The sequence below is a fragment of the Streptomyces sp. NPDC000134 genome, assembly GCF_042899225.1.
GTDB lineage: Bacteria > Actinomycetota > Actinomycetes > Streptomycetales > Streptomycetaceae > Streptomyces.
This window is the reverse complement of record NZ_JBIAZN010000023.1, coordinates 1-56,794: the sequence shown is the minus strand read 5'-3', so window position 1 is coordinate 56,794 and position 56,794 is coordinate 1. Positions and strand designations below refer to the sequence as shown.

General features: G+C 70.9%; 53 protein-coding genes and 3 pseudogenes (1 of these 56 cut by a window edge). 35 read left to right on the top strand and 21 right to left on the bottom strand.

Annotated features, from left to right (window positions below):
* From ACFY32_RS28550 to ACFY32_RS28535, 4 genes and pseudogenes are all read right to left on the bottom strand, one after another.
* Window positions 1–736, bottom strand: the 5' portion of a protein-coding gene (locus tag ACFY32_RS28550; RefSeq protein WP_390675703.1) for a sugar kinase. Its footprint begins 251 nt before the window's first position; the window shows 736 of its 987 coding nt (coding positions 1–736); it begins with the start codon at window positions 734–736; the stop codon falls past the left edge of the window.
* Window positions 733–1,401 carry a bifunctional 4-hydroxy-2-oxoglutarate aldolase/2-dehydro-3-deoxy-phosphogluconate aldolase gene (locus ACFY32_RS28545; RefSeq protein ID WP_390675702.1) on the bottom strand — a complete coding sequence of 223 codons (669 nt, stop codon included), beginning with the start codon at window positions 1,399–1,401 and terminating at the stop codon, window positions 733–735. Before ACFY32_RS28545 ends, ACFY32_RS28550 begins: the two co-directional genes overlap by 4 nt.
* A 37-nt stretch (window positions 1,402–1,438) precedes the next feature.
* A pseudogene (locus ACFY32_RS28540) lies at window positions 1,439–1,688 on the bottom strand (D-galactonate dehydratase); the annotation flags it as partial.
* Window positions 1,689–1,731: 43 nt separating this feature from the next.
* Window positions 1,732–2,070 (bottom strand): annotated as a pseudogene (locus ACFY32_RS28535) (SDR family NAD(P)-dependent oxidoreductase); the annotation flags it as partial.
* A gap of 825 nt (window positions 2,071–2,895) precedes the next feature.
* On the opposite strand from ACFY32_RS28535, the gene ACFY32_RS28530 reads away from it, so the two are divergent.
* From ACFY32_RS28530 to ACFY32_RS28520, 3 genes are all read left to right on the top strand, one after another.
* Entirely contained in the window at window positions 2,896–3,336 is a 441-nt protein-coding gene (locus ACFY32_RS28530) for an ATP-binding protein (protein WP_390675701.1), read from the top strand.
* A 364-nt stretch (window positions 3,337–3,700) separates the two neighbouring features.
* On the top strand, window positions 3,701–4,174 hold the full coding sequence (locus ACFY32_RS28525; RefSeq protein WP_390675700.1) for a hypothetical protein: 474 nt from the start codon (window positions 3,701–3,703) through the stop codon (window positions 4,172–4,174).
* A 147-nt stretch (window positions 4,175–4,321) separates the two neighbouring features.
* Window positions 4,322–5,137, top strand: coding sequence for an alpha/beta fold hydrolase (locus ACFY32_RS28520; RefSeq protein ID WP_390675699.1), 816 nt, complete (start codon window positions 4,322–4,324; stop codon window positions 5,135–5,137).
* 107 nt (window positions 5,138–5,244) lie between these two features.
* Here the strand turns inward: ACFY32_RS28520 and ACFY32_RS28515 are convergent, their stop codons facing one another.
* A complete protein-coding gene (locus ACFY32_RS28515) occupies window positions 5,245–5,775 on the bottom strand; it encodes a hypothetical protein (RefSeq protein WP_390675698.1) in 531 nt (176 codons plus the stop codon).
* Here ACFY32_RS28515 and ACFY32_RS28510 point away from each other — a divergent pair.
* Entirely contained in the window at window positions 5,763–6,221 is a 459-nt protein-coding gene (locus tag ACFY32_RS28510) for a transposase (RefSeq protein WP_390675697.1), read from the top strand. The two genes, ACFY32_RS28515 and ACFY32_RS28510, sit on opposite strands and share 13 nt — an antisense overlap.
* A gap of 455 nt (window positions 6,222–6,676) precedes the next feature.
* Window positions 6,677–8,419 carry an endo-1,4-beta-xylanase gene (locus ACFY32_RS28505; protein ID WP_390675786.1) on the top strand — a complete coding sequence of 581 codons (1,743 nt, stop codon included), beginning with the start codon at window positions 6,677–6,679 and terminating at the stop codon, window positions 8,417–8,419.
* A 515-nt stretch (window positions 8,420–8,934) separates the two neighbouring features.
* Here ACFY32_RS28505 and ACFY32_RS28500 read toward each other — a convergent pair.
* The 5 genes from ACFY32_RS28500 to crcB all read right to left on the bottom strand — a co-directional run bounded on the left by ACFY32_RS28500 (window position 8,935) and on the right by crcB (window position 13,593).
* The gene (locus ACFY32_RS28500; protein WP_390675696.1) at window positions 8,935–9,795 is read right to left on the bottom strand and encodes a hypothetical protein; all 861 of its coding nucleotides are present in this window, start codon (window positions 9,793–9,795) and stop codon (window positions 8,935–8,937) included.
* A gap of 156 nt (window positions 9,796–9,951) precedes the next feature.
* A complete protein-coding gene (locus ACFY32_RS28495; protein WP_390675695.1) occupies window positions 9,952–10,611 on the bottom strand; it encodes a hypothetical protein in 660 nt (219 codons plus the stop codon).
* A 125-nt stretch (window positions 10,612–10,736) separates the two neighbouring features.
* Window positions 10,737–12,719 (bottom strand): FUSC family protein, encoded by a 1,983-nt coding sequence (locus ACFY32_RS28490; protein ID WP_390675693.1) that lies wholly within the window; start codon window positions 12,717–12,719, stop codon window positions 10,737–10,739.
* Window positions 12,713–13,087 (bottom strand): fluoride efflux transporter FluC, encoded by a 375-nt coding sequence (locus ACFY32_RS28485; RefSeq protein WP_390675692.1) that lies wholly within the window; start codon window positions 13,085–13,087, stop codon window positions 12,713–12,715. Before ACFY32_RS28485 ends, ACFY32_RS28490 begins: the two co-directional genes overlap by 7 nt.
* The gene (crcB, locus tag ACFY32_RS28480) at window positions 13,084–13,593 is read right to left on the bottom strand and encodes a fluoride efflux transporter CrcB (RefSeq protein WP_390675691.1); all 510 of its coding nucleotides are present in this window, start codon (window positions 13,591–13,593) and stop codon (window positions 13,084–13,086) included. Before crcB ends, ACFY32_RS28485 begins: the two co-directional genes overlap by 4 nt.
* A 90-nt stretch (window positions 13,594–13,683) precedes the next feature.
* Here crcB and ACFY32_RS28475 point away from each other — a divergent pair, with 90 nt between their 5' ends.
* From ACFY32_RS28475 to ACFY32_RS28430, 10 genes are all read left to right on the top strand, one after another.
* Window positions 13,684–14,622, top strand: coding sequence for an urea transporter (locus tag ACFY32_RS28475; RefSeq protein ID WP_390675689.1), 939 nt, complete (start codon window positions 13,684–13,686; stop codon window positions 14,620–14,622).
* Window positions 14,623–14,669: 47 nt separating this feature from the next.
* Window positions 14,670–14,975 carry an urease subunit gamma gene (locus ACFY32_RS28470; protein WP_390675688.1) on the top strand — a complete coding sequence of 102 codons (306 nt, stop codon included), beginning with the start codon at window positions 14,670–14,672 and terminating at the stop codon, window positions 14,973–14,975.
* A gap of 4 nt (window positions 14,976–14,979) precedes the next feature.
* Window positions 14,980–15,879, top strand: coding sequence for a sirohydrochlorin chelatase (locus ACFY32_RS28465; protein WP_390675687.1), 900 nt, complete (start codon window positions 14,980–14,982; stop codon window positions 15,877–15,879).
* The gene (locus ACFY32_RS28460) at window positions 15,876–16,331 is read left to right on the top strand and encodes an urease subunit beta (protein ID WP_390675686.1); all 456 of its coding nucleotides are present in this window, start codon (window positions 15,876–15,878) and stop codon (window positions 16,329–16,331) included. Before ACFY32_RS28465 ends, ACFY32_RS28460 begins: the two co-directional genes overlap by 4 nt.
* A gap of 1 nt (window position 16,332) precedes the next feature.
* On the top strand, window positions 16,333–18,057 hold the full coding sequence (gene ureC / locus ACFY32_RS28455) for an urease subunit alpha (RefSeq protein ID WP_390675684.1): 1,725 nt from the start codon (window positions 16,333–16,335) through the stop codon (window positions 18,055–18,057).
* Between the two features lie 3 nt (window positions 18,058–18,060).
* Window positions 18,061–18,828 (top strand): urease accessory protein UreF, encoded by a 768-nt coding sequence (locus ACFY32_RS28450; RefSeq protein ID WP_390675683.1) that lies wholly within the window; start codon window positions 18,061–18,063, stop codon window positions 18,826–18,828.
* Window positions 18,829–18,881: 53 nt separating this feature from the next.
* Window positions 18,882–19,502 carry an urease accessory protein UreG gene (gene ureG / locus ACFY32_RS28445; RefSeq protein ID WP_390675681.1) on the top strand — a complete coding sequence of 207 codons (621 nt, stop codon included), beginning with the start codon at window positions 18,882–18,884 and terminating at the stop codon, window positions 19,500–19,502.
* A 1-nt stretch (window position 19,503) separates the two neighbouring features.
* Window positions 19,504–20,445, top strand: coding sequence for an urease accessory protein UreD (locus ACFY32_RS28440; RefSeq protein ID WP_390675679.1), 942 nt, complete (start codon window positions 19,504–19,506; stop codon window positions 20,443–20,445).
* 35 nt (window positions 20,446–20,480) lie between these two features.
* Window positions 20,481–21,830: an ammonium transporter gene (locus tag ACFY32_RS28435; RefSeq protein WP_390675678.1), complete on the top strand. Its 1,350-nt coding sequence runs from the start codon at window positions 20,481–20,483 to the stop codon at window positions 21,828–21,830.
* A gap of 156 nt (window positions 21,831–21,986) precedes the next feature.
* Complete coding sequence (locus tag ACFY32_RS28430; protein WP_390675676.1) at window positions 21,987–23,789, top strand: chitinase; 1,803 nt, start codon at window positions 21,987–21,989, stop codon at window positions 23,787–23,789.
* 69 nt (window positions 23,790–23,858) lie between these two features.
* On the opposite strand, the gene ACFY32_RS28425 is transcribed toward ACFY32_RS28430, so the two are convergent.
* Window positions 23,859–24,023, bottom strand: coding sequence for a hypothetical protein (locus tag ACFY32_RS28425; protein WP_390675675.1), 165 nt, complete (start codon window positions 24,021–24,023; stop codon window positions 23,859–23,861).
* 386 nt (window positions 24,024–24,409) lie between these two features.
* On the bottom strand, window positions 24,410–24,808 hold the full coding sequence (locus ACFY32_RS28420) for an AQJ64_40280 family protein (protein ID WP_390675674.1): 399 nt from the start codon (window positions 24,806–24,808) through the stop codon (window positions 24,410–24,412).
* A 345-nt stretch (window positions 24,809–25,153) separates the two neighbouring features.
* On the opposite strand from ACFY32_RS28420, the gene ACFY32_RS28415 reads away from it, so the two are divergent.
* The 8 genes from ACFY32_RS28415 to ACFY32_RS28380 all read left to right on the top strand — a co-directional run bounded on the left by ACFY32_RS28415 (window position 25,154) and on the right by ACFY32_RS28380 (window position 34,073).
* Window positions 25,154–27,919 carry a hypothetical protein gene (locus ACFY32_RS28415; RefSeq protein WP_390675673.1) on the top strand — a complete coding sequence of 922 codons (2,766 nt, stop codon included), beginning with the start codon at window positions 25,154–25,156 and terminating at the stop codon, window positions 27,917–27,919.
* A gap of 282 nt (window positions 27,920–28,201) precedes the next feature.
* Entirely contained in the window at window positions 28,202–28,762 is a 561-nt protein-coding gene (locus ACFY32_RS28410; protein ID WP_390675671.1) for a DUF6417 family protein, read from the top strand.
* 23 nt (window positions 28,763–28,785) lie between these two features.
* Window positions 28,786–29,016, top strand: coding sequence for a hypothetical protein (locus tag ACFY32_RS28405; RefSeq protein ID WP_390675670.1), 231 nt, complete (start codon window positions 28,786–28,788; stop codon window positions 29,014–29,016).
* Between the two features lie 305 nt (window positions 29,017–29,321).
* A complete protein-coding gene (locus ACFY32_RS28400) occupies window positions 29,322–29,828 on the top strand; it encodes a DUF6232 family protein (protein WP_390675668.1) in 507 nt (168 codons plus the stop codon).
* Window positions 29,825–30,175 carry a hypothetical protein gene (locus ACFY32_RS28395; RefSeq protein WP_390675667.1) on the top strand — a complete coding sequence of 117 codons (351 nt, stop codon included), beginning with the start codon at window positions 29,825–29,827 and terminating at the stop codon, window positions 30,173–30,175. The genes ACFY32_RS28400 and ACFY32_RS28395 overlap by 4 nt, the downstream gene beginning before the upstream one ends.
* Before the next feature lie 605 nt (window positions 30,176–30,780).
* Window positions 30,781–32,082, top strand: coding sequence for a helix-turn-helix domain-containing protein (locus ACFY32_RS28390; protein ID WP_390675665.1), 1,302 nt, complete (start codon window positions 30,781–30,783; stop codon window positions 32,080–32,082).
* A gap of 133 nt (window positions 32,083–32,215) precedes the next feature.
* Window positions 32,216–32,701: a hypothetical protein gene (locus ACFY32_RS28385; protein WP_390675664.1), complete on the top strand. Its 486-nt coding sequence runs from the start codon at window positions 32,216–32,218 to the stop codon at window positions 32,699–32,701.
* A gap of 400 nt (window positions 32,702–33,101) precedes the next feature.
* A complete protein-coding gene (locus ACFY32_RS28380) occupies window positions 33,102–34,073 on the top strand; it encodes a glycosyl hydrolase (protein ID WP_390675663.1) in 972 nt (323 codons plus the stop codon).
* Window positions 34,074–34,127: 54 nt separating this feature from the next.
* On the opposite strand, the gene ACFY32_RS28375 is transcribed toward ACFY32_RS28380, so the two are convergent.
* Entirely contained in the window at window positions 34,128–35,036 is a 909-nt protein-coding gene (locus ACFY32_RS28375; RefSeq protein ID WP_390675662.1) for an NmrA/HSCARG family protein, read from the bottom strand.
* A gap of 105 nt (window positions 35,037–35,141) precedes the next feature.
* On the opposite strand from ACFY32_RS28375, the gene ACFY32_RS28370 reads away from it, so the two are divergent.
* Together ACFY32_RS28370 and ACFY32_RS28365 are read left to right on the top strand one after the other, a co-directional pair.
* On the top strand, window positions 35,142–35,705 hold the full coding sequence (locus ACFY32_RS28370; protein ID WP_390675661.1) for a TetR/AcrR family transcriptional regulator: 564 nt from the start codon (window positions 35,142–35,144) through the stop codon (window positions 35,703–35,705).
* A gap of 567 nt (window positions 35,706–36,272) precedes the next feature.
* A complete protein-coding gene (locus tag ACFY32_RS28365; protein ID WP_390675660.1) occupies window positions 36,273–38,591 on the top strand; it encodes a glycoside hydrolase family 9 protein in 2,319 nt (772 codons plus the stop codon).
* Between the two features lie 191 nt (window positions 38,592–38,782).
* Here ACFY32_RS28365 and ACFY32_RS28360 read toward each other — a convergent pair whose 3' ends face one another.
* The 3 genes from ACFY32_RS28360 to ACFY32_RS28350 form a co-directional block, all read right to left on the bottom strand.
* Window positions 38,783–39,112 carry a hypothetical protein gene (locus ACFY32_RS28360; RefSeq protein ID WP_390675659.1) on the bottom strand — a complete coding sequence of 110 codons (330 nt, stop codon included), beginning with the start codon at window positions 39,110–39,112 and terminating at the stop codon, window positions 38,783–38,785.
* A 15-nt stretch (window positions 39,113–39,127) separates the two neighbouring features.
* Window positions 39,128–41,824, bottom strand: coding sequence for a DNRLRE domain-containing protein (locus ACFY32_RS28355; RefSeq protein WP_390675658.1), 2,697 nt, complete (start codon window positions 41,822–41,824; stop codon window positions 39,128–39,130).
* Window positions 41,825–42,061: 237 nt separating this feature from the next.
* Entirely contained in the window at window positions 42,062–42,700 is a 639-nt protein-coding gene (locus ACFY32_RS28350) for a TetR family transcriptional regulator (RefSeq protein WP_390675657.1), read from the bottom strand.
* Between the two features lie 67 nt (window positions 42,701–42,767).
* Here ACFY32_RS28350 and ACFY32_RS28345 point away from each other — a divergent pair, with 67 nt between their 5' ends.
* Window positions 42,768–43,703: a zinc-binding dehydrogenase gene (locus ACFY32_RS28345; protein WP_390675656.1), complete on the top strand. Its 936-nt coding sequence runs from the start codon at window positions 42,768–42,770 to the stop codon at window positions 43,701–43,703.
* Window positions 43,704–43,876: 173 nt separating this feature from the next.
* On the opposite strand, the gene ACFY32_RS28340 is transcribed toward ACFY32_RS28345, so the two are convergent.
* A complete protein-coding gene (locus ACFY32_RS28340) occupies window positions 43,877–44,602 on the bottom strand; it encodes a dienelactone hydrolase family protein (protein ID WP_390675655.1) in 726 nt (241 codons plus the stop codon).
* Window positions 44,603–44,817: 215 nt separating this feature from the next.
* On the opposite strand from ACFY32_RS28340, the gene ACFY32_RS28335 reads away from it, so the two are divergent.
* Window positions 44,818–45,309 carry a hemerythrin domain-containing protein gene (locus ACFY32_RS28335; protein ID WP_390675654.1) on the top strand — a complete coding sequence of 164 codons (492 nt, stop codon included), beginning with the start codon at window positions 44,818–44,820 and terminating at the stop codon, window positions 45,307–45,309.
* 75 nt (window positions 45,310–45,384) lie between these two features.
* Here ACFY32_RS28335 and ACFY32_RS28330 read toward each other — a convergent pair whose 3' ends face one another.
* Entirely contained in the window at window positions 45,385–49,164 is a 3,780-nt protein-coding gene (locus ACFY32_RS28330; protein ID WP_390675653.1) for a helix-turn-helix domain-containing protein, read from the bottom strand.
* A 271-nt stretch (window positions 49,165–49,435) separates the two neighbouring features.
* Between ACFY32_RS28330 and ACFY32_RS28325 the strand changes: the two genes are divergently transcribed.
* A complete protein-coding gene (locus ACFY32_RS28325; RefSeq protein WP_390675652.1) occupies window positions 49,436–49,951 on the top strand; it encodes a hypothetical protein in 516 nt (171 codons plus the stop codon).
* A 77-nt stretch (window positions 49,952–50,028) separates the two neighbouring features.
* Here ACFY32_RS28325 and ACFY32_RS28320 read toward each other — a convergent pair whose 3' ends face one another.
* Window positions 50,029–50,478: an Lrp/AsnC family transcriptional regulator gene (locus ACFY32_RS28320; RefSeq protein WP_390675651.1), complete on the bottom strand. Its 450-nt coding sequence runs from the start codon at window positions 50,476–50,478 to the stop codon at window positions 50,029–50,031.
* A gap of 93 nt (window positions 50,479–50,571) precedes the next feature.
* Here ACFY32_RS28320 and ACFY32_RS28315 point away from each other — a divergent pair, with 93 nt between their 5' ends.
* From ACFY32_RS28315 to ACFY32_RS28295, 5 genes are all read left to right on the top strand, one after another.
* The gene (locus ACFY32_RS28315; protein WP_390675650.1) at window positions 50,572–51,384 is read left to right on the top strand and encodes an LLM class flavin-dependent oxidoreductase; all 813 of its coding nucleotides are present in this window, start codon (window positions 50,572–50,574) and stop codon (window positions 51,382–51,384) included.
* Complete coding sequence (locus tag ACFY32_RS28310; RefSeq protein WP_390675649.1) at window positions 51,381–51,821, top strand: nucleoside deaminase; 441 nt, start codon at window positions 51,381–51,383, stop codon at window positions 51,819–51,821. The genes ACFY32_RS28315 and ACFY32_RS28310 overlap by 4 nt, the downstream gene beginning before the upstream one ends.
* 315 nt (window positions 51,822–52,136) lie before the next feature.
* Complete coding sequence (locus ACFY32_RS28305; protein WP_390675648.1) at window positions 52,137–53,522, top strand: rhodanese-like domain-containing protein; 1,386 nt, start codon at window positions 52,137–52,139, stop codon at window positions 53,520–53,522.
* A gap of 39 nt (window positions 53,523–53,561) precedes the next feature.
* The gene (locus ACFY32_RS28300; protein WP_390675647.1) at window positions 53,562–53,924 is read left to right on the top strand and encodes a rhodanese-like domain-containing protein; all 363 of its coding nucleotides are present in this window, start codon (window positions 53,562–53,564) and stop codon (window positions 53,922–53,924) included.
* Entirely contained in the window at window positions 53,921–54,673 is a 753-nt protein-coding gene (locus tag ACFY32_RS28295; RefSeq protein WP_390675646.1) for a sulfite exporter TauE/SafE family protein, read from the top strand. The genes ACFY32_RS28300 and ACFY32_RS28295 overlap by 4 nt, the downstream gene beginning before the upstream one ends.
* 37 nt (window positions 54,674–54,710) lie before the next feature.
* On the opposite strand, the gene ACFY32_RS28290 is transcribed toward ACFY32_RS28295, so the two are convergent.
* A complete protein-coding gene (locus ACFY32_RS28290; protein ID WP_390675645.1) occupies window positions 54,711–54,992 on the bottom strand; it encodes a metal-sensitive transcriptional regulator in 282 nt (93 codons plus the stop codon).
* Window positions 54,993–55,068: 76 nt separating this feature from the next.
* Between ACFY32_RS28290 and ACFY32_RS28285 the strand changes: the two genes are divergently transcribed.
* Together ACFY32_RS28285 and ACFY32_RS28280 are read left to right on the top strand one after the other, a co-directional pair.
* On the top strand, window positions 55,069–55,635 hold the full coding sequence (locus ACFY32_RS28285; protein WP_390675644.1) for a rhodanese-like domain-containing protein: 567 nt from the start codon (window positions 55,069–55,071) through the stop codon (window positions 55,633–55,635).
* Window positions 55,636–56,082: 447 nt separating this feature from the next.
* Window positions 56,083–56,688, top strand: coding sequence for a dihydrofolate reductase family protein (locus ACFY32_RS28280; RefSeq protein WP_390675643.1), 606 nt, complete (start codon window positions 56,083–56,085; stop codon window positions 56,686–56,688).
* 5 nt (window positions 56,689–56,693) lie between these two features.
* Here the strand turns inward: ACFY32_RS28280 and ACFY32_RS28275 are convergent.
* A pseudogene (locus ACFY32_RS28275) lies at window positions 56,694–56,794 on the bottom strand (IS5/IS1182 family transposase); the annotation flags it as partial.

Here is a 56,794-nt window from a genome sequence, read left to right as displayed (position 1 = left end):
GTCGGGCGGCCCCCTCTCCCCCGCGCTTGACGACCACTTCCCGTACCCCGGCCGCCAGCAGCGCCTCGACGGCGGCCTCCTCCCCCTGCGGCTGCTTGGTGAAGGCGCCGGTGACGACGGGGAGTTCGTCGTCGGAGGCGATCAGGACGGTGACGTGCGCCAGCAGCGGAAGCAGTGCCCTGCCCGCGTCCTCGGCCGTCCACAGGCGCTGTCGGTGGTTGACGTCCAGGGCGACGGTCCAGCCGCGGGCGTGTGCGTGGGCGGCGGCCTCGCGCACCGCCTCCAGCGGGCCGGGGCCCAGGGCGCAGGTGATGCCGGTCAGGTGCAGGAGCCGGGCGCCGGCGTCCAGGGCGGGGGCGAGGTCGGCCGGGGTGAGCAGGGAAGCTGCGGAGTGGCGGCGCCAGTAGTGGACGCGGACCAGGTCGGCGACGCGCCGTTCCCGGAGCATGCCGCCGGTCGGCGCGTCGGGGCGTAGGCCGGCGTGGGAGATGTCGACGCCTTCGCCGCGCAGCGTACGCAGGATCAGCCGGCCGGGTTCGTCGTCGCCGACCAGGCCGGCCCAGGCGGCCCGGTGGCCAAGTCGGGCCAGGCCGATGGCCACGTTGGACTCGGCACCGGCGATGGTGGTGCGGGCCTCGGCGCCGACCGCGAGCGGTCCGGGCAGTCGCGCGGCGAGCATGGTCTCGCCGAACGTGAGGACGTCGGTGGCCTGTTCGGTGTCCGGAGTGACGCTCATGCCCGTCCTCCAGCGGTGTCACCGGCGCAGAGCGCGACGAAGCGGCGGGCGCGTTCGCGCAGGGCCTCCAGGTCGCCGCCGTGCGCGGCGTCGCCCACCAGCGGCGAGCCGACGCCGACCGCGACGGCTCCGTGGGCCAGGTACTGTTCGGCGCCGGTCAGGTCCACCCCGCCGACCGGTACGAAGGGCAGGTCGGGGAACGGATCGCGGAGCGCCTTGAGGTAGGCGGGGCCGCCGATCGAGGCGGGGAACAGCTTGACGGCGTCGGCTCCGGCACGCCGGGCGGCGACGGCCTCGGTCGGGGTGAGGGCGCCCGCCAGGACCGGCAGTCCGGCGCGGACCGACGCGGCCACGGACTCCGTGAGCGCGGGGGTCACGATCCAGCTCGCGCCGGCCTCCCGGGCGCGGGCGACATCGTCCTCGGTCAGCACGGTGCCCGCGCCGATCAGGGCCGTGGGGCCGGCCTCGGCGACGGCCCGGCGGATGACACCGAGCGCGTCGGCGGTGTTGAGCGAGACCTCGACGAGGGACACGCCCTCGTCGAGCAGGGCCAGGACGGTGCGCAGCGCGGCGTCGGCGTCCGGGCCGCGCACGATGGCGGCGAGCCGGGTGCGCCGCAGCACGGCGGAGAAGCTGTCGGTGGCGTGGGTGTGGGGGTCGTTCATGTTCACATCCATGAGGGTCGGGGTCGGGTGGGCGTCGCCATTCGGCGAAGGAGCCGTCGGTGTGCCGCCACAGCGGGTTGTGCCAGTCCGCGACGGTGTCGTCGGCGGCGCGGACCGCCTTCCCGTCCACCTCGGCACCGAGGCCCGGGGCCGTGGTGCGCAGCAGGTGGCCGTCGTGGAACCGCAGCGGGCGTGGTGTCGAGCAGGTGGTCCAGCGGACCGGCGCCCGCGTTGCAGTGGATGCCTATGCTCTGCTCCTGGATGAGGAAGTCCGGGGGCGCGGAAGCCGAGGAAGGCGCCGGTCAGTGACACCGAGCGCTGGTTCCACTGGTCAAGTGTGGTGTCGTGGGCGGGGGCGGCACGCACGGCGTAGGCACGGGAGACGAGAACGGAGACGGGGCCGCAGGCGCCGCGAACGGCGTCCAGCGCCACGCTCCAGGACCCTTCGTCGCTCACGTCGGTCCGGTGGAACATCGCCTCCCCGCCGGCGTCCCGGATGGCGCGGGCCGTGCGCTCCCCTTCCGCTGCGTCGATGAAGGCGACGAGGACGCGGGCCCCCTCGTCGGCGAACCGCCGGGCCACAACCGCACCGATCCCCTCGGCCGCGCCCGTGACCACGGCGACGTGCCCGTCGAAACGGAGCCCAGCCCCGGAAGGCGGCGGATACATGGACGGCATGAGCGGCTCCGAAGGCTGCGGCGCGGACAGGACAGGTGTGCTCGGCGGCGCTGGTCGCCTCCCGGTAGATGCTAAGTACGAACTAACAGGTGGGGCCAAGATGCCCCGGCGAGGCGCCGACCACAGACGGGGAACGCGCCGCCCCGGTGACCGGCGGCGGCGCGTCGGACCGGCACCGAATCAGCGGGCCCGGGAGAACCCGTGATCCGCGGCGCCGTCCGCCCACCCGGCGACCTGATCCAAGTCTTCGACCGCCTTCGCCAGGAGATCGCGCCATGAGGCCCAGTGCCGCCTCCAGCGCGTCGAGGTCGGCGTCGGTCCTGTGCAGGGACGGCACGGTGGGCGGCAGCAGGCTCGATGATGGACCGGACATCGGCGAGGTCTCGCACCAGATCCTCGCCTGCGCCGCCTTCGACGCGCCAGCGAATGACGTCGGCATCGTGGTAACGCCACGGATTAATTGTTAATACATTAGACAGTTCCCTGAGCAGCACAGTCCCATACCGACAGGACCGAACCCCGTCCTACCCCCGGACACCCCTGCCGGCCCATGCCTCAGCCCGGGAGACGGATGATGACCATGTCGACTGGGCGCACGGCGTGATCGACCGGGCTCGGCAAGCGGGTCCTGCTCGTCGACGCCGCCGAACGCATCGTCGTCCCGGTCCCCGCTCTGCCCGGCCCGGAGGCCGGCGAACCGTGCGAGGACACCTTCGCTCTGGAGTCTCTCGCTCCCGAGGAGCAAAGCAGCCCTTGCTGGGTACACGTGCTTGACAGTGATCACACACTCCGGACGAGACGGGCGAGGAGACGCCGATGAGCGACCATCCCTTTATCGACGCTCCTCTGCCCGCCGGTCCCGGTCTCGTGCTGCACCGGCGTGCCGACTACGACGACGCTTCCGACAGCATCGGGGTCGCCCGCGATCTGACCTGCGACTTCCTGGCGGACATCTCCCGCCACACCGGCGTGCTGTCGGACCGGACTGCCGGCGACATCATGCTCGTCGTCAGTGAACTGATCACCAACGCCGCACGCCACGACGGCGGTCCCCGGCTGCTCGACCTCACCTGCACCAAACACGAAGTGGAGGTGACCGTCTGGGACACCAGCGCCCAGCTCCCCGCACGCCTGCCCCGCGACCCCCACCGCATCGGGGGCCACGGCATCGAAATCGTGACGGCCCTGTGCTCACGGTTCCGAGCGGAACGCGTACCGGGCGGCAAACGCGTCCACGCCAGCATCCCCCTGGCATGACCCCGGCCGCGTTACGAGACGGTGGCCGCACGGCACGAACGGGCATCGCACTCGCCGCGGACGCCGTCGGGTCCGTCGACTCGGAATGTCATCGCTCTCCACTCCAGCGGCCCCGTCACCACGACCTCCCTCGCATCTCCCCACCAGATCGGAATCCGAGGGAGCAGCTCGCCTCTGGTGAATTCGTCGTCGGACGAGTCCTCGCCGCCAGCGAGTCCTGCACACGCCCCGCACACCACAAGGTCGGCACCAAACCCCGACGCAGCTCAGAACCCAGTACAGCAGTGTGAATCTCTGGGCCGGCAGTCTGGTGATCGTGCGACGATTCGTTCGCTGCCGGAGCAACGAGCGGGGACGAAGGACGATGCAGTACATCAACCTGGACGCACAGGTCGGCAACCTGTCAGGCGTCATATCCCCTGCTCGATACCTGGAGCGTCTGCCCTCGCTGGCTGACGATCTACCAGTCGGAGCCCGGGGCTTCGCGACTGCCCCAGGGCACTACGACTTCTACAGCAAGCGGTGTGTGAAGGACCTGGAGGTCCAATACATCCGCACTGTCCGAGCTGATGACCAGCAGATGGAGATCCAGTTCCGGCACAACTGCTGGAAGCACGACGAAGACCTGGTCATCCGCTATGCAGGCGTCTCCCGCTTCGACGTCGCAGGCATCGAGGACAACGACTGGGCAGACCTTGGGACCGTGATCCTCGACGAAGTCCTGCCCGACCAGAACGGTTGCAGCCACGAGATCGCGTTCGGGAACGGCTCGCTCACCATCGTCTGCCGTGATCTCGTCGCGACCTGGACCGAGACTGACTGCCCCGATAGTTCGTAGGCGAGCAAGTCCTCCACACACAGCCAACCCGCTCGCCGAGGTAGAACGGCAAGGCGAGAGTCTGTTTCTGATCCCGGCACATGCAAGGAACCATGCGTTGCCCAAGGGGCGTATTGCATGGGGTCGGTCTTCTGTACAGGGAGAAGTGTGACGAGTACACGTATTGAAGTTTCTGGTGGGAATCTGCGGGTTCAGCAGGACGGCGTGGGCGAGGGCGCAGTGGTGCTGATCCATGCCGGTGTCACTGATCACCAGGTGTGGGACGGGGTTGCAGGGGTTCTGGGGCATGGTCACCGGGTGGTGCGCTATGACCTCCGGGGTTTTGGTGAGTCCTCGCCGGCCACGCAGCCTTTCCGGCATGTCGATGACCTTTTCGCGGTCATGGACGCCTGCGGGGTGGAGGAGGCTGTGCTGGTGGGTGCCTCGTACGGGGGCAAGGTGGCGTTGGAGGCGGCGGTTCTGCGTCCCGGGCGGGTGCGGGGGCTGGTATTGCTCGCGCCTCCTCGGCCCGGTCATGACTGGTCCGAGGCCATGGAGCGCTATGCCGAGGCGGAGGAAGCGGCCCTGGGGGCCGGTGATCTCGACGCTGCGGTTCAGGTCAACATGGATATGTGGATTCGTGGCTCCGGCAGGGCCTGGGACGGCACGCTGAGGGAGCATGCCGAGGCCGTCCGGGAATCCATGCGGGTGGCCCTGACGAATCAGGAATACGCTGAGGAGTACGAAGAAGACCTCGACCTCGCCGCCGACGAGGACCTGGCAAAAATTGTCGTGCCCGCCGTGGTCGGTATCGGCACCAGCGACGTCGGCGACTTCCAGCAGATCGCCGAATACCTGGCAAGCACACTGCCCAACGCCGAGCTCGTCCAGTTCCCCGATACCGGGCACCTGATCGCTCTGGAACGCCCCAACGAGACAGCGGACCTCATCTCTGCCTTCACCTCTCGCCTCCCGGCGGTGTAAGCAGACGTTTCTCAACCGATCTTGGAAGGTGCAGGTCGAACAGGGGTCCCGTTGAGTGACTTCCCAGTCCTCACCCCGGAGAAGCACCGACGAAGAGACATATTGCGCTATTCAGTCGTGTCTGCGCCGTCGCTTTGGCCCACGAAGGCGACACCACGCCAGGGCGACGGACCGCCGAGTGCCTGGGCGAGACGTTCCTGCGAGGGATGGAGTGAACGTCGGGCCGCATTGACGAACGTCAAGTGCCCCTCGTGCAAAGCGGTGTGGATCGGTCGGAGCTCCTCTAGATCCGCTGGCTGACGATCGTGGAAGAGAATAGTGAAATCCTCGATGACATCGCAGAGCCGGAGAGCTGCTGCGGCCGTCTCGGGATTCGCCACCAAGCTCAGCGACTGGATCGCGGCATTGAACGGTCCCCATGCGACCGCAGGTCTGCGCCGTTCCAGGAACGCCTCACGCAGCTCCATCTCGACGGCGCCGAAAGCCTGCAGGAACCTCTCATAGGCGGACGTCTGTGTCTCTCGAAGCCACTTCCGATTCTCGCTGCGCCGCCCAACGACAGCGCCGGCGACGACGCCCACGATGGTGGCGGCAACACCACCTGTGGTGGATATCAGCAGCGCCCATGGCACGGCCATCTCGAACTCCTTGCTTGGTTGCCAGACGTCGTCTCAACCGATCTCGGAACGTGCGGGACGAACAAGGGCTTGGTCGCGTTCGGTGCATGAAGGCAAGGCCTCCTGGGAGCTCGGGGGTGCGACCCCGTTCCGAGCGGGTTCCGGAGGCCTTGTTGTCGCTGTTGTACGCTCCCGAGCCCGTCTTCTTCAACTCGCCTGCCCCGCCGTGCGCTTGTCTCGCGCACGTGTACGGCAACGCGGCCGACCTTCCTGATCGGGTACGCCGGTATCCGTCGGACATGACGGACGCGGAGTGGGCGGCCATCCGGCCATTACTACCAGTGCCGGCATGGCTCCAGGGGCGGGGCGGACAGCCCGAGGGCTACTGCCACCGCCAGATGCTGGACGCGATCCGCTACCTGATCGCGGGCGGGAGCTCCTGGCGGGATGCCCGCGGACCTCCCTGATTGGAGCCGGGTCTACGCCTTCTTCCGCCGCTGGCGCAAGCATGGGCTGATCACAGAGTTCCACGACCGGCTGGGCGGTCGGGTCCGTGAGCGCGGGGGCCGTGAGGCCGAGTCCACGGCGGAGAACATCGATGCGCAGTCGGTGCGGGACGCCGCGGCGGGCCTTCTGGTGCGACTGCGCCGACTGCGCCGGCTGCGCCGACTGCACCGTGGCACCTCACCTGGTCTGGGCCGACGGCGGCTACACCGGCGGCCTGGTCGACTGGTGCCGGCAAAAGCTCGCCCTCACTCCGGAGATCGTCAAACGGACCGACGATATGGAGGGGTTCGTCGTACGGCCGAGGCGTTGGGTGGCAGAGCGCACATTCACAAGGCCGCCGTACCTCATCTGTGATGAACTGTGGCCCGGTTTCGAAACGTTGATCTTGTCTCGAAACAGGAGAGTGGGAGGAACCGTGGACCTTGGTGGGGGGACATGGCAGCGACTGACCGCCGTGGTGCTCGTCATGGCGGTGGCGGCCGGGTGTACGGGGCAGGGCGAAGGCGCGGGCGGCGGAAACGACGAAGACCTGCTGCGGAACCACGACTGGACGCAGATGCCGGGCACCACCGCGCGGGACGGCATCCTGCGGGTCAGCGCATTGGATCGGCACATCGTGGAGCAGGACGCCTCCGGCGGCCAGCCCAACCCCCCGCTGAACCTGGCCGGCCCGCATCTCCGGTCCGATGGCGACTTCACCGTCACCGCGCGCATGTCCGGTGTGGGTGACGATGACGGCGACTCATGGCTGCGGCTGTACGGACGGGTACCGGTCATCTACGACGAGTGGCGGCAGGAGCGGCCCTCACTCCGCGTCGGCGTGACCGCTGACGGACAAGTGAAGGTACAGATATGGGACGGCGAGGGCGATGAGCCGGCCACCTCCAAGGACTTCGACTGCGGCTGCTCCGGGACGGTGACGCTCGCCGTGTCGAGCATCGGTGACACCTTCCGCGTGACGGCCGACGGGCGGCGGCTGGGAACCGTGCAGGACCCAGGGGTGTTCGCCGAGGGCACTGTCTGGTTCGGTCTGGAGGCGGACACGGGCGAGGACGAGCGCCGCGAGGGATGGCGTCTGACGGAGCTGAACGCACGGGCGGAGAGCGGTGACTCGCTCCGCGTGATCAAGGCTCCGCGGCTTCGCCAGGAGCAGTCCGACGACTCGCTGCGTGCGCGGGCCGCAGACGTGGAGCGGCCGTTCGACATCGGCACCGCCCTGGCCGAGAACCCGCTGCTCACCGACACACGCTACCGGGCGCTCGCGGGGAGCCAGTTCTCCATGCTCACTCCGGAGAACGCGTTCAAGTCACAGTTCCTCCACCCACGCCGGGGCGTCTACGACTTCCGCGACGCGGACCTGCTCGTGCGCTTCGCCCGCGCAAACGACATGAAGGTGCACGCGCACACCCTCGTCTGGCACGAGGCTCTGCCCAACTGGATGCGGGAGAACGACGACCCCGAGGAGGTGCGCCGGACCATGCTCCGGCACATCGCCATGGTCGCCGGGCACTTCAAGGGAAAGGTCGCGGAATGGGATGTGGTCAACGAGCCCATGTCCGACGACGAGGAGAGCTACACCAACGGGGATCTCGGTCTGCGCTCCGAACAGAGCCCGTGGTTCGAGGCCATGGGCGAGGAGTACATCGACGAGGCGTTCAGGGCCGCCCACCGGGCCGATCCGAAGGCACGGCTGTTCCTCAACGAGTACGGGGTCGAGGAGGAAGGCGAGCGGTGGGACGCCCTTTACGACCTGGTCAAGCGGCTCAAGGAACGCGGCGTACCGATCGACGGCGTGGGTTTCCAGAACCATGAGTACGCACCCGGCGACCGCATCGACCCGGAGACCTTCCGCAGCCATGTGCGGGATCTGGCGCAGCTCGGGGTCCAGGCGCGGGTGTCGGAGATGGACGTCCCCATAGGTGAGGACGAGGAGGACGGGCGGCAGACCCAGGCTGATGAGATGGCGGGCAAGCTGCGGGTCTGCCTGGAGGAGCCGAACTGCACATCGTTCTCCACATGGGGATTCACCGACCGGTACGGTTCCACCGCCGACACCAAGATCTATCCTCCGCGCACGGCCGATTCCCTGCCGTGGGACGCGGCCCTGCGGCCGAAGCCGGCGTACGAGCGCCTGCTCGATGCCTTCGACGAGGCGTGAGGCTGCCATGGCCCACGTGATCGACGTTCCCCATGCCGGCGACGCCGCGTTTCTGGGGCCTGTGCGGTTGAGGATCTGGCTTCAGGCATATCCCGACGAGGCGGTGGGGAGCAACGAGACCTGGATGCCTCCCGTGCGCACGCGTGGCAGCCCGGTGGGCGGCCGGAGTGCTCTTGAGAGATCGACTTTGCTGAGGGCAACACCGATCCTGGTGGCTCGGGTCGGCTGTTCCGCCTGCTGGCCGACCCATCGCCGGACGTGGTTCTCGCGGTCCCACTCACCCTGCGTCCGTCCGACGGCGCGCTGCACCGGGAACTGACCGACTTCCGCGAGGAAGTCACCGCTCGCCATCCGGTCGGAGTGCCCGGTCCGCGTCGACGGATGCGCTACACCTCCCGAGGCCCTGCCCGAGGGGCCGCCGAGCCGCCCGCTGCCTGCGGCCCGGCGTCCACCGCCGGTCGACGCGGCCCCGCAGACCGGTGGCCGCAAGGCGGCCCACACCCGGTGGCGGACGGTCACTCGTCGACCGACGGGTCCGGTGAGGGAGTGCGGCCGGCGAGGACCTCCTTCAGCCGCTGGGTGCCCTCCCGCACCGCTGACGCGGTGGTGCTCTCACTGGCACCGTTCAGCCCGCCCTGTGTGACGGTGATCGCGTCGGTGCCGACCCGCACCACCGCCACGGCCAGGGTGAGAGTGACCGGCTCGCCGCCCTCCTCGCCCTTCACCGTCACCGTCAGACCCTGGCGCGCGTCGCCCTCGGCGGGCAGTCCGGCCTCCACCACCTCGACGGTGCGGTCGCCGCCCCGGTCACCGGTGAGGGTGAAGCTGTCGCACTTCTGGGGCAGTGTCTTCAGCCAGTTCAGCGACGCGTCGAGGCCGGACCGGTCGTAGGCGGTGACCTGGTACAGCAGGCGTGAGTCGCCCTCCTCGAAACCGGTGAGCGCCGAGGCGCCGGACGCCTTGCCCAGCAGCGTCTCATCGAAAAGCGAGTCGACCAGCCGCTGGCAGTCGGCCACGTCCGACTTCCCCGTCAGGAACTGCGCGGCGTCGACCTCGCCGACCAGCATCTTGTCCCGCCAGGACCGCGCGGTGCCGGCGTCCACCCGCGTCCAGGCGTCCTCGATGTCCGCCTCGGTGATCAGTGCCCGGCGCGCGCCCTCCGCGGTCAGGCCGGAGGACGGTGACGGCGAGGGGGAGCCGGGGGCGGTGGCCGCCGCCGCGGCGGGCCGCTCGGCCGGGCCGGCGCCGGTCTGCGCCCCGATCCCGTCCCCGGAGCCCGAACAGGCCGCGATGGTGAACAGGGCGCCGGTCGTGACGGCGGTGGCTAGGAGACGGGCCGGGCGGAGGGCCGGCACGGACGGACGGGGGGTGGACACCAGTACCTCCTGGGAACGTTGAACGACGGCCCGGCCCCAGGCGTCCCTGGCGGGCTCGTTTCGTGCTTCCACCGCACCACCGACCGGCCACCGCGACCAGCGCGGCAGGTCGGACGGGTGACGCGGGCGGCGCGGGCGGGCGGGGCGTTCGGGGCGTCAGGACGCGGCGTCCGCCGCGGTGATGTCGGTGTGCAGGTGGGCCATCAGTTCACTCATCCTGGCGGCCTCCGCAGAGTCCGGGGCAGCGTCTTGGGCGAGGCCGCGCAGCCACTCCGTCGCCGCGAGAGCCAGGCGCGTCGCGTCCGGTGCGCGATGCTCGCCGAGCAGTTCCTCGATCCGCTGCGCGATGTCGGCGAGCGACTCCTCGTTCGTCTCCGGCGGCAGGACGTCGCGCAGCTCCGCGGGCGCCGACGTGCGCTCCCGGTGAGCACGCAGGGCATCGACTACGGCGGTGTTCTCGCTGAAGCGGTCCAGGTTGTCCACCAGCGCCAGCAGACGCGCGGTCAGGCGGGGCGCGCCCGGGTGGGCGTCCAGCCATTCCAGCAGCCCGCGGCGGCCGCCCCCGACGCGTTCGCCCACCTGGCTCAGCCGTTCCGCCGCACGCGGCGAGAGGGACCAGCTCAGCGGGAGGAGGGCGGCGACCTCCTCCGCCAGGCGAGCCTCGTCCTCGGACGTCAGCGTGCCGGCCGCGAAGCCCTCGACCTTGCCCTCGTCCAGCCCGAAACCGTCGGGGCCGGTGCCCTTGCGGTCGTGCCGGAGGCGCGCGTGCCGGTGAGGCACTCTCCCGGTGATCCCGCTGAGTGGCTTCTCGTGCATCGGTCCTCCAGCCGGACGGCAGGTGAGCAGCAGCTCCACTGTGCCGCCGCAGGCGAGAGCACGCATGCGGGGCGCGGCAGGCGAGCGACCGCGGTCGGGAGATCGGTGCGGGCGGGCCGGGTGCGTCACTTTCCGGTGTCCGGGCCGGAGCCGTCGCCGCGCAGCGCGTCCCGCAGGGCCCGCAGACGGTGGCGGACCTCTGCCGACCGGCCGTCCGCCGTCGCCGCAAGCGGCCTCCCGTCGAGCAGCGACCGGACCTCCGGCGAACCCGGAAGCCCTTCGCGGGCCGCGGACGCCAGCCCGTCCACGTACGCGCTGATCCGCGCGCCCTCCTGCGGGTCGGGAGCGGCGGGAGGGCCGCCCAGCAGGCGCGGCACGAGCAGGCGGCGCACCGCCAGCACGGCCGGCCACAACCGGTCCGCCGTGCCGGTGCTGCGGAGTTCCTCGGCGGGCACCGCGGCGTGCATGGTCCAGAGGTCCTTCATCCGCCACCACGCGACGCCCTCCGCGGCCGAGTCGGCGGTCCCCGTGCCCAGCCGTACGGACAGTGCGGTCCCGGCGGCGGAGACGGCGCGGGCGAGCGCCGCGCACACCCGCCGCGCCGGCACCCCGGGGAGCAGTACGGCCGCTGCCAGCCCCACGGCCAGTCCCAGGCCGAGGTCGAGCATGCGGTACAGGGCGAGTTCCTCCAGCGTCTCGTCCGGGGGCAGCACGGCCGCCACCAGCAGCAGGGCCACCGGTGTGTTCAGCAGCATGCGCGTGAACATCGCGTTCACCGGTACGGCGCGGGCCACCGCGTGCACCACGGTCGCGGCCACCACCGTGCCCCACGTACCGGGCTCGTGGAAGTGGCACACGGCGGCGGTGAGACCGGCCCCGGCCACCGTGCCGGTCAGCCGGCCCCATGAACGCCTGACCGGCTGCTGACCGGCGCCCTGGAGCGCGGCCGCCGCCCCCACGGCCACCCACGCCGGGTGCAGGACCGGCAGCAGTGCGCCCAGCGTCGTGCCCACCGCGACGGCGAGGCCGACCCGCAGGGCGAGGACCGGTGCGGGCGAGGCGCGCGACAACAGGTGGGCCAGTTCCGTCCGCAAGGTGTGGCGCGGCGGCAACGGTCTCGGCCACCGGGCCAGCGCGGTGTCCAGCAGTTCGGAGGAGAGCGCGCCGCCCCCGACCGGCGGAGGCAGTACGGCCCCGCCCACTTCCTCCGCGCCGCTCGGCCACCGCACCGGCTCCTCCCCCGCCTTCACCGCGGCCGCCGCCTCCCGCAGCGACGGCGCCAACTGCGGCGGCACCGCCGCCCCGCTCCCGCGCCGGGCGGCGTCGGTCACCGCGTCGAGCAGCGGCTCCAGCCGGAGTATCAGCGCGTACAGCACCAACAGCCGGGGCCCCGGCGCGGTCGAGCGGCGCCGGCGGGCGTCCTCCACGAGGGACCAGGCGCCGTGGACCGCCCGGTACGCCCTTCGCCGGGCGGCCCCGGCCTCGTCGCCGCCGCTGCCGTCGTTGCCTTCCGCGGCCGTGCCCGTCGCCCGCGCGGTCGCCTCGGCGTAGGCCGCCACGGAGTGCAGGGCGGACGCCACCGCGCCTTCCTCCGGCGCGTGCGGGCGCATGAGCCACCCCGACATGGCGGACAGCCAGGACAATCCCGCTCCCAGGAGCAGGAAACCGGCCCGGACCGCCGACTCCGTGAGTCCCACCGGCGGCAGGAAGGCGGTCAGGGCGGCCACCAGCACCACGAAGTAACTGCCCGGACCGCTCAGGTGCAGCGTTTCCACGAACAAGGTGGCGGTGACCGCGAAGGCCGAGAGGACCGCCACCATCGCCCAGACCCGTCCCGAGGCGAGCGAACCGGCGAGGAAGGCGACGGCGAAACCCGCGCCCATCACCGCGAGCAGCGGCCCCCGCCGGGCGTAGGGATCGCGGGCGCCGTAGGCGTCGATGTAGCAGCCCATCGCGGCGAAGACGCCGTTGTGGATGCCCGCGCCCGCCGTGACCAGGCCGACGGACAGCCCGAAGGCGAACAGCGCCCTGACCCCCCGCGCCCGGTCCAGCGGAGGCAGCGCCCGGCGCGGATGCCGGGCGGAGCGGGTGACCGCTCCGGTCACCACAGGGCGGAGGCGACGGCCGCGCCCGCGAACGACAGGCCCAGACCCACCACCACCGTCACCAGCAGATAACCGGCCGCCCCGGCCGCCCGCCGCCCGTCGGCCATGGCCATGACCTCGTGCGAGAACGTCGACCAGGTGGAAAGCGCGCCGCAGAAGCCCGTCGCCAGCAGCGCCTGCCCGGCCGGGCCGAGCGCGTCCTCGGTGCCCGCCTCCACCAGGAACCCGAGAATCAGGCAAGCCGACATGTTGGCGAGGAACGTGCCCCAGTGGAACGCGCCGCTCAGCCGCCGGCGCGCCACCGCCGCGATCAGATACCGGGCGACCGCGCCGGCGGCGCCGCCGAGGAGGACGAGCAGCAGGTGGTTCATCGGTGGCTCCCGGTCGTTCCGTGCGTCCCGCCACGTCCCGTCAGGACGGCACGGGCCAGCGCCGCGCCCAGGACCACGCCCGCCAGGGCCGCGGCGACGGTCAGGACGAGGTAACTCAGTGCGTAGCCGGGCTGGTCGTTCTCGAACAGGCGGCGTACGTCGTCCGTGTAGGACGAGAACGTGGTGAAGCCGCCGAGCACGCCGGTTCCCAACAGCGGGTTCAGCCAGTGGGGGGCTTTGGTGAAGCGCTCTTTCAGCGCCACTGTCAGGAGGCCCATCAGGAAGCAGCCGACGGCGTTGACCAGGAGGGTGGTCCACGGGAAGGCGGCGGCCCCCGTCCGCCACACCGCGTGCGCGTCACTGCCGTTCTGCCACACGTTCGACGCCCCGAAGCGCAGCGCGGCGCCCACCGCACCGCCGACGGCCACCGCGGCGATCACCGGCACCTGCGGGCCGTTCGTGTGATCAGGGTGTGGATGCAGGTGGAACCTACCGAGATGTCCCATAAGTTCACCCTAGGTGGGTGACGGTAAGTCACTTCCCGGAAGCGCTCACGCACCGGGACAACAGCCCGATCGGCGCAGCGGAGGAGCCACGTGACGAGGCACGCACTCAAGGGAGCGGCCCTCGGCGCGCTGCGCGGTGTGGGACAGGTGGACTTCCAGGCGAGCGTGTGGACCTCCGCCGTGATCCTGGCCGCCCTCTGGGTGGAGAGCTGGGAGATGGGGCTCTTCGCCACCATCGGCGCCGTGGTGGCCACGCTCACCGCGCGGTTGCTCGCCGTCCCCGACGACACGGTCTCCCAGGGCCTGATGACCTACTGCGGCGTGCTCGGGGCCATCGCCATGGTGGTGTACCTCGGCCACCACCCCTCGACGTATGTCATGGCGATGGCCGCCGCCGTGATGTGCACCCTGGTCACCGCCACCCTCAACCACCTGCTCACGCCGTTCGGGCTGAAGGCGTTCACCGGCCCGTTCTGCCTGGTCTCGCTGGTCATGGTCCTCGGCGCGCCGTCGTTCGAGCGCGTCTGGCACGGAACCCCCGCGACCGCGGTCACCCCGGCCAGCCCCACCTCACCGGTCGTCAGATGGACGGATCTCTGGCAGGGGTTCTTCTCCAACATCGGCCAGATCTTCTTCGCCGGCACCTGGTACGTCGGGCTGATCATGCTCGTCGGCCTCTTCCTGGCGGGCTGGAAGGTCGGCCTGTTCACCGTGGTCGGGAGCGCCACCGGACTCCTCACCGCCTGGGCGCTCGGCGCGCCCGCCGCACTGATCGGCCAGGGCATCTACGGCTACAACGCCGTGCTCACCGCTCTCGCCTTCGGCGTCCTGCTGCTGCGCCCGGACCCCTGGAGCTACGGCTACGCGGTGCTGGCCGCCGCGGCCAGCACCGCACTGACCGCCTCGCTCTCCGTGTTCTTCGAGGTGTTCGGCAGCCACACCTTCACCTGGCCCTTCAACATCACCACCTGGGCGCTGCTGGCGGCCGTGCCGCTGCTGCCGCGCCTCATCCGGGCGGAGGACGGCTGACCCTTCCCCCGCACCCCACCGCATCCGCCACCGAGGAAGGCTTCCCCATGAACCTGGCCCCCCGCGAGATCGACAAGCTGCTCGTCTACGTCGCCGCCGATCTGGCCCGGAAGCGCCGAGAACGAGGTCTGAAGCTCAACTACAGCGAGACGGTCGCCCTGGTGACGGAAGCCATCCTCGAAGGCGCCCGCGACGGCAGGAGCGTCGCCGACTGCATGGAGCTGGGCCGGCAGGTACTCGGTGAGACCGACACGATGGACGGCGTCCGCGAGATGCTGCCGCTCCTCCAGGTCGAGGCCACCTTCGACGACGGCAACAAGCTCGTCTCCTGCCACGACCCGGTCGGAGGCTGACGCCGTGCCGCACGCGAGGGTCGTCGCCGTCGGCGGACACGAGAGCGACGGCGGCCGGGCGCTGACACCGCTGCTCGGTGCCGGGGTCACGGTGGTGGCCCGGGGGCGCGAGCTGTACCGCTGTGTGGCCGCCCTGCGCGAGCGGGACGAGCGGGTATGCGTGGTACCCATGACCCTGGGCCGCGACCCCGGCCTCACCGCCGACACCGCCCGGACACTGCGGGCCCTGCCGGAGGACGATCGGGCCGGACTGGTCCTGGCCGAATCCTTCGGCACCGCCGACCACCTCGTCGGCTGGCTGCGCGCGGCCGCCGTGAGGATCGCGGCGGACGACGCGCTGCTGGTCACCGCGCCGTCCGGCGACCCCTTCGCAGACGCGGAGCTCTTCAGGACCGCCCGCCTGGTCCGCCAGTACGGACGGCACCGAACGGTCGAGGTCGCCCTGATCGGCGGCGATCCCGACCCCGCCGAAGGAGTCCGCCGCTGCCGCGCACTCGGCGCGGAACACGTCACCCTGCTCCCGGCCGCCTGGGTCGCGCCGCCGGCTCCCGCCGGGCCCTGCGCGGTCGCGGGGCCGCTGCTTGCCGCCTCCGCCGTCGCGGGAGTACTCGAGGCCCGCGTGCGCGAGGCATGGCGACAGTGGGAACTCCACGGCGACGACGGCCTCGCCCGCGGCCTCCTCGCCGACCATGCCCACGGCTATGCCCACAGCCACGGCGGGGACCACGGCCACGCCCACGACCACAGCCACAGCCACAGCCACGGCGAAGACCATGCCCACGCCTACCCCCACACCCACAGCGATGGCCGCACGCACAGCCACGGCGGTGGCGGTCACGGCCAGCACGGCCACGGCGCCGCCGCGCCCCCGCACGTCCACCTCTCCCTCAGGAGTCCCCGATGACACTCCCCCCGCGGTACCAGTACGGAGACGGCGACATCGAGGTCAACGCCGGCCGGCGGACCGTCAGGCTCACCGTCCGCAACACCGGCGACCGGGCGGTCCAGGTCGGGTCCCACTACCACTTCTTCGAGGCCAACTCCGCCCTCGACTTCGACCGCAACAGCGCCCTCGGCATGCACCTCAACATCCCGGCCGGCCTCTCCGTCCGCTTCGAACCGGGCGGCACCCACGAGGTCGAGCTGTGCGCCTACGCCGGCACCGGCCGTCTCACCGGTTTCAGCGGCCTCCTCAACGGCAGCGTGAAGTCCCACCCGGCCCGCGTCGAGGCCGTCGCCAGCGCGCTCCAGCGCGGCTTCCGCGGCGCGGGCCAGGAGAACGGGACGCGGGAGGACGGGCAGGACGGCCAGGAGAAGGCCGGCGACAAGAAGTCCAAGAAGAAGGGTTCGAACTGACATGCCGGTCATCACTCGCAAGCAGTACTCCGACCTGTTCGGGCCCACCGTCGGCGACCGCGTCCGCCTCGCCGACACCAACCTCGTCATCGAGGTCGAGAAGGACTTCCGCGCGGGGTCCTACGGCGACGAGGTGGTCTACGGCGGCGGCAAGACCATGCGTGACGGCATGGCGTCGGACCCGCAGGCCACCGCCGCGCAGGGCGCCCTCGACCTCGTGATCACCAACGTGGTCGTCCTGGACCCGGTGCTCGGTGTGGTCAAGTGCGACATCGGCGTCAAGGACGGGTTCATCGCCGGCATCGGCAAGGCCGGCAACCCGCAGACGCAGGACGCCGTCGACCCCCGCCTCGTCATCGGCGCCTGCACCGAGGTCATCGCCGGGGAGCACCTGATCGCGACCGCCGGGGCGATGGACTCGCACGTCCACCTGATCTCCCCGCAGCAGTGCGAGCAGGCGCTCAGCAACGGCATCACCACCCTGTTCGGCGGCGGCACCGGCCCCACCGACGGCTCCAACGGCACCACCTGCACCCCGGGCCCCTACAACCTCGCCCGGATTCTGCAGGCCGCCGAGGACCTGCCGGTCAACCTCGGCATCATGGGCAAGGGCAACGCCAGCCTGCCCGGCGTCCTGGACGAGCAGATCGAGGCCGGCGCGGCCGCGCTGAAGGTGCACGAGGACTGGGGTTCCACCCCCGCCGTCATCGACACCGCGCTGGCGGTGGCCGACCGGCACGACGTCCAGGTCGCCATCCACACCGACACCCTCAACGAGGGCGGCTTCTTCGAAGACACCCGTTCCGCGATCGACGGCCGCACCATCCACACCTTCCACAGCGAGGGCGCGGGCGGCGGCCACGCCCCCGACATCCTGCGGGTGACCGGCGAGGCGAACGTCCTCCCCTCCTCCACCAACCCCACGCTGCCGTACACCAAGAACTCCGTGGACGAGCTGCTGGACATGGTGATGGTCTGTCACCACCTCAGCCACGACATCCCCGAGGACGTCGCCTTCGCCGACAGCCGGGTGCGGGCCGAGACCATCGCCGCGGAGACGGTGCTGCACGACCGCGGCATCATCAGCATGATCTCCTCCGACTCCCAGGCCATGGGCCGCATCGGCGAGTCCTTCACCCGGGCGTTCCAGATCGCCCACGTCTGCAAGGAAGCGTTCGGCCCGCTGCCGGAGGACTCCGACCGCAACGACAACCACCGCGTCCTGCGCTTCCTCGCCAAGGTCACCGTCAACCCCGCGATCGCCAGCGGCATCGCCGACCACGTCGGCACCCTGGAGGCGGGCAAGCTGGCCGACATCGTGCTCTGGCCGATGCACTCCTTCGGGGCCAAACCGAAGATGGTGATCAAGGGCGGCATCGTCTCGTGGGCGCAGATGGGCGATCCCAACGCCTCCCTGCCGACCCCGCAACCGGTCTACTACCGGCCCTCGTTCGGCCACTACGGGCGGGCCATGCAGGCGACCCACGTCACCTTCATGTCCCAGGCCGGCATCGCGGCCGGCGTCCCGCAGAAGCTGGGCCTGGAGCGCGACGTCCTGCCGGTCCGCAAGACCCGCACCATCGGCAAGCACAGCATGGTCCGCAACGACGTGGTCCCGGACATCACCGTCGACCCGGAGACGTACCAGGTCACCGTCGACGGCGACGTCGTCACGATCGACCCCGCTCAGAAGCTGCCGCTCAACCAGCTCTACTTCCTGGCCTGAGACATGTACCGCGAGGAGACAGCCGCCTGCGGAACGGCGGCAGCGGCGGAGGACGTGACGGGGACCGACGACGGCGAGCGGGCGGCGGACCTGGATCACCTGCTGGTCAGTCTGCAACTGACCGATTCGGCGTTCCCCAGCGGCTTCTACACCCTGTCCCACGGTCTGGAGGGCTACGCGCAGGCGCGGGCGGTGGACCCCGCCACCCTGCCCACGCTGCTCCACGACCTCCTCCGCCACGGCGTGGGCCCCGCGGACGCCACCGCGCTCGCCCTCGCCCACCGGGCGGCCACGGCGGAGGACTGGGAGACGGTGGCCGCGGTCGACATCCGGCTGCACGCCACCAAGCTCAACCGCGAACTGCGCCAGGCCGCCACCCGCACCGGCAGGCAACTGCTCGACCTGGCGGCCGAGGTGTTCGGCACCCCCGGCATCATCCGCCAGCACCGGGCAGTGACCGACCGCCGCGTCCCCGGCACCCAGGCCGTCGCCGCCGGCGTCGTGTACGCGGCGACGGGGGTGCCGGCCCGCCAGGCCGTCGCCTCCGACCTGTTCGCCTTCTGCGCGAGCTTCGCCGGCGCCGCGCTGCGGCTGCGGCTGACCGACCACCGGCGCGCCCAGACCCTGCTGCGCGAGGCGGCCCCCGTGGTCGTGGAGACCACGCGGGCCGCGCTCGACCGCGAACTCGCCGACCTCGGGGCCACCACCTTCGCCGCGGACGTCATGTCCGCACGCCACGAGCGGGCCGAAGCCCGCCTGTTCGCCACCTGAACCGGCCGCCGTCACCCCGGCGGCCGCTCCCGGAGAGGAAGTACCACCCCACCATGCGAGACAACGTGCTGCGCGTCGGCATCGGAGGCCCCGTCGGCTCGGGCAAGACCGCCCTGATCGAGGCACTGGTTCCCGTCCTGATCGAACAGGGCAGGCGGCCCGCCGTGATCACCAACGACATCTACACCCAGGAGGACGCCCAGCACGTACGCCGCACCCTCCGAGGCGTCCTCGACGGCGACCGCGTCGTGGGCGTCGAAACCGGGGCCTGTCCCCACACCGCCGTCCGCGACGATCCCACCATGAACCTGGCGGCCGGCGCCGAGATGCTCGAACGCCACCCCGATGTCGACGTCCTCCTCTACGAGAGCGGCGGCGACAACCTCACCCTCACCTTCAGCCCGGCCCTGGTCGACCTCTTCGTCTTCGTGCTGGACACCGCCGAGGGGGAGAAGATGCCGCGCAAGCGAGGCCCAGGCATCACCGACTCCGACCTGCTGGTCATCAACAAGGTGGACATCGCCCCCTACGTACGGACCGACCTCGCCGTCATGGAGGCCGACGCCCACCGGGTGCGCGGTGACGGACCGGTCATCCTCACCGACTGCCTGACCGGCCAGGGCGTCGACGAGGTCGCCGCCTTCCTCGAAGCCGGGCACCGGGTCCTGGCCTGACATGACGGCGACCGACGACCGGCTCGCGCCGGAACACTACGAACCGGTCCGCCTCCCGCCGGAGACGGCCGCGTACTCCTCGGCGCCCAGGACACTGGGGCCGGGCTCGCCCGCCAAGGTCGGCGTCCTCGACCTGGCGTACGCACTGCGCGGGGAACGGACCGAGCTGGTCGCCCGGTACCAGAAGTCGCCGCTGCAGATCATGCGCCCCCTCTACGTGGACCCGGCGATGCCCGGCATGGCGTTCACCTACGTGATGGCCACCGGGGGAGGCATCGCCCAGGCCGACCGCTACCGCCAGGACCTGCGGTGCGCCCCGGGCACCCAGGCCCTCTTCACCACCCAGGCGGCCACCAAGGTCTACCGGATGGAGGACGACTACGCGACACAACGCGTCCACCTCACCGCCGAGGAGGGCGCCTACGTCGAATACGTGCCCGACCCCGTCATCCCCTTCCGCGGTGCCCGCTTCCACCAGAGCGTCGAACTGACGGTGCACGCGGACGCCACCGTGGTCTACGCGGAGACCATCACGGCCGGGCGCCTGGCACGCGGCGAACGCCACGACTACACGGTGCTGACCAACGACCTGGAAGTGCGCCGCCCCGACGGCACGCCGCTCGCCGTGGACACCCTGCGGCTGCGGCCCGGACAGCCGGGCGGGGTGACCGGCCCCGGGGTCTTCGCCGGACACGACCACGTCGCGACGCTGTACGTCATCAGCTCCGCACGCCCCGCCGCGGACATCGCCGACGCCCTCCACCGGTCCATGAACGGCCTGCCGGTACTCCACGGCGCGAGCGTGCTGCCGGGCGACTGCGGCGCCTGGACCCGGATTCTCGGCCGGGAACAGCCCCGGATCGCCGAGGCCGTCCGGGCCGGCTGGGACGCCGCCCGACGGCTGCTCACCGGCCACCCGGCCCCCGACCTGCGCAAACCGTGACGGCTGCCCCGCCGAGTGCTGAGGAGACCACGCTCATGACCGACACTCTCGCCGTCGCCGTGCCGTCGGCGTACGACTCGGGCGACACCGCCTGGATGCTGGCCGCATCTGCCATGGTGCTGCTGATGACGCCCGCCCTGGCCTTCTTCTACGGCGGCATGGTGCGCACCCGGCACATCCTCGTCATGCTCAAGATGAGCTTCGCCTCGCTGTGCTTCGTCACCATCGCCTGGTACCTGATCGGCTACAGCCTCGCCTTCGGCCCCGACGTCGGCGGAGCGGGTCTCATCGGGAACCTGGACCACGCCTTCCTGCGCGGCATCGGGCCGGAAACCCTCACGGACTCCTTCCCCACGTACATCTACGCCACCTTCCAGATGGGTTTCGCCATCGTCACGGTGGCGCTCATCAGCGGCTCCATCGCCGGCCGGGCCTCCATGCGGGGCTGGCTGGTGTTCTCCGTGCTCTGGCTGCTGATCGTGTACGTGCCCATCGCACACTGGGTCTTCGACACGGAGCACGGGTGGATCTCGGCCCACCTGGGCGCCCTGGACTTCGCCGGCGGCCTGCCCGTGGAACTCAATTCCGGCATCGCCGGGCTCGCCGCCGCCCTGGTCATCCGCGGGCCCGCCGACTTCCGCCGCAAGGAACCCCGCCCGAGCAACATCCCGCTGGTCATGATCGGCGTGGCGCTCCTGTGGTTCGGCTGGCTGGCCTTCAACGCCGGCTCGGCGCTCCGTGACACCGGCACCGCCGCCACCGCCTTCCTCAACACCCAGCTCGCGGCGGCGGGCGCGATGGTCACCTGGCCGCTGGTGGAGTACGCGCGGACCCGGAAGGTCACCATGATGGGCGTCGGCTCCTCCGCGGTCGCGGGCATGGTCGCCATCACCCCCGCCTGCGGCGAGATCGACCCCACCGGCGCGCTCATCACCGGCCTGGTGACCGGCGCGTTCTGCGCCTGGGCAATCACCCTCAAGTACCGCCTCGGCGTGGACGACACGCTCGACGTGGTCGGCGTCCACGGAGCGGGCGGGTTCGTCGGACTGCTGATGGTCGGTCTTTTCGCCGCCCGCGACGTCAGCGGCAAGGAAGGGCTCTTCTACGGCGGCGGACTTTCCCTGCTGGGGAAGCAGATCGTCGCCATCCTCGCCGTCGCCGCCTTCTCCTTCGTTCTCACCTGGCTCATCGCGAAGGCCGTCGACAGGACGGTCGGATTCGCCGAGAAGGAGGACTACGCCGCCGTGCCGGGCGAGGACGAGGAACGCGCCTACGACCTTCGGACCGCCACCCGCGTCGACGCCCTCACCGGCGAAGGCCGGGGCCTCGACAAGAAGTCCCTGGAGCAGATCCAGAAGCTCCTGGCAGCGCACCGCGACCGCTGATTCCCCCCGGTCCCCGCCTTCCGCAAGGGGTGCCGGCGGACCCGCTGGAACGGCCGGCCGACTCGTCGGGTCCCGTACAGAGGTCTTGACCACTTGATTGGTCTGGACCATGCTGTGGCGCGCTCCACTCCGATCCCCCAACTCCCGGAGGCAGTCGTGGACCGCGCCAGACCTCTCACCCTGCTGCTGGTGGGCGCGCTCGCCGTCGGCGGGCTCACCGCGCTCGCTCCGGCCGCCCAGGCCGCCGACTCCGAGCTTGCCCGCAACGGCGGCTTCGAGGCCGGCCTGGACGGGTGGAGCTGTACGGCGGGCAGCGGTGCCGCCGTCACCACCCCCGTGCGCAGCGGCACGAAGGCGCTGCAGGCCACGCCGGCCGGCAGCGACAACGCCAAGTGCTCCCAGACCGTCACCGTGAAGCCGAACTCAACCTACGCGCTGAGCGGCTGGGTCCGCGGCAGCTACGTGTACCTCGGCGTCACCGGCACCGGCACCACCGACGCGTACGACTGGACCCAGTCCGCCCCGAACTGGCAAAAGCTCGCCAAGACCTTCACCACCGGCGCGAACACCACCTCGGTCACGATCTACACCCACGGCTGGTACGGCACCCCCGCCTACCAGGCCGACGACCTCTCCCTCCTGGGACCCGGCGGCGACCCGGTCCAGATCCCCGCCGCCCCGACGGGCCTCACCGCCGGCACCCCGACCGCCACCTCGGTGCCGCTGAGCTGGCCCGCCGTCGCGGGAGCCACCTCGTACAAGATCTACCGGGGCGGGAGTCCGATCGGCACCGCGACCGGCACCTCGTACACCGCCACCGGTCTCAGCCCGAGCACCGCGTACTCTTTCCAGGTCTCGGCGGTCAACAGCGCGGGCGAGTCCGCGAAGTCCGCGGCCGTCACCGCCACCACGGCCTCCGGAGGCGGCGGGGAAGGCGGCGGGCTACCCGCCCGTGCCCTCGTCGGCTACCTCCACGCCAGCTTCGCCAACGGCTCCGGCTACACCCGCATGGCCGACGTACCCGACTCCTGGGACGTCATCAACCTCGCCTTCGGCGAGCCGACCTCGGTGACCTCGGGCGACATCCGCTTCAATCTCTGCCCGGCCACCGAGTGCCCCGGCGTCGAGTCACCCGCCGAGTTCAAGGCCGCCATCAAGGCCAAGCAGGCCGCCGGCAAGAAGGTCCTCATCTCCATCGGCGGCCAGAACGGGCAGGTCCAGCTCGCCACCCCGGCCGCCCGCGACACCTTCGTCTCCTCCGTCTCGAAGATCATCGACGAGTACGGGCTCGACGGCCTCGACATCGACTTCGAGGGCCACTCGCTCTCGCTCCAGACCGGCGACACCGACTTCCGCAACCCCACCACTCCGGTCGTCGTCAACCTCATCCAGGCGGTCAAGACCCTCAAGGCGAAGTACGGCTCGAAGTTCGTCCTGACGATGGCCCCGGAGACCTTCTTCGTCCAGCTCGGCTACCAGTTCTACGGCTCCGGTCCCTGGGGCGGCCAGGACCCGCGCGCCGGCGCCTACCTGCCGGTCATCCACGCGCTGCGCGACGACCTCACCCTGCTGCACGTCCAGGACTACAACTCCGGCTCCATCATGGGCCTGGACAACCAGTACCACTCGATGGGCAGCGCCGACTTCCACATCGCCATGACCGACATGCTGCTCACCGGCTTCCCGGTCGCCGGCAACGCCGAGCGCTTCTTCCCGGGCCTCCGCCCCTACCAGGTGGCCATCGGCCTCCCCGCCTCCACCCAGGCGGGCAACGGTCACACCAGCCCCGCCGAGGTGAACAAGGCCCTGGACTGCCTCACCAAGAAGCAGAACTGCGGCTCCTACCAGACCCACGGAACCTGGTCGTCCCTGCGCGGCCTGATGACCTGGTCGATCAACTGGGACCGCTTCAACAAGTGGGAGTTCAGCCGCAACTTCGACGCCTACACCTGGAACTGACGTCCGCCCCGCGAGGTGACGGCTCGGCCCGTCACCTCGCGGAACATCCGCAGGTCACGGCCGAGGGGGTCAGGCAGTCGGACGGCCGGTGATGCCCGGCAGGACCGTCGTCCTGATCCGGCGGTAGGTCCTGAAGCCGTACGCGGTCAGCGCGGCCCAGATGACGGTACTGAGCAGGGGCCACCACAAGTCCTGGCCCTGGTCGCCCTGGACGAGATTGACGACCCAGTTCACCGCCCAACTGACCGCGAGAACAAGCGCTGCCCACCTGGCCCACCGCCACATCCGCATCGTTCCTCGGGCACGGGCTTCCTGTGAGTTCTGATCATCCTGTCGATGTCGTGTGCCATCCATACCTACCCGCCTACCCCCTGTCCGCTCCTTGCCTCCCGGCGCGTCGGAGAGGGCCGAAAACGGACGGTCCCGCCACGGCAGGACACGAGGGCTTGCGGTGGGGTCGGTATTCGTCGACCACCGTCCCCGGCGCCGGCCGAGGCAGCCGCGCGGCAGTACGCCGGGCCGTCCTGGTTCGCGGATCGGGCGACCGGCGGCCGCCTACGCCCATCTGGCGGCCGGCACCGAGGACCGCGGCGCACCGGTCGCCTCGCGCAGGCGGATGCTCAACCCGGCCGGCTCCCACCAGTGGCTTCGCGAACTCGTCGGAGGGCTGCGCCCGCTTCCGGGCCGCCTGCCACACGCACCGTCAGCCCCGGCAGGAACGGCAGCGCCGCCCAGTGGGTGACGTGGTCCTGACTCGGTCCTCCCGGGGGGTAGCGGATGATGCCGTCGGAGTCCACGAAACAGTCGTGGTAGTGGCTGTCGTCCTCGGACTGGTGCTGGAAGGTCATGGGGATGTACAGGCCGTGGAAGACCATGGGTCTGACCAGCCAGTAGTCCTCGCCTGCGACGGAACGGTCATGGAAGTCGTGCGGCCAGGTGCCGAACATCGCCGCCGCGACGGGTTCCCCGGGCCGAGGCAGCCTCTCGCGCGTATCGACCCATTCCACATTCACCTGCATGTTCAACGTTCCTCCCGGACGCCGGGTTCCTGACTGTCGCGTACTGCTGTTCCGCTCAGGCGCGTCGATCGGGAAGAGACCCGGTCACGCTCGTCTTCGTCAGACGTCTCGAAAGCCGGCGCGGTTGCCTGTCGGGCCAGTGATGAAGCGCCGGGGCCTGGAAATCGGCGTGTTCCGCGACGACGTGCCGCAGCGCGATCGGACGTCGGGCTCGATCGCGTCTCTCGTCCGCTGCCGGCGCCTCCTCACGGACAACCCACAGCCGCCCTTCCCCCGTCCTACGTGACGCGAGGGGCGCCCGAGACCGACGGGACGTCTGCGCACGGTGGTTTGAGGAGAGGACCATTGATCCGTGCCCGAATATGTGTGACCGCCGTGGCGGTGCTGGCGGCCCTGGCGGGCTCGCCCGGACCGGCACAGGCCGAACAGCCGTACCCGCCGCTTCCGTCGAGCACCGCGGACGCCGATCCGCTTCCGCCGGGGTGGCGGATCGACGGGGAGGGCGGTGCGCGTGAGCTGGTCTGGCGTACGCCGGAAGCCGTGCCCATGGGGGATGCGCGAGTCGAGTTCCGCGCCGGGGACCGGCTGCTCGGGGCGCCGAAGCCGACGAGGGACGGGAAGACCTTCCGGCTCGCCCTCGGCGGGACGCCGCCCGCACAACTGAACGACCTGCAAGTGACCGCTGCGGGGCGCCGACTGGACGCGCCGGCCGACGACTCGCCCGGGTCCGGCTCGCACGTGGCACGGATGCCCACGCGGGCGCCGGCGAACGGCGTCGATCCGGGCCTACCCGGCTCGTACCGCACGGTCACCGGGAAGTACGACCTCGACCCGGTGCGCCTGCCCGGGTTCGGCACTCCGGTGGAGATGACCGCCGAGGTGGTGGCGCCGAAGGGTGCCACCGGCAGCCGGCCGCTCGCGCTGTTCCTGCACGGCCGCCACGGCACCTGCTACAAGCCCGGCTCCGAGGACGACGTGACCGGCGACTGGCCCTGTGCGGACGGCTACCGGCCGATCCCGAGTCACCTGGGCTACCTGCGCGACCAGCTACTGCTGGCCTCGCAGGGCTATGTGACGGTGTCGATCTCGGCGAACGGCATCAACGCCCAGGACTGGGAGGCCGAGGACGCCGGCGCGCAGGCGCGTTCCACGCTGGTACGCGAGCACCTCGCCCGCTGGGCCGACTGGAGCGCCCACCGCTCCGCCGCCCCGGCCGTCGTACGCAAGGCGGCGCGAGCGGACCTCTCCCGTGTCCTGCTCGTCGGCCACTCACGCGGTGGCGAGGGCGTCAACCGGGCCGCCATGGACAGCCTCTACCCGCCGCCGGCCGCCGAGGACGGCCACCGGAGCCCGGTGCGCTGGAAGATACGCGGGACCGTGCTCATCGGGCCGACGGTCTTCGGCCAGAACCCGGTCGCCGACGTTCCGTCCGTGACGCTGCTGCCGGGCTGCGACGGCGATGTGTCGGACCTCCAGGGCGAGAACTACGTCGACGGAACGCGCGGGATCAGCCGGGGCACGGCCCTGCACAGCGCGCTCTACATGGTCGGCGCCAACCACAACTACTTCAACAGCGAGTGGACTCCGGGTGAGGCCGTCGCACCGGCCGCGGACGATTTCGGGACCGACCCGGACCAGCCGGACCCGGTGTGCACGCCGGGTGCCGCGACCCGGCTGACCGCCGCCCAGCAGCACAAGGCGGGCGCCACGTACATCGCCGCCGCGGCCCGGCTCTTCCTCGCCGGCGACGATCGGGTACGTCCGCTGCTCGACGGTTCCGGCAAGCGGGCCCCGTCCGCGGACCCGGCCCGGGTGCTGACCCACGCGGTCGGCGGGCGCCGCGGCGGTGGTTTCCTGCCGGACGGCGGGGCCAAGGTGACCGGCGCCCGGCTGTGTTCGGCGATCGACCCCGACCCGGCAGTGGCCTGTCTGGACCCGCAGGTCCCCGGGTCGTCACCGCACTTCGCGTGGTGGGAGACGGAACAGGAGACGGGCCGCAGCGCGGTGGACCTGAAGTGGTCCGCGCCGGGCACTGCCGCACGCATCACCCCGGCCGAGCCGCTCTCGCTGCGCGCCTCCCGGAGCCTCGCGCTCCGGGTCTTCGTACCGCCGAACACCACCGGCACGAAGTTCGACGTGTCCGTCACCGACTCCTCCCACCGCAGGGTGACACTGGGCTCGGTCCGGGTGGACGGACTCCCGGGTTCCGCGAACACCGCCTCCTACTGGGCTCAGGAGCTGCGCCTCCCGCTGTCGGCCGCGACCCGGGCCGGGCTCGATCTCAGGCATGTCAGGTCCCTTGAGCTGACGCCTCGTTCGCGGTCCGGGCGGGTCTGGCTGATGGACGCCTGGGGCTGGGCACCCGGCACTCCGGCGGTGAAGGCGGCCGCACTGCCGCGTGTCGACGTCGGCCGCACGATCGTCAAGGAGGGCGACTCGGGCACACGCACCTACCGGGTCCCGGTCAAGATCTCCGGGCACGGCAGCGGGCAGGTCCGCGTGTACGTCCTCGACCCGGACAGCGGCCGGGCCGAGAACCGCCTCGTGACCGTGCGGCCCGGCAGCGACGTGATCGACGTGCCCGTCGAGGTGAAGGGCGACACGGTCTACGGTTACGGCACGGCGTACGACATCGCCGTCAAGGCCGTCCGCGACGCCGTCGTCGGCAAGCACCGCGGTGGGCTCACCGTCGAGGACGACGACCCCGAACCGGTGTTCACCCTGTCGCCGGTCACGGACCGGGTGACCGAGGGAGGGACGCTGACCTGGCGGCTGTCCGTGGATGCGCCCACGGCGGTGAACCTCTGGCAGCCGGTGCGGGTGCTTCCGGTCGCCGAGGGCGCCGAGCTGTCCACCAGGGACGTGGACCCGCAGTGGCTCATGGACGGGTCCGGTGACATGCCCGACCCCGAGCGGCCACTGTCCGGCGCGAGCCTGTGGGTGTGGCTGCACATCCCGCCCGGAGACACCGGCGCGGACTTCGTCGTGCCGACCGTACGGGACCAGGTGGCCGAGCCGGCCGAGTCGATGCGCCTCGCGCTGACCGACGACGACGCCGAGCCGCTGCCCGACGCGCCGGTGCTGACGGGAACGGTGCTCGACGAACCGTAAGCACGAGGTACGAGGGATCGTGAGCACCCTCTTGCGCGGGGTCCGGCCCGTCCGGGCCCCGCGCCTCACCCGGGATACGCCGGCGCGCCGGCACCGGCCGGCCGTCCCATCTTCCGCTTCGTGTCCGCTCGGCGGCATGAACCCTCTACCGTCGTGTGTGACGTCCGGCGAGTGAGGGTGATGATGAGCGCGCGGCAGACACGGCTGGAGGCTCTGCGCAGTCTGCGTGAGCGGGAGACCGGCTCACGGTACGGCTGGGCGCTGGACACTGACGGTGATGCCGTGACGTCCCGAGGGAAGCGGTCCGTGCAGGACCTGGTGGGCGAGGGTCTGGCCGAACTCGCGGACCGCGAGGTCCGCGCGGAACTGTCCGCCCGTGAGGGGCGGGCAGTGGTGTGGGCCGCCCGCCTGACCGGGCACGGCCACGACGTCCTGGCCTACCACCAGGCGAGCCCCGCGCCCGCCCCGCACACCTCGCCCCCCGCCGGCGAACAGGCCGTGGAGCTGCGTCCGGCGCAGATGGACGCCCTGCGGCTGTACGTGAACCCGGGACCGGCCTGGAGCGTGCCGCCGGCCGAGGGTCTCGCCGAGCGGGTACGCACCGCTCTCTTCGACCGGTCCGGCAACCGCTGGCGGCTGTATCTGACCCGGGAACAGATGGAGTCCGCCGCCTACGCCTTCCACCTGCGCGCCCTCACCGGCTCCGTGGCCGAGGCCAACCGCTTCGCCCGTGAGTACGACATCGCCTACCGAACCGACCCCGCCACCGGCCGCCCCTCAGCCGTGACCATGCCCTGGGGTTCCCCTTCCGCGGCGGCCTCGCTCCCCGGCTCTCCTCGCTGACGACGGTCGTCGTCGCGGGCGAGGTGTGTCCACCCGCACTGGCCGAGGCGCACGGCGCCGCGCTGCCGGGGACGCGGCTGTACAACGAGTGCGGGCCCACGGAGTGCACGGTCTGGTGCACGGTGCACTCCTGCGCCCCCGAGGACGCCCGCGCCCTGCCCACCCGGCTCGTCACGCTGCCCGCCCTGCCCCGACTGCCGAACGGCAAGATCGACCATACGGCGCTGGACCGGCGTACCGTGGAAGGCGGCTGAGGGGCACACCGAGGTTCCGGCAGCATCACGCGCGACGGCAACACCGAGCCGGCCGAGGTGACGACCACGACGTGCGGGACACGGCCAGTACGGAAGCAAGGCAGATTGGCCGTATCTCGTCTGCCGCCCCACGGCGCCACACCGGCTTACTGATGCTCCCGCGCCACGCACCGCGCGGGTGGTTGTGACGACAGTGCGGGGGACGAACCATGGAACACACAGGCGGCAAAGGCGTACCTCCTCCCGGTCCCCCGCCGCAGCTTCCGCCCCGGTCCCGGGCTCAGCCGTCTCCTCGGATACCGCCGATGCCGCTGCCTCCCCGCACCGGAAAGCCGCTGCAACTCAAGGTCGAGCGGCAGATCCTGTGGGTGGGGCCGGCGGCGGTCCCGTTGCGCAACATCAGCTGGGTCGAAGTGTTCAGACCGAAACTCGCCTGGGGCAAGGCCGGCCTCTACTTCCTGCTGCTGGCGGCGATCGCCTTCCTGGTCTCCGCCCGGCTCGACTCCACGGGCGGGGGCAGCGGCTCCGCCCCGGCCTTCCTGACCTTGTTGACCCTGGCCGCCATTGTGTGCACGGTCCTGCTCTGGTCGAGGAAGCCGGTGCTGGTCGTCGAGCTGAACAGCGGTTCCAGGGTGGTCCTGACCCTTCCGGCCATGAATGAACTGCGGGCCGTCGGCGGGCAGATCGTGTACGCGATCGACCACCCGGAATACGAGTTCACCGCCGTCCTGGAGCAGCACAACACCACGAACAACTTCGGCTCCGTCGTCAACATGAACGGCGGCAGGGGGAACACGGGGATCAAACTATGAGCGACACGTCGAACTACTACGGAGACGTCGTCAACGTGAACGACGGCGAGAACGTCATCGGCATCAACCACGGCTTCGTCGTCCACAACGACGGCACCGCACAGGACGCCGAACTCCGGGCCGCCGTGACGGACCTCACCCGCCTCCTCAACAGCCTGCGCCCGCAACTCACCCCCGAACAGGCCCGGACCGTGGACGACGCGCTGCCCGCGCTGACTCCCGACCGGGCCGCCCTGCGCGAGCGCGGCATGATCCTCGCATCCGTCGCCCAGATCGCGGCGACCGTGGGCGAGGTGGGCAGACCCGTCGTAGAAGCACTCGGCCGGCTGCTCGCGCTGCTGAGCTGACGGCCGCGCCTCGGACGGGTATCCAGTCGCACTCAAGGTGCGATCACAAATGAGACGTGTTCAGTCGAATGACGCATGAAAAGCGGAAGAGTCGGCTCTGAAGCGGGCCGACTCTTCCGTTTGCCGTCTCGCGCGCCAACGCGTCGGGCTCATATTCCCTGATCGGTCATGGTTGGAGCCAAAGAACCAGGGCACCGCCACCCACTCGGCGGCGGCAGGGCGATTTTCGGCTTCGGCCGGGCGGTGCGGCAACCAGTGCGGAGCAGAAGTTAGTTAAACCGCGGGCACGGGCCAACACCTCTGCTCCGCTGAGGGTGGATTTGCAGGCCAGGCGGTTCATTCAGGTTGTCCCACCCGAATGCCGCCATTTTTGCCGCTGAGACGACCGTGAAGCAACCGCCGCTACTTCCTGCGAGGCGGTCCGATCGGGTGGCAGGATGCCTCCCGCCTGTCCGGAAGCGCCAACTCCCGGGCGGACAAGGCAAGTTGGAGCCAAGACCAGTGAGGGCCCGGCCGAGGGTGGGCCGGGCCGAGGCGGCAGGTCTCCTGCCGCAGTAAGGAACACGAAATCCATGGGACGTCCAGAAAAGCAGATCCCTGACCCTTTGAGCCCACTCGGCCGACTCGCTGTCGCCCTGCGCAACGGCCGCCGCCACGTCGGCCTCTCCTACGCGGAACTCGCGGAGCGGACGCGTTTCCACAGCCCAGGAACTCTACAGCGGGCCGCCTCGGGCACCACTCTTCCCAAGCTGGAGACCGCACAGGCTTTCGCGCGTGCGTGCGGGCTGGACGCCGATGAGATCACCCGGATGTGGATCGCGGCGTATCGCGGGACCAAGGGCGGCGGCCACAAGAGCGAGACTCCGGCACCGCAGCCCGGCCGCATCAAGGACTTCCCGGGCCTCTGCCGCGCGCTGGAGGAACTACGGCAGGTGAACGGGGCTCCCTCGTTCCAGATCCTGCAGAACCGGGCTCGGGCCGCGGGAGCCGAACTGTCACGCAGCACCGCCTACCGGATCTGCGCCGGCCAGCAGCCCCCTGCCTCCCTCGGGTGCCTGGAGGCTTTCCTCATCGCCTGCGAAGTGCCGCCCCGCGAGCGTACGGTCTGGGCCGAGGCATGGGTCCGGGCTCGGAAGCACGACGCCCAGGCCCGCCAGGACACCGACGCTTCCCTGAACGTCAAGGACGTCGAAGCGGTCATCGCGGGGAACACGCGCGGCGAGGTCACGCAGAAGACCGCCCAGCGTCTGCTGCGCAGGGCCGGCCTGGGAGCCCGGGAGCGCTACCGCCGCTTCGAGACGCCGTGGACGGTCGAGTGCCTGCAGTGCGCCGCCACGTTCCGGATAAGGCTGTCCGACGTCGTCCTGGGCCGGGCCGCCTGCCCGGACTGTCCGCGGCTCAACGACCATGTGCGGGAGGCCTGGGCGGAACTGCTGGCCAACCGCACCGGGACGCTCAGCCGTCAGCAGGTCCGCGCGCTGCGGGCCGTCACCGTTCTGCAGGCGCGCCAGCAGGGTGCCCAACTCGACGTCCCGGTGTTCGTGGCCGACCGCCGGACGGGGGCCGTCCTGCGGTCCCCCGCATGGCACCCGGCCCTGGAGGCATGCCTGCGCCGTCACGTCCGGCGGCCCTTCCACCTGGACGTGATCATCGTCTACGACTACGACACCGTCCCCACGCCCCGCAACGGGCAGCGGCAGCGGCGGCTCGCCAAGGCCGCCGGTCTGGTGGACGGCCCCCTGGAGACACCACGGTCCGAGGACGAACCACCTTCCGCGGACCCCACCGCCCCGGCCGCCCCGGTCCCGGTCGTGGCACAGCGTGACACCGTGCCGACGACCCCGCGGTCCGCCGTCCACCCGAGCCAGGACTCCGAACTCCCCTGGGCCAGCAACAGCGGCCCCTGAGACGCTCACCGGCCCGGCACGACCCCGCAGAAACCGCCTCGGCAAGCCCTCCAGACACCACAAGGAAAACCCGATGATGCACTGCTCAGCTCCTCGGCTGACAGACGCCACGTCGTGCCCCAGCACCCACCTGATGCTGAGCAGCGACACTGCTCAGGACACCTTCAGCAGCTCGTGGACGTGGGCAGCGGTCGTCGGCCTGATCACCCTGGCCGTCACGACCTGCTTCTCCATCGACCAGGTGCGCAAGAACCAGCGCGCCAAGGAAGCAAAGCGCTACCAAGCCGACTACGAACTCCTCAACGAGACCATCGTCGTGCTCGACAAGCTGGCCGGCACCGCCGCGCAGAGGACCGATCTCGGCACACTCAACGAGCTGCTCAGCCGTATCAAGCAGGCCGAGCGGCGCTTCCCCTTCCTGCCGTTCGGCGCCGTCGTCGCCCACCTCGACGCCTACAGGAAGGCCGCGCTGCCCGACGACTTCCGCCGGAAGGTCACCGGCAGAAAGGTTCCCTTGGAGCGCGTGCTGGACCTTTCACGCCAGCAAGGCATCGCGATCACGGGGGCTCTTACGGCCATCGGAGAAGTGCAGAGCGAGATCGACCGCCGCACCGCTTGACCGCCCTCCCTCCGGCCGGGCCACCGACACCGCCCCACCGGTCCTACGTCTCCCGGCGGGTGCGGGCGGTGGCTCTGCCGACGCGCTGGAGGCCGCCCATCGGTCCCTTCAGCGCTCGGGCACGGCAGCGCTCGCCGCCGCGGTGAGCGGCGGACAAGGGCTGGGTGGTGGCAGCAGGGCGAACCATTACCCCTTCTCGCGCCGAAGGCAGGACAAGTGGGTAGCTTTTCGGCGGAGTTTAGGGAGGGTTGAGTAAAAAATCGCTGGACGCCCCGCGGGATGCCATCCGAACCATTGACCGACGCCGATGACGGCACCACCGTCATAGCGTCACGTATTCCGTTCCATCACGAGAGCCGGGATGTCCATGAGAAGCATTCGGACGCGCGTCGTCTGGGCCGTGGCCGCCACAGCGGTTGCCGTATCGATCTCCGTAGGGACTGCTACGGAATCCGCGCAGGCATTCCCCCCTACTCCCAAGCAGACCGTGTTGAACTACCTTCGCTCGGTATCCGGGAACCAGATCGTCTCCGGCCAGCACAACAAGGAGCCCGCTTCCGCACCCGGACAGTACACGCAGCAGGTCAAGGACGTGACCGGGCAATATCCCGGTTTGTGGGGCGGCGACCTGATGTTCAGCGCCGCGGACGTGGCGAACCGCCAGCGTGTGATCGACCAGGCGAAGACCGAGTGGGCCAACGGCTCACTGGTCTCCCTCACCTGGCACGTCTGTCCCCCGACCGGGAGCAGCACCTGCGCGTTCGAGGGTGGTGTGAAGTCGAACATCTCGAACGCGCAGTTCTCGCAGATCCTCACCGAGGGCAGCGCCCTGAACAACGCCTGGAAACGACGCCTCGACGAGGTGGTCCCCTACCTCCAGCAACTGAAGAACGCCGGCGTCCCCGTCCTCTTCCGCCCGTTGCACGAGATGAATGAATCGTGGAACTGGTGGGGAAACCGACCCGGATCGACCGGCAGCGCGCGCCTCTACCAGATCACCCGTGACTATCTCTCCGGAAAAGGGTTGGACAATCTGATCTGGGTGTGGAACGTACAGGACAACCCGGCCGGCGGCTGGAGCAACTACTATCCCGGAAACCAGTACGTGGACGTCGTCTCTCTGGATGTCTGGTACAAAAACTACCCCAGTTCCGCCGACTACCAGCAGATACGGAACATCGCGGGCACGAAGCCCATGGCCATCGCGGAAATCGGCAAAATGCCGAACGCCGCGCTGCTGGACAGCCAGAATCAGTGGGCATGGTTCATGATGTGGTCCGAGCATCTGCGCGGTAACAACACCAACGCCGAGATCCAGGCGACATATTTCCACCCCCGTGTCCTCAACCAGGGAGAGGTCAGACTGCCCTGACGCGGACGCCGGGCCGCTGGTGGGACGAGAACAGGGCACAGACGCCGCATGGTGTCAGGTCGCGGCCGGCACGCGGTCCCGTACCCACGAGGCGAAGGAGGTGAGCGGAATGCCCAGTTCCCGCGCGAACTCCGGACGGGCGGGCTGGGGGAACTCGTTGAGCTGGGACTGACCGAACCCCATCGCCGGCATACCGGCGGCCACCGCCTCCTCCTCCGTCATATCGGGCGCCGTCAGCTCCGCGCCCAGGCGACGGGAGAGGGCCGCGGCGATCTCCGTCATGGTCACCCGGTCGCTCGCCAGCTCCAGTTCGACCCCGTGGAACCGCTCCGGCTCGGCGATCGCCGCCGCGGCCGCCGCGCCGATGTCGTCGACGGCGACCAGGGCGAGCACCGTAGCGGGTTTCAGCAGCGTCACCAGACCGCCCTCAACACCGCGCGGGAAGACGATGTGCTCCGAGGGCAGCAGGTTCTCCATGAGGTAGGACGGCTTGAGGATCGTCCAGGACGTGAAGCCCGCCGCGCGCACCCGGTCCTGGATGGCGGCCTTCGCCGTGTAGTACGGCTCCATGGCCGCCCACCGGCCTTCGATGAGGTGGGCGTGCCGCCCGGCGCCGGAGACCGACGTATGGACGAACTGGGGCACTCCCGCCGCGCGGGCGCTGCGGATGAGGTGCTCCGCCTGCGCGACCTCGCCTTCGAAGCCGCGTCCGCCGATGTCGGGCATCTGGACGGAGAAGACGGCGCGAGCCCCTTCGGCGGCCCGGGTCAGCGAGGCGGGGTCGTACAGATCCCCGGTGACCAGCTCGGCGCCGAGCGCCTCGACGGCTCTCGCCCGCTCGCTCGACGCGTCGCGGACCAGGGCCCGGACGGGCACCCCCGACCTGAGCAGAGCACGGGCGGTGGCACCGCCCTGGCGACCGGTAGCGCCGGTGACCAGGACGGGTGCGGGAGATGTGGGCATGGAAGTCCTCCAGAGCAGGGTCACAACTAAACGGCGGGGCCCGCCACTTAGCTGCCGGGTACGATACGGAGGGCCCCGCCACTTAGCAACCGGAGAAGAGGACCCGTGGCCGACCAGCAGCGCGCCGATGCACGGCGCAACTACGCGCGGATTCTTGCCGTGGCCGAACAGGAAGTCGCCGCCCACGGTGCCGATGCCTCCCTGGAGCGGATCGCCCGCGTCGCAGGTGTCGGCTCGGCGACGGTGCGCCGGCACTTCCCCGGCAGACGCGCCCTGCTGCAGGCCGTGTTCGCCGAGCGCATCGAGGCGCTGACCGCCCGCGCGGCCGCGCTGACCGACGCCGCCGACCCCGAGGCGGCGCTGCGCGACTGGCTGGCCGCGCTCACCGATTACGCCGCCTCGGCGCGTGGCATGGCCGACGCGCTGGCCCAGGACCGGCTCACCGAGCCGGAGGACGTGCAGTCCTGCGCGGCGAAACTCGTCGGGGCCCTCGAGCCGCTGGTAGAGCGCGCCGGCAGGGCGGGCGCGGTGGCAGGGGACGCGACCGCCGCCGACCTGGTCACACTGGTGACGGGCATCGCCCTGGCCACGGAGCACCACCCCGACCCGGCGGCCGAGGCCCACCGGCTGCTCGATCTGACCTGGCGCGGGGCCGGCCGCGCGGCATAGGGCTCCCGTCCGCCCCGAGAGCGGCACTGCCGGGTGAACGGATGGCCGGGAGCGGGGGGCACGGCGGCCTCCCCCTCATCACCGGCACCACCTCCTCCTTCCCGGGACATCCACCGCCTCTCCCCCGCCCCGACCGCCCTGACGCACGGCGTCAACACCGCCGACGACAGGCGGGTAGCACCGCCGTGCCACGCCCTCGCGGCGGCCGCCGGAACACGCCCCCGCCTTCGTCACCGGTCCGGGCTCCGGTCGGCGGCCGGTCGAGCCGTCTTGCGGCAGGCCCGTCCCCCGTTTTCGGTAGTCGCGGCGTCCGGACGAAGTATGCGCGGGATATTGACACTTACTGCATGCGCTGGCTTCATGAAGCAGTGATTGGGAGCGCTCCCATCAGTTCCTGCCTTCACCCAGAGCCACCGCGCCGCGGCATGCCCCTCCCCTCCCACCGCACGGAAGGAACGTCCGTTGCGCCCGCTTTCCTCCCTCATCCCCCGAAGACGCTCCGCGCTCCCCACAGCGGCTCCCGAGGCCCGCCCGGCCGTCCCGGCCGGTGTCCGACGCTCCCGGCTGGTGAGTGCGTGGGGAACCGCGATCGCCGTCACCGCCGGCCTGCTGCTGCCATCGGCCGCCTCCAGCCCCTCCTCCGCCGCACCGGCCGCCTTCGACTACGGCGAAGCGCTCCAGAAGTCGCTCTGGTTCTACGACGCCCAGCGGTCGGGGAAGCTCCCGGACGACAACCGGGTCTCCTGGCGCGGCGACTCCGCCCTCGGCGACGGCAAGGACGCCGGCCTCGACCTGACCGGCGGGTGGTACGACGCCGGGGACCACGTCAAGTTCGGCCTGCCCATGGCCTATTCCGCCACCTTGCTCGCCTGGGGCGGCGTCGAGCAGAAGTCCGCCTACGCCGCCTCCGGCCAGCTCCGCTACCTCCGGGACAACCTGCGCTTCGTCAACGACTACTTCATCAAGGCGCACCCGTCCGCGAACGTGCTGTACGGCCAGGTGGGCAACGGGGCCGACGACCACAAGTGGTGGGGGCCGGCCGAAGTCATGCCGATGGCACGGCCCGCGTACAAGATCGACGCTTCGTGCGCGGGCTCCGACCTGGCGGGCCAGACCGCCGCGGCCATGGCGTCGTCCTCCATGGTGTTCGCCGACAGCGACCCGGCGTACGCGAGCAAGCTGCTCACCCACGCGAAGCAGTTGTACGCGTTCGCCGACGCCTACCGCGGCAAGTACAGCGACTGCATCACCGACGCGCAGGCGTACTACAACTCCTGGAGCGGCTACAACGACGAGCTGGTCTGGGGGGCCATCTGGCTGTACAAGGCGACCGGTGACGCCGCGTACCTGGCGAAGGCCGAATCGGCCTACGACAAGCTGTCGACCGAGCCCCAGACGACCACCCGCTCCTACCGCTGGACGCTCTCCTGGGACGACACCTCCTACGGCTCGTACGTGCTCCTCGCCCAGCTCACCGGCAAGCAGCGGTACATCGACGACGCCAACCGGTGGCTGGACTGGTGGACGGTCGGGGTCAACGGGGCCAAGGTCCGCTACTCGCCCGGCGGGCAGGCGGTCCTCGACAGTTGGGGATCGCTGCGGTACGCCGCCAACACCGCGTTCGCCGCGCTGTCGTACTCCGACTGGCTGACCGGCGACCCGGTGCGCAAGGCCCGCTACCACGACTTCGCGGTCCGGCAGATCAACTACGCGCTCGGCGACAACCCGCGCAAGTCCAGTTACGTCGTCGGCTTCGGCGCGAACCCGCCGACGAAGCCGCACCACCGGACCAGTCACGGCTCGTGGACCGACCAGCTCACCAGCCCGGCGGACAACCGGCACGTCCTGTACGGCGCGCTGGTCGGCGGGCCCAGCGCGGCGGACGACGCGTACACCGACGACCGGTCCAACTACGTGAACAACGAAGTGGCCACCGACTACAACGCGGCCTTCACGGGCGCCCTGGCCCGGCTGTACGCCGAGTACGGCGGCAGCCCGCTCGCCGACTTCCCCCAGACGGAGAAACCGGACGGGCCCGAGATCTCGGTCCAGGCGTCCGTGAACGCCTCGGGCCCCGGCTTCACCGAGATCAAGGCGTACCTGGTCAACAAGTCGGCGTGGCCCGCACGCGCGCTGACGCATGCTTCCCTGCGCTACTACTTCACCCTCGACGGCGGGGTCACGCCCGGCCAGATCAGCACCACCACCAACTACAACCAGTGCGGCAAGGTGACCGGCCCGACGCACTTCGAGGGTGACGTCTACTTCGTCACCGTGGACTGCTCCAACGCGGTGATCGCTCCGGCGGGCCAGTCGGCGTACCGGAAGGAGGTGCAGTTCCGCATCACCTCGGCCGGGGCCTGGAACCCCGCGAACGACTGGTCCTACCAGGCGATCCCGACGACGCCGGGCAGTACGCCGGTGGACGCGCCGCACATCGTGCTGGCGGAGGGCTCGGACACGCAGTGGGGGACGGAGCCCGACGGGACCGCGCCCACGCCTACTCCCACGCCGACTCCTACTCCTACTCCTACTCCCACGCCCACGCCCACGCCCACGCCCACGCCCCCCGCGACCCAGTGCGCCGTGACTTACACCGTCACCAGCACCTGGAACGGTGGTTTCACCGCCGATGTCGGTGTGCGGAACACCGGCACGGCGGCCGTCGACGACTGGCGGCTCGGATTCTCGTTCAAGGGCACCGAGAAGGTGACGAACGCCTGGAACGCCACCGTCTCGCAGGCCGGACCCGACGTCACCGCCGCGAACGTCGCGCACAACGCCACGATCGCGCCGGGCTCCAGCGTGAGCTTCGGATTCCAGGGCACGGGCACTCCCGCCGGGACGCCCACGGCTTTCACATTGAACGGAAAGGACTGCGGCTGACCGGTGCTCGTCGACGTCGGGCGGTCATCGTCCGCGTCCACCGGCGCCGCCCTTCGCGGCCGGCCTGCCCGCAACCGCAGCGTGGGGCCGGTTCAGAGTCGTTCTGAACCGGCCCCACATGGGTGCCTGCCTTCATGCCTCGGCCGGCAGGGGATGGATGAGGCCGTCCGGGACGGTGTCCTCAGCGCCTGTCAGGTGAAGGGCAGCGGGTTCTGCAGGAGCCAGGTGGCCGAAGCCGCCCCGCAGACCGCGGCGGTCGCCCACGCCGCCCAGGCGCGCCCTGACAGGTCCTCGACCGACCTGGCGGTCTCCGACCCGATGAGCACTCCGAACACGAGGGCGAGGAACAGGTCTCCCCACTCGATCGTGGGCCGGCCGATGATCAACCATCCCACGACGCAGGCCCCCAGGCATGCGGCCATGTAGGCCCACGGCGTGACGCGTGGCCCCGTCGCATCATGGCGCCTGCGGTGAATCAGGATCACGACGACCTGCATGACGGCCACTGCGATGGCGATCATTGCGCTCTCCCCCTTCTAGAAGTTGCATGCCTTCTTGAGTGCCGGGATTCCGAGCAGGGCGGCGACCGCCTTGCGGTGCGCGGAGGTCAGCTTGCGCCGCTTGGCGTAGGTCTGGATGAGCTTCGCCGTCTTCTTGACGCCGATCTTCTTGACCAGCCTCACCGCGGTGTAGACACGCTTGGAGCTGCCCGCCGGCGTGAAGGTGAAGACGAATCCGGCGATGGCCAGTCCGCACTTGGCGATCTTCTTCGTGGTGGACCACCAGGAGGGATCGATCACGATGGGGAAGGCGCTGTTCGCGTCGAAGTCGACGTGCTGGACGAGCTTGTCGCCGACGACCTTGTAGCTGGTGGGGACGTCGTTGCCGTTGGCGTCCTTGGCCCAGGGAGCGTCGAAGAACCCGGCGGCGTCCGTAGTGGGTATCTGCTCGGCGTTCTCGTCACCGGCGGCGTACAGCGAGACCGATCCGTCGTCGTGGGTGACGGCCGTCATGCCGGCGGGAAGGGTGAAGCCGGTCTCGTAGTCGTGCGGTGCGCTGCTGTTCTTCAGGATGTTCAGCGTGCGCGAGCCGCCGTCGGCGGTGGGCTGCACGACGGTGTCGACCGGGCCGGCCGACGTGTAGACCACGTTGCCGCCCACCTGGGTTCCCTTGGTGTCGGCCGAAGGGATCGTCAGCTTGTTGGGCATCAACTCGTTCTGGACGTCGATGGCGTTGTTCTGCCCGTCCCAGGGGACGGAGACGACGTTCTCTTCCGTGACCGCGATGGAGGCGTAGTCGGCGTCCGAGGACGTGGCCGCGGTGATGTCGGCGGCGTCGGAGTAGGTGTTCGCGAGACCCAGGGCGTTCTCGGCCGTCGTGGGCTTCCAGGCGGTGTCGACCGTGAAGAGAACGGGGTCGGACCATCCGTTGGCGTAGTGGGTGCCGTCGAAGCTGGTGGTGCGGAAGCTGTACGTCCTGCCCGTGGTCAGCTTGCCGGCGGGGACCTTCACCTGCGAGGTGCTGTTCGCGGGCGCCGGGGCGGCGTTGATGGTGGTGACGACCGTTCCCGTGGACGTGTCGGTGATCTCGTACGTACCGGTGACCTCGTCCTCACCGTTGTAGTCCACGGTGGAGTAGCGCAGGATCGGCGTGGTGGTGTTCACCTTGAAGATGCCGCCCGTGGAGATGAACGGCGCACCTGCCTGCAGGTTCGCCCCGTTGTAGGGGCGGTAGTTGTACGTCACCTCCAGGGTGGGGATCTGGTCCTGGTCGGTGGCGTTGGCCGAGTAGAACCGCTTCCAGGCGTAGACGTCCGCCTCGTCGACCGCCTTGAGGGCGATGGAGCCGCTCTCGGCCTTGGCCGAGGCCCAGATCTGCGCCAGCTTGGTGATGTCGGCCGTGGCCCAGCCGGCGTTGTCGCAGGTGGCCGACTTGGTGTCGGTGGAGGTGGCGATCTTCTCCGTCATCAGCGGCTGCTTGGTCCAGCGGGTGTTCTCGTCCGCGGCTTCCGCGGCCCACACCTCCCAGCCGCGCTTGTCGCACGACCACGAGTGGTAGTTCCACAGCTTCAGGGACGCCTTGGAGACCAGGGCGTCGGAGAAGTTCGCCGTGCGGAAGGTGATGAACGACCGTGCGACGCGCTTGGTGGTTCCCTCGTAGTCGCCGGGCCAGCCGACCTTCAGGTCGACGCTCGCGGACTGATCGGTCGTATCGCCGCCCTGGACGAACGTGTCGAACAGAACGTCGAGTGCGTCCGTGGCGGGGTCGATGGTGACCGGGTACTGCGTCGCCGCGTCGGCGAGCCACTTCGGGTCCGGCCGCAGGGTCAACTGAGCGGTGTTACCGGATTGGGTCACCTCCATCGCGACCTTCTCGCGGTTGGTGTGCTCGCCGGAGCGCGGATCGACCTGGCTGTCCCACATGGTGGGCGCGGGCATGGCGGCGACGGTCTCACCGGAGCGGTCCACGAAATCGATGCCGCCGTCGGCGTCGGGCCTGGCGTTCATGCCGTCGGGCAGGACGATCGGGAGCACCAGCGGGGCGCCGTCCTGCGGAGCATGCCGCAGCTTGAGGTACTGCTCGAACCCGGTGCGGGTGGCCTCGACCACGAGGTCGCCGCCCGGGACGGCGTCCGCGTACGTCGCGACGTTGGCGGACAGCCGGGGAGCGGGCAGACCGCCCTTCCACTGCACCGCGATCCTGGACTTGCCGCTGCCCAGGGTGACGAGATCGCGTGCCGTGCTCCGCGGGGCATCCGCCGCGGCCTTCAGCGAACGCGACAGGGTGCCGCCCTTCCCGGCGAGCCTCAGCCCTTCCGGGTGCGCCTTGGCGACCACGTCCCCGTCGCTGCCGCGCTGGAGGTCGACGTCCACGTCCACCCAACGGCCGTCCTTGATCATCCGGACGGGACCCGCCGCGGACTCCCGGGTCAGCGTGCCGTCCGGGTTCGCGTAGACGGTGTCCGTCTCCGTGCGCATCTGCAGGATCTCGACCTTGCGGTCCTGGACCCGCGCGGCAGCCAAGGCCGCTTCGGCGCTCTCCGCCTCTGTGATCGGGTGCGCCTGCAGCGACTCCACCGAGTCCAGGAGCGCTGAGACAGCCTGCTCCGCTTCGGTCCCGGCCGCCCCGTCCGCGGCCGGCCGGTCCGCGGCGACAGCGATGTTCGGCGTTGCCAGCAGGACCGCCCCCGCGGTCAACATCGCGATGCCACTGGCACGCAATGGGTTCTTCATTGTGGTACTCCCCAAAGGGTGCGCCCCGTCGCCCTCGGAAGTACCCCCAGGCGACGTGCGCATGATCATTAGCCGCGAAATATAAACATAAGTTAAGTGATCTTGGCCAGTTACCGGCCTGACGGAAGAGATCGATGCATCGCGAAACAACCAAGCCCGAGGCGCAACTTCGCGCCGCTACAGACCCCGCGCCTTCATGAGGCATGCCGTCCTACAGGCCGCACATCGCCTTTCCGTTCAACTGTCCTGCGCTGCCGCTGCCGCGACCGCGGGGATCACCGCGAAGGCTCGGTGCATGTGCTGGACGAGTGCCGCGCGGTCCTGCTCCGCGGCGTCCGATGAGGTCCATGCCTCCAGTGCGCAGTGCCAGGCGGCCAGCATGAGGTCCAGCAGCAGGCGCAGTTCGGTGTGGCCGGGATGCTGTCCGGCCAGCCGGTCCGCCACGATCCGGACGACGTTCGCGGAAACCTCTGAGCAGTGGCGCAGGCTGTGTGCGGTCAGCGCGGGGGTCCGGTCGGCCAGACTGCGGCTGGCCAGGAAGCGCTGCTCCCATCCGTCCGCCATCTGCTCCACTGCCGCGAACAGCGCGTCTTTGTAGGCGCCGAACAGGTGCTCGCCGGGCAGGGGCCGGCTCTCGATGTAAGCCGTGTAGGCGGCCCACAGCTCCTTCTCCGGGGCCAGGGCCACGTCCTCCTTCGAGGTGAACGTGCGGAAGAAGGTGCGCTTGGAGACCTCGACCGCGTCCACGATCTCGTCCAGGGTGACCGCGGTGAAGCCCCGTGCGGTGAACAGCTCGAGGGCCGTATCGACCAGAGCCTGCCGGGTCCGGAGCTTTTTCCGCTCACGCAGCGGCAGTGCCTTCGGGTCCTTCTGCATGAGCGAAGCCTACCAGTGACTGTTGCCTCTTGCAGGCTTATGCCACTCAGTGGCACTATCGCTCGGCATGAAGGCCCTGACGATTGATCACACAGCACCTGGGCACCTTGCGCTCACCACGGTCGCCGACCCCGAACCCACCGCCCGCCAGGCCCTGATCCGGGTCCACTCCTTCTCCCTCAACGCCGGCGAGGTCCACCACGTGGTTCCCGAGGGCGACGTCGGCACGGTGCCCGGCTGGGACGCCGCGGGCGTGGTGGTCCGGCCGGCCGCCGACGGCTCCGGTCCCCCGGCCGGCACCCCCGTCGTCACAGTGGGGGCGGATGGAGCCTGGGCCGAACTACGCGCCGTGGACACGGACTTGATCGGCACCGTGCCCGAGGGGGCTGACCTCGGCCCGATCAGTACCCTGCCGGTCGCGGCCGGCACGGCGCTGCGTGCCCTGCACCGCATCGGCCCGATCCTCGGACGGCGCGTGCTGGTGACCGGGGCGGGCGGCGGCGTGGGTCGCTTCACTCTGCAGCTCGCGGCCCGAGGCGGCGCACATGTCACCGCGGTGACCAGCGACCCGGCGAAGGGCGACTCACTGCGCGCACTCGGCGCTCACGAGATCGTCACCGACCTGGCCACGCTTCAGCACCTCGAACCGGTACACGGAGTGGTCGAACTGGTCGGCGGCGCACACATGGTCGCCGCGCACGGCGCCCTGGCCGAGAACGGCGTACTGGTCACCGCGGGCCACATCTCCGGCGACGGCGAGCAGTTCCCCTACGGAGCCCTCTTCGGCAACGGCCGCCGCCACAACCGCCAGATCGCCACCTTCTACCTGCTGGACGATGCCGCGGGGCTGGGTGCCGACCTCACCTGGCTGGCCGCACTCACCGCCCGCGGCGAACTGGACCCGCAAGTCGCCCTGCGCACCGACTGGACGCAGGTGGCGCGGGCAGCCGCTGAACTGGCAGGTCGCCGCGTGCCGGGCAAAGCCGTCATCGACGTCCGCTGAGTGGACGGGGCGGTGTGCCGCGGGGCCTGTGACGATCTCGCGACTGCGAGGCCGGCAGCACGGAGTGCCGGCGGTTGGCTCCGTGGCCCTGGCTCGCTCAGGAGTGCCGGATCGGCGACACCGCCCGTACGCCTCGGGGCCGGAGCCTGTGGACAGCCTCCGGCCCGCCCGGATCACTCCGTCATGGGCAGGCACTCGGCGAGCAGGTCGACGACGTCCCGCCAGGCCCGCCGCGCGTGCTGAGGGTGATGACCGACCCCGGGAAGCATGCTGTGGTCGACCGGTGGGTGATGGAAGGCGTGCAAGGCTCCGCCGTAGACCACGAGGCGCCAGTCGACGCCCGCAGCCTGCATCTCGGCGGTGAACGCGTCCCGTTGCGCGGGCGACATGATCGGGTCTTGCGATCCGACCCCGGCCCACACCGGGCAGTGAATGCGCGTTGCCTCGCCCGGTCGGCCCGTGGTCAGTCCGTTGACCGTCGCGATCGCCCGCAGGCCGACACCGTCGCGCCCGAGTTCCAGCGCTATCGCGCCCCCGGTGCCGTAGCCGATGGCGGCGATCCGGTCCGGGTCGGTCCGTGGCTCGGCGCGGAGCACGTGGAGCGCCGCGTGGCCGATGTCTCGCATCCGGTCGGGGTCGGCGAGCAGCGGCATGCAACGGGCCAGCATCTCCTCGGGGTCGCCCAGATAACGCCCGCCGTGGAGGTCGAAGGCCAGTGCCACGTATCCCAGCTCGGCGAGCGCCTCGGCCCGGCGGCGCTCGACGTCGCTGAGCCCCACCCCCTCGGGCCCGACCAGGACCGCGGGCCGGCGGCCGGCACCGGCCGGGAGCGCGAGGTGCCCGATCATCGTCAGGCCGTCGGCCGCGTATTCGATCGTGCGCGTGGTGATTGTCGTCATGAGCCCGGACTGTAGTGATCGCCGGACCCGGCCGGGCCGGTGTTCTGCCGCTGGCAGAAGGCGGGTTCTGGGGTGCTCCGGAACCACCCTCTCAACGGTCCGGCTCAGATGAGGGAACCCGTCACGGTGAGTGGCGTCCGGAAGTCATCAACGCAAGCGGTGAGGGTAAGCGGTAGTGACCACGACCGCCGCGAGGAGAAGAGGTGCCCCCCGTCATGTCCGAGACGCAGGATGTCGTCGAGCTCATCCTTCAGGACCACCGCCGCATGGAGGACCTGTTCCGCCAGATGCGCAGCATCGAAGCCGACCGCGCCGCCGCGCTCGAAGAGTTCGCCGAACTGCTGATCGCCCATGCGCTGGCCGAGGAGGCCAAGGTCTACCCCGCCCTGAAGAGGTACAAGAGCATCGACGACGAAGAGATCGAGCACGGCGAGCACGAGCACGACGAGGGCAACGAGGCTCTTCTGGCCCTCCTGGAAGTGGAGGAAGTCGGGTCCGAGGAGTGGGATGCCAAGCTGGAGGAGTTGGTGGAGGCCATCACCCATCACGCCGACGAGGAGGAACGCACCATCCTCAACGGCGCGCGGGAGAGCGTGGCCATGGAGCGGCGTGAGGAACTGGGGGCGGCGTTCCTGGAGGAGCGCGAGCGTCAGATGAAGGCCGGCTGCGGCTCGGTCGACAATGTGCGCCGCATCGTCAAGTCCTGAAGGGGTCCCGACGTAGGCGGGCCGGCCGCGCTCGGGACACCGGGAGACCGCCGTACGACTTCCTTCTGTCGTCGTTCAGGAGCGCTGTTGTGTTCCACAGCTACGCCGGTAGGGCCGTTCCGGGATGAACTGGTGCCACTCCTGCCGAGTCAGGCTCCGGGCCAGCGCGGCGCACAGGAGGGCCGTCGTGCGGTCGGGGCCGGTGTCCCACAGGCGCGCGGTGCGGTCGTCTCCCACGGTGGCGAGAGTACGGCCGTCGGGGCTGAAGGCCACCGCGCGGACCTGCCCGGTGTGGCCCGTCAGGGTCGCGAGGAGGGTGCGGTCGGTGAGGTCCCACAGCATGACCGAGGTGTCCGCGTTGGCGGTGGCCAGGGTGCGGCCGTCGGGGCTGAAGGCGACGGAGAACGCGGTGCCGGCGCTGGTGGCGAGGATGGCGCGTCGGGTGTGCCGGGCGGGGTCCCAGAGCATCACGTTCTGGTCGATGCCCGCGGTGGCGAGGGTGCGGCCGTCGGGGCTGAAGGCCACCGCCCGGACCTGCCCGGTATGCCCGGTGAGGGTGGCCGTACGGACCCATCGGGCCGTGTCCCACAGGGTGACGCGTCCGTCGTAGCCGGCGGTGGCCAGGGTGCGGCCGTCGGGGCTGAAGGCGACCGCGTTGACACCGCTGCCGGCCACTCCCGTGTCGACGTGCAGCCGCGTCAGTCGGGTGTGCCGGGCCGTGTCCCAGATGATGACCGTCTTGTCGGCGCTCGCCGTGGCCAGTACCCGGCCGTCGGGGCTGAAGGCGACGTCCGTCACCCGCTCGGCGTGGCCGGTGAGCCGTATCGGCCGGCCCCCGTCCACGAGGTCGTAGAGCGTGAGCGCCTGGTCCTGCGGGCTCGGTGGACGGGCGGGTCCGCCGGTGCTGTCGGGTGAGACGCCTGCCGCCGTCGCCAGTATCCGGCCGTCGGGGCTGAAGGCGACGGCCCGCACCGGGCCCGTCCCCGTGGCGAGCGTCCGGCGGCGCACGTGGCGGGCCAGGTCCCACAGCACGGTGTCACGGTCGTTGCTGACCGTGGCCAGCCACCCGCCGTCGGGGCTGAAGGCGACGTCGTTCACCCGGTCCGTGTGTCCGCTGAGCGGGCCCTGGGTGGGGTCGGGGTCCCACAGGGAGATCCTCCCGCTCTCCCCCGCGGCGGCCAACTGACCGCCGCGCGGATCGAAGGCGACGCTGTAGACGTTGGTGCCGTGCCCGGTGAGGGCGACCCGCGGGGTGTGCCGCGCGGTGTCCCACAGTACGACCCTCTGGTCCTGGCCGCCGCTGGCGAGAGTACGGCCGTCCGGGCTGAACGCGACCGTCCTGACCTCCGCGCCATGACCCGACAGGACGGCCACGGGGGCGCCGTCGGCGACGTTCCAGAGCCGGGCGGTACGGTCCTGGCTTCCGGTGGCCAGCAGTTTCCCGTCGGGGCTGAAGTCCACGGAGTCGACGGACGCGGTGTGACCGGTCAGACGGGCGAGCGGCCTGCCGTCCGCCGTGCGCCACAGCCGCGCCGTGCGGTCCGCGCCGGACGTGGCGAGCATCCGCCCATCGGGGCTGAACTCCACGGACCACACCCGGCCCGTGTGCCCTCCGAGGGTCGACCGCCGTCCGGTAACGGTGTTCCAGAGTACGGTGCTGCCGTCGTCGCAGGCGGCGGCCAGCGTACGGCCGTCGGGGCTGAACGCGACGCTCTTGACCGAGCCCCGGTGCACGGCCAGGGTCTCCGTCGGCGCTCGTCGCGCCAGGTCCCACAGCATCACCCTCCCGTCGTCCCCGCCGCTGGCCAGCAGCCGCCCGTCCGGGCTGAACGCCACCGCCCTGAGCCAGGTGGCATGAGCGGTCAGCGTCGCCAGGCGGGTGCGGCGCCGGGCGTCCCACACGATGACCTCGCCGTCCCGGCCCGCGCTGGCCAGTTGCCCGCGCGGGCTGTATGCCACCTCCGACACGGCATCGGTGTGTCCGCTCAGCTCACCCCGGTAGAACCGGCTCGCCGACATGCTCAGCAGTGCGCCGCGCGCCTCCGGGGTGTGCGCGATGCGATACGCCTCCACGCTCAGCAGCATGGCGGTGCCCGGCCGGGAGTCCACCAGGTTCAGAGCCTCGGCGGCCAGTTGCCGGGAGAGCGCGGCCTCCCGGGCCTGCACGGCACTGCGCCGCTGGTACAGGGCGATCGCGCCCACGGCCGTCACCAGGGTCAGCAGCAGGGCCAGGGCGGTCGCCAGGCAGCGCAACTGACGGGTGTGCCGGACGGCCACAGCCAGCGCGTGCTCCTCGGCGGCGGCACTCGCGTCGAGGAAGTCCCTCTCGACCGGCGTCAGTGCGTCCCGGTGCCCGTCCCGCTCGGCCCACTCCCGGCCGGCCTCCAAGCGGGTCCCCCTGTACAGCATGCCGGGGTCCCGTCCGGCCTCGGCCCAGACCGTGGCCGCCTCCGTCAACCGCCGGTGGGTGAGCAGCCCCTCGCGATCCTCCTCGATCCACGACCTCAGCCGGGGCCACCCGGTGATCAACGCCTCATGGGCGAGATCGACAACGCCGTCGTCGAGGGTGATCAACCGGGCACGCGCAAGGCGTTCGAGGACCAGCGAGACGTCCGCCGCCCGGTCCTCCTGCGGCTCGGCGCTTCCTTCACCCAAGGTCCCGAACTCCGACCAGGGAGCCGGACGCCGGGTGTCCTGCGCTCCCTCGCCCGGCGTGATCAGGCGCAGCAGCACCTGGCGTACGAGTTGCAACTGCTCCGCGGACAGCCTGGCGCACACCTGTTCCGCCGTCGCGGCGATCGCCCCGTGGACACCGCCCGCGGCCTCGTACGCCTCCACCGACAGGGTACGGCCGCGCCGCCTGCGCCATGTCTCCAGCATCACGTGCGACAGCAGCGGCAGTCCGCCGGGTTCCCCGTGCAGTTCCTCCACCAGCCGGGCGGTCAGGGCCCGTTCGACCACCAGCCCGTGGGCCTGCGCGGGTCCCACGACGGCCTGACGCAGTTCGGCGGAGGTCATCGGGCCGACCAGCAGCGTGGCGCCGCGCAGCGCGTCGACCAGCGACCGGTGCTCGGCGCAGCGGCCGTAGAAGTCCGCACGTACCGCGATGACCACGCGCGTGCGGCTTTCCGGTCGCCGGACCGCGGCGATCAGACCGTCGAGGAACTCCGTGCGCTCGGCGAGGTCCTGGCAGAGCGTGAAGACCTCTTCGAACTGGTCGATGACGACGACGATGTCACCTCCGCCGTCCCGCCCGGCATCCCGCGCAGGTGCGAGCGCCGGGAGCATACGGGCGGGGTGCGAGCCGGGGGTACGGATCTGGATGGCGGCGGGCCGCGCGTACGGTGCCCGGGTTCCCCCGGCACATCCGTCGCCGGTCCCCCGCAGCCGCGGGATCAGCCCCGCCCGCAGCAACGAGGACTTGCCGCTGCCGGAGGCTCCGACGAGCGCGGCCAGGCGGCTGGTGCGCACCAGATCGAGGATGTCCTCGACCATCCGGTCCCGCCCGAAGAACCGCTCGTGGTCATCGACCTCGAACCGGGCGAGTCCCGGATAGGGCGACGCAGTGCCGTCGTCGACCGATCGCGGGGTCCCGGCCACCGCCTCGCGCCAGCGTCGCTCCCACGTCTCCGGGTCCCCGCCGCACACGGCGGCGTAGGCCAGGACGACTTCCCTGGAGGGCAGCCGCTCGCCCGCCGCCGCGCGGGACAGCACGCTGACGGAGAAGCCGGCCTTACGCGCCAGCTCGCGGTATGTCGGACTACCGGCGCCGGCGCGCAGCTTCCGCAGTTCGTACGCCAGTCGCTGCACCGGACCGGCCTCCGGGTCCAACGGCTTCTCAGGACGTCCGGCCACCGGTCCTTCCTCCACGCGTGCCCGAGGGAAACAAGGCGTTCCACACCACTCGGAGAATCACATTCCTGAAAGAAGCCGCACAAGCGACTATTCAGTCACACCGTGGAAGCCGGTCCGTCGTCTCCGCCGAGTACTGCGGATTGTTGCGGGTGTCGATCCCCCCTGCACAACAATCCTCCGGTCCCGAAAGCTCGACACATCCACCGGCGGCGCCGCTCGCGGCACGGGCCGCGGCCGCCCCGGAGCCAACCACCGACGAAGGAAGCAGAGAATGAACACGAGCACGACCATGCGCAAACGCGCCGTCGCCCTGTCGTCCGCGGCGCTCGGCGCGAGCCTCGTCCTCACGGTGCCCGCCACGGCGGCTCCCGCGCCGGCCGAGGCCGTCACCGGTACGTCCGCTGCCGCCCCGGCCGGTGACACGGCGGGCAGGCCGGCCGCGAAGGAAGTCGCCGCCACGTCGGCGGCCCCCGCCAGCCGGGCGAGCACCAGGCTCTGGACGCAGCGCGGCTACGGATTCGCCGACGTCCACAAGAGCTGGTACCGCCAGTCGGGCTACCCCGGCCTGTACCACGGCACGCTGTGGGGCAAGGTCCACCATCACAAAGCCCCCGGCAACCGGCAGGTCGTCGTGCAGGTGAGCATCGACGGCAAGACGTTCCTGGTCGGCGAGACGTACAAGACCAGGACCTTCAGCAAGAAGTACAAGCTCACGCACAAAGCCCTGATGCGCCTCTGCCTGCACCGCCCCGGTGGCGGCGTCTCCTACTGCGGCGGCTGGTGGTGACGGCAGCCATACGGGCGGGGTGCGGCACCGGGCCGCACGACGGTTGCCGCACCCCGCCGCGCTCGGCGGGTCGGTTGTCAGTCCGGGGCGAGGGGGCCGCGGTAGGGGAGGGTCTGGCTGTAGACGACGCTCGTGGTGGTGCTGCCGAAGCCGGCGAGTTCGTCCATGAGGACCTCCAGGTGTTCCATGGAGGTCGCGGCCACCTTCAGGGTGTAGCAGTCGTTGCCGGTGGTGCGCAGGCACTCCAGGATCTCGCGGCGTTCGGCGAGGAGGCGGCGCAGCGGCTCGTGGCGGTTGCCCGGGTATTTGAGGCGGACGACGGCGAGGACGGGGTAGCCGACCTTGGCCAGGTCGACCTCGGCTCGGTAGCCCGTGATGACGCCCGCGGCCTCCAGATTGCGGACGCGTTCGGTGGTGGCCGACGGGCTGAGGTTCACGCGGCGGCCCAGTTCGCTGAGGGAGATGCGGGCCTCCCGTTGCAGCTCCTCGATGATCGCCCAGTCGACGTGGTCAAGATTCCCGGCCATGCGGCGAAAGTACCAACAAAACCACGGAGAAGCAGCCGCTACCCCTGGAACTTTCGGTTCCGTACGCCGTGATCACCGGGATAGCCTCGGGCCATGCAACTCGGCGTCAATGTACCGAACTTCGGCCCGGGGACCGATCCCGGCGTCCTGCGTGAATGGGCGCGGCTCGCGGAGGACCTCGGCTTCGGCACCCTCATGGTGTCGGACCATGTGGCGGTCACCCCGGATGTGGCCGAGCGGTATCCGGAGCCGTTCCACGAACCGTTCACCACCCTGTCGTGGCTGGCCGGTCTCACCACCACGGTGCGGCTGGGCACGACCGTGCTCGTCCTGCCGTACCGGCATCCCCTGCTGGTGGCCCGCATGGCCGCCAACCTCCACCGGCTGAGCGGCGGTCGCCTCGTCCTCGGGGCGGGCGTCGGCTGGGCCCGGCAGGAATTCCGGGCGCTGGGCGTGCCGTTCACCGCGCGTGGCCGGCTGACGGACGAGTGCCTCGGCATCCTCCGGGAGGCCAGGGACGCGGGGCGCCCGGAGGGCGGCGTCCCTGTCTGGATCGGCGGCCACAGCGAGGCGGCCCTGCGGCGCGCCGTGAGGTTCGGTGACGCCTGGCACCCGCTGCGGCTCTCCCTCCCTCACATGCGCGCGGTCCTACGACGGCACGCGCTGCCGGGGTTCGCGCCCCGCATCGCCCTGCGCGTCACCGGTGCGCCGGTCGACGCCTCCGACCGGCCCGCCGGCGTCGGCACCGTCGAACAGGTCCTCGACGACCTCGACCAGTTGCGCCTGCTGGGCGCGGACACCGTCGTACTCGACCCCTACCACGGAGATCCGGAGGAGACCCGCCGGCCCGACGCGGCATGGCGGGCACTGACCACCGTGGCCACCCACTGGAGCACTCGAACATGATCACTTCGGCCGACGAGGCCCTTCTGCGGCGGGCCATCGGCATCGCCGCCCACGCGGTCACCCTGGGTGACGCGCCGTACGGCTCCCTCCTGGCCGGTCCGGACGGCGCCGTCCTCGCGCAGGCCCACAACACGGTCCGCCGGGACAACGACATCACCGCCCATCCGGAGCTGAAGCTGGCCCGCTGGGCGGCCCGCGAACTCGACCCGGAGACGGCTGCCCGTACCACCCTGTACACGAGCTGCCAGCCGTGCGGCATGTGTGACGGCGGCATCGTCCGCTCCGGCATCGGCCGGGTCGTCTACGCGCTGTCGACCGAGCAACTCGTCGCCCTCAATCCGCCGTCCGGCGCCTGGCCGACGGTGCCGCACGACGGTCCGGCCCTGCACGACGAGGCGCGCGACCCCGTGGCGGCCTACTACCGGCCCACCCGGTGACCCCACGGCCCGCAGTCCGTCCGGCGCCCGGAGCGACAGGACATGGGTGCGGCGACGATGCGGGCCGTACGACCGCACTCCTCCGGCGGGTCCGAGCAGTCGGCGCCGAGGCGGATGGCGCGGTCATGGGACACGGGCACTCCAGATCAGCGCGGAACGACTGACTCCTCCCCACCCCCCGCCGCGTACCGGCAGGCGCCTCGGGCGAAGCCTCAGGGGGGTGTCTCCTGGCTACGGAATACCCCCCGGGGTATGGCTGTTATGGTGGGAGTCAGATACCCCCCGGGGTACATCCCGTGAAAGGAGTCATGCGCCGTGTTCTTCGTCGACACCCTGGAGTTCGAGGGCCTGGGCAATCGCAGCTACCTGGCCGGCGGGCCCAGTGCGGCGGTGGCCGTGGACCCGCCACGGGACATCGACCAGGTCATCGCCGCAGCGGCCCGCCGCGGGGTGCGTATCGCTTTCGTGGCCGAGACGCATGTGCACAACGACTACGTCACCGGCGGCCTGGAGCTGGCGCGCGTCACCGGCGCCCGGTACCTGGTGCCTGCTGGGGCGAGCGTGTCGTTCGCCCGCACTCCCGTGGCCGACGGCGACACCGTGACGGTGGACGAGGGTCTGGTGCTGCGCGCGATCGCCACCCCGGGCCACACCCCGCACCACACCTCCTACGCCCTCACCGAGGACGGGCGGGGTGTGGCGGTGTTCACCGGTGGGTCCCTGCTGATCGGCACCGTCGGCCGCCCCGATCTGGTCGAGCCGCGGCTGACCGAGGATCTGGCCCGCGCTCAGCACGCCTCCGCCCACCGGCTGGCCGACGAGCTGGACGACGAGGTGCCGGTGCTGCCCACCCACGGGTTCGGCAGCTTCTGCTCCTCCTCCGGGGCCGCGGGGGACGCGGGGGACACGACCACGATCGGGAAGGAACGCGAGACCAACGACGCGCTGACCCTGGACGCGGACACCTTCGTCGCCCAGATGCTCGCCGGGCTGGACGACGTGCCCGCCTACTACGCGCACATGGGCCCGGCCAACGCCGCGGGTCCCGCACCGGTCGACCTCACCCCGCCGGGGCGGGCGGACGCCGAGGAGATCGCCGCCAAGCTGGCGGCGGGCGAGTGGGTGGTGGACCTGCGCAGCCGCCGGGCCTTCGCCGAGGGTCACGTGGCCGGCTCGTTCAACTTCGAGGGCGAGGGCAAGCTCGCCACCTACCTGGCCTGGCTGATCCCCTGGGGCAAGCCCGTCACCCTGCTCGCCGACACCCCGGAGCAGATCGCCGACGCGCAGCGGGAACTCGCGCGGGTGAGCATCGACCGCCCGGCCGCGGCCGCCACCGGCGACCCGGCCGGCTGGGTCCGCGAAGGGGAGCGGCTCTCCTCCTTCCCCCGGGCCCGCTTCTCCGACCTCGCCGACGCCCGCGAGCGCGGCCAGGACGTCGTCGTTCTGGACGTACGCCGGGACTCGGAGCGTGCGGCCGGTCACGTGGACGGCTCCGTCCACATCCCGGTCCACGAGCTGCACAGCCGCATCGGCGACGTGCCGGACGGGGTGGTGTGGGTGCACTGCGCCGGCGGGATGCGCGCGGCGATCGCCGCCTCCCTGCTGGATGCCGCCGGCCGCGACGTGGTCGCCGTCGACGACGGCTTCGACGCCGCCGTCGAGGCAGGACTGACCCTCACCCGTCCCGGCCGCACCGACTGACACGCCCCACCGCACCACCCGCACGAAAGTGATCATCCGATGTCGTCGCTTTTCCGCCGCGGCCCCGGCCGCCTCACCCCGCAGTCGGCCCACCAGCAGACCAGCGACGGCACCAGCGTCCTGGTGGACGTCCGCGAAACCCCGGAGTGGAGCGCCGGGCACGCGCCCGGCGCCCTGCACCTGCCCCTTTCCCGTCCGGTGGCAGGGGCGCCGCTGCCGGCGACCGCGCAGGGCAGGCCGGTGATCACGATCTGCCGCTCCGGTCACCGCTCCCGGCGGGCCGTCGCATTGCTGACCGCACGCGGCGTGCGGGCCACGGACGTCACCGGCGGCATGACCGCCTGGGCGCGTGCGGGGCTGTCGGTCATCGGTCCGGGCGGCAGCAGCGGTGTCATAGCGTGAGCGTTCTGATCCTGGCCCTGATCGCGGGGGCGGTGGTCGGGCTCGCACTCGGCGCGCTCGGCGGGGGCGGCAGCGTCCTGGCCGTCCCGGCGCTGATCTACCTGCTCGGCTTCACACCGGCCGCCGCGACCACCGCCGGCCTGATCATCGTCACGGCCACTTCGCTCACCGCCCTGTACGCCCACTCCCGTACCGGCAACGTCCGCTGGAAGGTCGGCGCCCTGTTCGCCGCGGCCGGGCTTCTGCCCGCGGCCGCAGCGGGAGCCGCCGCATCCCGTCTGCCCCAGCCGGTACTGACCGCCGCGTTCGCGGCCGTCGCCGCACTGGCCGCCGTCAGGATGCTGCGCCCCGGCCGCGCCGCCACCGGCCCGGCGGCCGGTGAGGCACGGCCCGTCAAGGCCGCCGGAACCGGCGCGGGGCTGGGCGCGCTGACCGGACTGCTCGGGGTCGGCGGAGGCTTCCTCGCCGTCCCGGCCCTGGTCACCGTGGTGGCGTTGGAGATGCAGGCCGCCGTGGGCACCAGCCTGCTGGTCATCTCGGCGAACTCGCTGGCTTCCCTGGCCACCCGCGGCGCCACCACCGCCGGCGCCGACTGGGCGGTCATCGGCCCCTTCACCGGGGCGGCGATCCTGGGCGCCTGGGACGGCAGACGCCTGGCCGCCAAGGTCACCGGCGATCTGCTGCAGCGGACCTTCGCCGTCGTGCTGCTGACCGTGGCGGCCTTCATGCTCGTCGACGCCTTCGCCTGAGGAGCCGGACGGATGACCGGCGTCGCGGCACCATGGCTCAGGCCAGGGACAGGAACAGCTTCTCCAGCCGGGCACGCATCTGCTCCCGGTCGCCGGAGGCGGCCAGGTCCGCGTCGGTCAAGCAGTGCTGCAGACCGGTGGCGATGATCGCGAACCCCGCCCTGTCCAGAGCCCGGGACGCCGCGGCGAGCTGGGTGACCACGTCCTCGCAGTCCCGCCCCTCCTCGATCATCTTGATCACCCCGGCGATCTGGCCCTGCGCCCGGCGCAGCCGGTTGACCACCGTCTTCAATTCCTCAGCCGCCATCGCCAGTTCCACGACCCACACTCCTTCGAGATACCCCCTTGGGTATCCTATCGAAGGGACGACCCGAACCAGAACGAGGAAATTCCCCGTGTCAATCACCACCGCTCTCACCGCCGACCAGGCCGACGCCCGGCTGCACGAGCTGACCGTCATCGACGTGCGCACCCCCGGCGAGTACGCCTCCGGCCATCTGCCCGGCGCGCACAACATTCCCCTCGACCGCCTCGATACGGTCCTGCCCGCCCTGAAGACCGCCGCGGACCGCGGCGACCTCCTCATCGTGTGCGCCTCCGGCGCCCGCTCGGCCCAGGCCTGCCGGCGCCTGGCCGACCAGAACATCCCCGCCGCGACCCTCACCGGCGGCACCACCGCCTGGACCCAGCTCGGCCACGACACCCACCGGCCGGCCGGCACCCGCGCCCCCTGGGCCATGGACCGCCAGGTCCGTCTCGCCGCCGGAACCCTCGTCCTGACCGGTCTGATCGCCGGACAACGCTGGAACGCGGCCCGCTGGCTCTCCGCGGGCGTCGCCGGCGGCCTGGTCTTCTCCGCCCTCACCGACACCTGCGGCATGGCCATGATGCTGGCCAAGCTCCCCCACAACCGGCCCAGGACCACCGACCTGGACGACACCCTCGCGGCCCTGACCGGCTGACCTCGTGGGCTGATGTCCCCGAAACGGGGGCCGTGGAGTCGTGCGAGTACCGGGGGCGTGCGAGCGGATCGTCCATGGCTGGTTCTTCCTCACGGTCTCGCCGGAGCCCTCGGAGACACTCGGCGACACCGGACAGAATCGATCCAGCAGAAGGGGTCCGCCATAGCTCAGTCGGGCCGGAGCGCACACTGCCCCGCAAGCGCACACCCGTGTTCTCGCGAACACACCCCGGGCGTGCTCCATGTGTCGCACCCGGTGGGCCGTCCGTCGGGCTTCGTCGGCCTGGGCGTGTGCGTCGGGAATCCCGGACCGGGCAGGCGTGACACCCGCGCTCGGGGAGAACGGACGGCGTCGCTCCGCCGCGGCACTGGTCCCGTGCCGCGACAGCGCCTCCGATGAGTTTCCGGTGGCTGTGCCGTCTACCTGTCGAGACGAAGGGAGCGCACCATGCGCGAGATCATCGTTTGTACGTTCCTGACCTTGGACGGCGTCATGCAGGCCCCAGGTGCCCCGGACGAGGACACCGAGAGCGGTTTCCGGCACGGTGGCTGGCAGAAGCCGGTGGACGACGAGGAGGTCGGCGCGGCCATCGCCGGCTGGTACACGGGTTTCGACGCCATGCTCCTCGGTCGCAAGACGTACGACATCTTCGCGTCGTACTGGCCGAACGCCGACCCCGGCGATCCGTTCACCGAGCGGATGAACAGCATGCGGAAGTACGTGGCGTCGCGGACCCTGGCATCCGTCGAGTGGCGGAACTCCACTCTGCTGCGGGGCGATGTCGTCGATGCCGTGCGTGAGCTGAAGGCGTCCGACGGCGGCAGCATCAGCGTCGTCGGCAGCGGCGACCTCGCCCAGACGCTCATGCGGCACGGCCTCGTCGACGAGTACCGGCTGACCATCCACCCGGTGATCGTCGGCACCGGCAAGCGGCTGTTCGCCGATGGAGCGATTCCCACCGCGCTGACACCGGTCAGCGTCACGACGACGAAAGGCGGCACCGTCGTGGGCGTCTACCGGACGAACGGCGAGCCGAGCTACGACAGCTATTAGAGGTCCTAACAAAGGCGTTGGACGTGTCGGTGGGTGATGAGGCAGGTGGCGAGGCCGAGGAAAGCCTCGTGGATGTCGTCGCGCCGTTCCCAGCGGATGCGCAGGC

What these genes read in the sequence shown, in the direction of transcription:
- ACFY32_RS28545 (WP_390675702.1), bottom strand. Translation starts at nt 1,401, where the DNA reads ATGAACGACCCCCACACCCACGCCACCGACAGCTTCTCCGCCGTGCTG.
- ACFY32_RS28530 (WP_390675701.1), top strand. Translation starts at nt 2,896, where the DNA reads ATGAGCGACCATCCCTTTATCGACGCTCCTCTGCCCGCCGGTCCCGGT.
- ACFY32_RS28525 (WP_390675700.1), top strand. Translation starts at nt 3,701, where the DNA reads ATGCAGTACATCAACCTGGACGCACAGGTCGGCAACCTGTCAGGCGTC.
- ACFY32_RS28510 (WP_390675697.1), top strand. Translation starts at nt 5,763, where the DNA reads ATGGCACGGCCATCTCGAACTCCTTGCTTGGTTGCCAGACGTCGTCTC.
- ACFY32_RS28515 (WP_390675698.1), bottom strand. Translation starts at nt 5,775, where the DNA reads ATGGCCGTGCCATGGGCGCTGCTGATATCCACCACAGGTGGTGTTGCC.
- ACFY32_RS28495 (WP_390675695.1), bottom strand. Translation starts at nt 10,611, where the DNA reads ATGCACGAGAAGCCACTCAGCGGGATCACCGGGAGAGTGCCTCACCGG.
- ACFY32_RS28485 (WP_390675692.1), bottom strand. Translation starts at nt 13,087, where the DNA reads ATGAACCACCTGCTGCTCGTCCTCCTCGGCGGCGCCGCCGGCGCGGTC.
- crcB (WP_390675691.1), bottom strand. Translation starts at nt 13,593, where the DNA reads ATGGGACATCTCGGTAGGTTCCACCTGCATCCACACCCTGATCACACG.
- ACFY32_RS28470 (WP_390675688.1), top strand. Translation starts at nt 14,670, where the DNA reads ATGAACCTGGCCCCCCGCGAGATCGACAAGCTGCTCGTCTACGTCGCC.
- ACFY32_RS28460 (WP_390675686.1), top strand. Translation starts at nt 15,876, where the DNA reads ATGACACTCCCCCCGCGGTACCAGTACGGAGACGGCGACATCGAGGTC.
- ureC (WP_390675684.1), top strand. Translation starts at nt 16,333, where the DNA reads ATGCCGGTCATCACTCGCAAGCAGTACTCCGACCTGTTCGGGCCCACC.
- ACFY32_RS28450 (WP_390675683.1), top strand. Translation starts at nt 18,061, where the DNA reads ATGTACCGCGAGGAGACAGCCGCCTGCGGAACGGCGGCAGCGGCGGAG.
- ureG (WP_390675681.1), top strand. Translation starts at nt 18,882, where the DNA reads ATGCGAGACAACGTGCTGCGCGTCGGCATCGGAGGCCCCGTCGGCTCG.
- ACFY32_RS28440 (WP_390675679.1), top strand. Translation starts at nt 19,504, where the DNA reads ATGACGGCGACCGACGACCGGCTCGCGCCGGAACACTACGAACCGGTC.
- ACFY32_RS28435 (WP_390675678.1), top strand. Translation starts at nt 20,481, where the DNA reads ATGACCGACACTCTCGCCGTCGCCGTGCCGTCGGCGTACGACTCGGGC.
- ACFY32_RS28420 (WP_390675674.1), bottom strand. Translation starts at nt 24,808, where the DNA reads ATGCAGGTGAATGTGGAATGGGTCGATACGCGCGAGAGGCTGCCTCGG.
- ACFY32_RS28400 (WP_390675668.1), top strand. Translation starts at nt 29,322, where the DNA reads ATGCCGCTGCCTCCCCGCACCGGAAAGCCGCTGCAACTCAAGGTCGAG.
- ACFY32_RS28395 (WP_390675667.1), top strand. Translation starts at nt 29,825, where the DNA reads ATGAGCGACACGTCGAACTACTACGGAGACGTCGTCAACGTGAACGAC.
- ACFY32_RS28385 (WP_390675664.1), top strand. Translation starts at nt 32,216, where the DNA reads ATGCTGAGCAGCGACACTGCTCAGGACACCTTCAGCAGCTCGTGGACG.
- ACFY32_RS28375 (WP_390675662.1), bottom strand. Translation starts at nt 35,036, where the DNA reads ATGCCCACATCTCCCGCACCCGTCCTGGTCACCGGCGCTACCGGTCGC.
- ACFY32_RS28360 (WP_390675659.1), bottom strand. Translation starts at nt 39,112, where the DNA reads ATGATCGCCATCGCAGTGGCCGTCATGCAGGTCGTCGTGATCCTGATT.
- ACFY32_RS28355 (WP_390675658.1), bottom strand. Translation starts at nt 41,824, where the DNA reads ATGAAGAACCCATTGCGTGCCAGTGGCATCGCGATGTTGACCGCGGGG.
- ACFY32_RS28350 (WP_390675657.1), bottom strand. Translation starts at nt 42,700, where the DNA reads ATGCAGAAGGACCCGAAGGCACTGCCGCTGCGTGAGCGGAAAAAGCTC.
- ACFY32_RS28345 (WP_390675656.1), top strand. Translation starts at nt 42,768, where the DNA reads ATGAAGGCCCTGACGATTGATCACACAGCACCTGGGCACCTTGCGCTC.
- ACFY32_RS28340 (WP_390675655.1), bottom strand. Translation starts at nt 44,602, where the DNA reads ATGACGACAATCACCACGCGCACGATCGAATACGCGGCCGACGGCCTG.
- ACFY32_RS28335 (WP_390675654.1), top strand. Translation starts at nt 44,818, where the DNA reads ATGTCCGAGACGCAGGATGTCGTCGAGCTCATCCTTCAGGACCACCGC.
- ACFY32_RS28325 (WP_390675652.1), top strand. Translation starts at nt 49,436, where the DNA reads ATGAACACGAGCACGACCATGCGCAAACGCGCCGTCGCCCTGTCGTCC.
- ACFY32_RS28320 (WP_390675651.1), bottom strand. Translation starts at nt 50,478, where the DNA reads ATGGCCGGGAATCTTGACCACGTCGACTGGGCGATCATCGAGGAGCTG.
- ACFY32_RS28315 (WP_390675650.1), top strand. Translation starts at nt 50,572, where the DNA reads ATGCAACTCGGCGTCAATGTACCGAACTTCGGCCCGGGGACCGATCCC.
- ACFY32_RS28310 (WP_390675649.1), top strand. Translation starts at nt 51,381, where the DNA reads ATGATCACTTCGGCCGACGAGGCCCTTCTGCGGCGGGCCATCGGCATC.
- ACFY32_RS28300 (WP_390675647.1), top strand. Translation starts at nt 53,562, where the DNA reads ATGTCGTCGCTTTTCCGCCGCGGCCCCGGCCGCCTCACCCCGCAGTCG.
- ACFY32_RS28280 (WP_390675643.1), top strand. Translation starts at nt 56,083, where the DNA reads ATGCGCGAGATCATCGTTTGTACGTTCCTGACCTTGGACGGCGTCATG.